General features: G+C 37.6%; 36 protein-coding genes. 10 read left to right on the forward strand and 26 right to left on the reverse strand.

The features are described from left to right. The coding region (locus AC4MRQ_RS06125) for a DUF4469 domain-containing protein (protein WP_491196773.1) at positions 1 to 491 on the forward strand (491 nt) is incomplete at its 5' end. Positions 492 to 1,175: 684 nt separating this feature from the next. Here AC4MRQ_RS06125 and AC4MRQ_RS06130 read toward each other — a convergent pair. The 13 genes from AC4MRQ_RS06130 to AC4MRQ_RS06190 form a co-directional block, all read right to left on the reverse strand. Continuing rightward, positions 1,176 to 3,068, reverse strand: a complete 1,893-nt coding sequence (locus AC4MRQ_RS06130) for an FG-GAP-like repeat-containing protein (RefSeq protein WP_491196774.1) — start codon at positions 3,066 to 3,068, stop codon at positions 1,176 to 1,178. Between the two features lie 88 nt (positions 3,069 to 3,156). Continuing rightward, on the reverse strand, positions 3,157 to 4,782 hold the full coding sequence (locus AC4MRQ_RS06135) for a RagB/SusD family nutrient uptake outer membrane protein (RefSeq protein ID WP_491196775.1): 1,626 nt from the start codon (positions 4,780 to 4,782) through the stop codon (positions 3,157 to 3,159). Positions 4,783 to 4,796: 14 nt separating this feature from the next. Next, positions 4,797 to 8,543 (reverse strand): SusC/RagA family TonB-linked outer membrane protein, encoded by a 3,747-nt coding sequence (locus AC4MRQ_RS06140; RefSeq protein ID WP_491196776.1) that lies wholly within the window; start codon positions 8,541 to 8,543, stop codon positions 4,797 to 4,799. Positions 8,544 to 8,645: 102 nt separating this feature from the next. Further along, the gene (locus AC4MRQ_RS06145) at positions 8,646 to 9,791 is read right to left on the reverse strand and encodes a FecR family protein (protein ID WP_491196777.1); all 1,146 of its coding nucleotides are present in this window, start codon (positions 9,789 to 9,791) and stop codon (positions 8,646 to 8,648) included. A 163-nt stretch (positions 9,792 to 9,954) separates the two neighbouring features. After that, entirely contained in the window at positions 9,955 to 10,503 is a 549-nt protein-coding gene (locus AC4MRQ_RS06150; protein ID WP_491196778.1) for an RNA polymerase sigma-70 factor, read from the reverse strand. Between the two features lie 533 nt (positions 10,504 to 11,036). Then, positions 11,037 to 11,909 carry a TlpA family protein disulfide reductase gene (locus tag AC4MRQ_RS06155; RefSeq protein ID WP_491196779.1) on the reverse strand — a complete coding sequence of 291 codons (873 nt, stop codon included), beginning with the start codon at positions 11,907 to 11,909 and terminating at the stop codon, positions 11,037 to 11,039. A gap of 3 nt (positions 11,910 to 11,912) precedes the next feature. After that, a complete protein-coding gene (locus AC4MRQ_RS06160; RefSeq protein ID WP_491196780.1) occupies positions 11,913 to 13,073 on the reverse strand; it encodes a TlpA family protein disulfide reductase in 1,161 nt (386 codons plus the stop codon). Positions 13,074 to 13,078: 5 nt separating this feature from the next. Continuing rightward, positions 13,079 to 14,368: an amidohydrolase family protein gene (locus tag AC4MRQ_RS06165; protein ID WP_491196781.1), complete on the reverse strand. Its 1,290-nt coding sequence runs from the start codon at positions 14,366 to 14,368 to the stop codon at positions 13,079 to 13,081. A 63-nt stretch (positions 14,369 to 14,431) separates the two neighbouring features. Continuing rightward, positions 14,432 to 15,847, reverse strand: a complete 1,416-nt coding sequence (locus tag AC4MRQ_RS06170; RefSeq protein ID WP_491196782.1) for a RagB/SusD family nutrient uptake outer membrane protein — start codon at positions 15,845 to 15,847, stop codon at positions 14,432 to 14,434. Positions 15,848 to 15,858: 11 nt separating this feature from the next. Continuing rightward, positions 15,859 to 19,164 carry a TonB-dependent receptor gene (locus AC4MRQ_RS06175; RefSeq protein ID WP_491196783.1) on the reverse strand — a complete coding sequence of 1,102 codons (3,306 nt, stop codon included), beginning with the start codon at positions 19,162 to 19,164 and terminating at the stop codon, positions 15,859 to 15,861. Positions 19,165 to 19,392: 228 nt separating this feature from the next. Then, a complete protein-coding gene (locus AC4MRQ_RS06180) occupies positions 19,393 to 20,550 on the reverse strand; it encodes a FecR family protein (protein WP_491196784.1) in 1,158 nt (385 codons plus the stop codon). Positions 20,551 to 21,064: 514 nt separating this feature from the next. Then, positions 21,065 to 21,589 (reverse strand): RNA polymerase sigma factor, encoded by a 525-nt coding sequence (locus tag AC4MRQ_RS06185; RefSeq protein ID WP_491196785.1) that lies wholly within the window; start codon positions 21,587 to 21,589, stop codon positions 21,065 to 21,067. 41 nt (positions 21,590 to 21,630) lie between these two features. Then, complete coding sequence (locus tag AC4MRQ_RS06190; RefSeq protein ID WP_491196786.1) at positions 21,631 to 21,822, reverse strand: hypothetical protein; 192 nt, start codon at positions 21,820 to 21,822, stop codon at positions 21,631 to 21,633. A gap of 174 nt (positions 21,823 to 21,996) precedes the next feature. On the opposite strand from AC4MRQ_RS06190, the gene AC4MRQ_RS06195 reads away from it, so the two are divergent. Continuing rightward, on the forward strand, positions 21,997 to 22,137 hold the full coding sequence (locus AC4MRQ_RS06195) for a hypothetical protein (protein WP_491196787.1): 141 nt from the start codon (positions 21,997 to 21,999) through the stop codon (positions 22,135 to 22,137). 112 nt (positions 22,138 to 22,249) lie between these two features. Then, positions 22,250 to 22,951: a DNA-binding domain-containing protein gene (locus AC4MRQ_RS06200; RefSeq protein ID WP_491196788.1), complete on the forward strand. Its 702-nt coding sequence runs from the start codon at positions 22,250 to 22,252 to the stop codon at positions 22,949 to 22,951. 344 nt (positions 22,952 to 23,295) lie between these two features. On the opposite strand, the gene AC4MRQ_RS06205 is transcribed toward AC4MRQ_RS06200, so the two are convergent. The 11 genes from AC4MRQ_RS06205 to AC4MRQ_RS06255 all read right to left on the reverse strand — a co-directional run bounded on the left by AC4MRQ_RS06205 (position 23,296) and on the right by AC4MRQ_RS06255 (position 41,096). Continuing rightward, positions 23,296 to 24,426 carry a redoxin domain-containing protein gene (locus AC4MRQ_RS06205; RefSeq protein ID WP_491196789.1) on the reverse strand — a complete coding sequence of 377 codons (1,131 nt, stop codon included), beginning with the start codon at positions 24,424 to 24,426 and terminating at the stop codon, positions 23,296 to 23,298. Between the two features lie 7 nt (positions 24,427 to 24,433). Next, positions 24,434 to 25,561, reverse strand: coding sequence for a redoxin domain-containing protein (locus AC4MRQ_RS06210; RefSeq protein ID WP_491196790.1), 1,128 nt, complete (start codon positions 25,559 to 25,561; stop codon positions 24,434 to 24,436). A 313-nt stretch (positions 25,562 to 25,874) separates the two neighbouring features. Then, a complete protein-coding gene (locus AC4MRQ_RS06215) occupies positions 25,875 to 27,275 on the reverse strand; it encodes a RagB/SusD family nutrient uptake outer membrane protein (protein ID WP_491196791.1) in 1,401 nt (466 codons plus the stop codon). A gap of 17 nt (positions 27,276 to 27,292) precedes the next feature. Further along, positions 27,293 to 30,703 (reverse strand): SusC/RagA family TonB-linked outer membrane protein, encoded by a 3,411-nt coding sequence (locus AC4MRQ_RS06220; RefSeq protein ID WP_491196792.1) that lies wholly within the window; start codon positions 30,701 to 30,703, stop codon positions 27,293 to 27,295. A 136-nt stretch (positions 30,704 to 30,839) separates the two neighbouring features. After that, positions 30,840 to 32,000 (reverse strand): FecR domain-containing protein, encoded by a 1,161-nt coding sequence (locus AC4MRQ_RS06225; protein WP_491196793.1) that lies wholly within the window; start codon positions 31,998 to 32,000, stop codon positions 30,840 to 30,842. Positions 32,001 to 32,576: 576 nt separating this feature from the next. After that, positions 32,577 to 33,194 carry an RNA polymerase sigma factor gene (locus tag AC4MRQ_RS06230; RefSeq protein WP_491196794.1) on the reverse strand — a complete coding sequence of 206 codons (618 nt, stop codon included), beginning with the start codon at positions 33,192 to 33,194 and terminating at the stop codon, positions 32,577 to 32,579. Positions 33,195 to 33,594: 400 nt separating this feature from the next. After that, a complete protein-coding gene (locus tag AC4MRQ_RS06235) occupies positions 33,595 to 34,386 on the reverse strand; it encodes a DUF4249 family protein (RefSeq protein WP_491196795.1) in 792 nt (263 codons plus the stop codon). A 24-nt stretch (positions 34,387 to 34,410) separates the two neighbouring features. After that, positions 34,411 to 36,774 (reverse strand): TonB-dependent receptor, encoded by a 2,364-nt coding sequence (locus AC4MRQ_RS06240; RefSeq protein WP_491196796.1) that lies wholly within the window; start codon positions 36,772 to 36,774, stop codon positions 34,411 to 34,413. A gap of 67 nt (positions 36,775 to 36,841) precedes the next feature. Next, positions 36,842 to 37,504 (reverse strand): hypothetical protein, encoded by a 663-nt coding sequence (locus tag AC4MRQ_RS06245; protein ID WP_491196797.1) that lies wholly within the window; start codon positions 37,502 to 37,504, stop codon positions 36,842 to 36,844. A 197-nt stretch (positions 37,505 to 37,701) separates the two neighbouring features. Beyond that, positions 37,702 to 38,082, reverse strand: coding sequence for a DUF4890 domain-containing protein (locus tag AC4MRQ_RS06250; RefSeq protein WP_491196798.1), 381 nt, complete (start codon positions 38,080 to 38,082; stop codon positions 37,702 to 37,704). A gap of 332 nt (positions 38,083 to 38,414) precedes the next feature. Then, positions 38,415 to 41,096, reverse strand: coding sequence for an outer membrane beta-barrel protein (locus AC4MRQ_RS06255; RefSeq protein WP_491196799.1), 2,682 nt, complete (start codon positions 41,094 to 41,096; stop codon positions 38,415 to 38,417). 464 nt (positions 41,097 to 41,560) lie between these two features. Here AC4MRQ_RS06255 and AC4MRQ_RS06260 point away from each other — a divergent pair, with 464 nt between their 5' ends. Then, entirely contained in the window at positions 41,561 to 42,550 is a 990-nt protein-coding gene (locus tag AC4MRQ_RS06260; RefSeq protein ID WP_491196800.1) for a sensor histidine kinase, read from the forward strand. A gap of 4 nt (positions 42,551 to 42,554) precedes the next feature. Further along, entirely contained in the window at positions 42,555 to 43,256 is a 702-nt protein-coding gene (locus AC4MRQ_RS06265) for a LytR/AlgR family response regulator transcription factor (RefSeq protein ID WP_491196801.1), read from the forward strand. A gap of 914 nt (positions 43,257 to 44,170) precedes the next feature. Here the strand turns inward: AC4MRQ_RS06265 and AC4MRQ_RS06270 are convergent. Next, entirely contained in the window at positions 44,171 to 45,142 is a 972-nt protein-coding gene (locus AC4MRQ_RS06270) for a glycosyl hydrolase family 18 protein (protein ID WP_491196802.1), read from the reverse strand. Between the two features lie 908 nt (positions 45,143 to 46,050). Then, the gene (locus tag AC4MRQ_RS06275; protein ID WP_491196803.1) at positions 46,051 to 46,185 is read right to left on the reverse strand and encodes a hypothetical protein; all 135 of its coding nucleotides are present in this window, start codon (positions 46,183 to 46,185) and stop codon (positions 46,051 to 46,053) included. A 326-nt stretch (positions 46,186 to 46,511) separates the two neighbouring features. On the opposite strand from AC4MRQ_RS06275, the gene AC4MRQ_RS06280 reads away from it, so the two are divergent. The 5 genes from AC4MRQ_RS06280 to AC4MRQ_RS06300 all read left to right on the forward strand — a co-directional run. Further along, on the forward strand, positions 46,512 to 47,114 hold the full coding sequence (locus tag AC4MRQ_RS06280; protein WP_491196804.1) for a hypothetical protein: 603 nt from the start codon (positions 46,512 to 46,514) through the stop codon (positions 47,112 to 47,114). 635 nt (positions 47,115 to 47,749) lie between these two features. After that, positions 47,750 to 48,037, forward strand: a complete 288-nt coding sequence (locus AC4MRQ_RS06285) for a hypothetical protein (protein WP_491196805.1) — start codon at positions 47,750 to 47,752, stop codon at positions 48,035 to 48,037. Between the two features lie 23 nt (positions 48,038 to 48,060). After that, entirely contained in the window at positions 48,061 to 49,536 is a 1,476-nt protein-coding gene (locus AC4MRQ_RS06290; RefSeq protein WP_491196806.1) for a hypothetical protein, read from the forward strand. A gap of 57 nt (positions 49,537 to 49,593) precedes the next feature. Beyond that, positions 49,594 to 52,749, forward strand: a complete 3,156-nt coding sequence (locus tag AC4MRQ_RS06295; RefSeq protein WP_491196807.1) for an RHS repeat domain-containing protein — start codon at positions 49,594 to 49,596, stop codon at positions 52,747 to 52,749. A 7-nt stretch (positions 52,750 to 52,756) separates the two neighbouring features. Then, positions 52,757 to 54,768 (forward strand): SBBP repeat-containing protein (locus tag AC4MRQ_RS06300; RefSeq protein ID WP_491196808.1); only part of this gene is annotated, 2,012 nt, incomplete at its 3' end.

Raw genomic sequence — 54,768 nt, forward strand, 5'->3', positions numbered from 1 at the left:
TTATTACGGAACTCTTCAAGATTTATCCCAGTGTGAGCGGTGTGTTTACTGATGATGAAGATGGTTTTGATCCGGCACGACACTCTGTCAAATTAAACTTAAATGCCGGTAGCAGGCTAAAGAGCATCGTTTCTGACATTGAGCTTAAAAAGGTGGATATCACTTCACCTCGACCGGTTATTCAACGATTCACTGATCTTAAAAACAATGTGATTAACGAGTCTTTCTCACCGGGTCAGATTATTTCGATTAAAGGTTCCCACTTAAAGTTTGATGAAGAAGACGCACAACAAGGTATTTTCTTTATTGCTGCTGATAACTCGGAAACAAAAGTTACTAATGTGGTAAAAAACAAACCTTCTGAATTGATGTTCTTTGTTCCTGAAGCATTGACAGATGGTACTTTTCAGGTGGAAGTAAGAACCATCTTTCAAAACACTAAAAGATTGCGTTCCGGAAGATTACTAACTGACTTAACCTCTGTTCAGTAAACTATTGATCGTATATAGTAGTAACTATTGACTGCATATAGTTACTACTATCAATCGTGTATAGTTAGAACTATTTGATGTATATAGTTAGTACTATTAATTGAATATAGTACTAACTATTTTTTTCAAGATTCTTGCGTATAAACTAAAAAGGTCCCATTCCGAAGAATGAGACCTGTTGAGTAAAAATACTCCCCCTTTATAGAACATCTTTACTGACAATTAGAAACAGTAAGCCCGGTAATTGGCACTTACCGGGCGAACCTTTACAATTGCTAAATCGAGAACCCAACTGTAAAGATTGATTATAACGAATAAACTGTGCCTACATACCTGGAGCTAAAGGCTTTAGTTCTTCTCCTTTTTCTATGGCTTTCATGGTGTTATAACTCCACTCCATCTTTTTACTTCCTTTATACTGCTCTGGCAGCTTCACGTTACTTTTGGCAAACTTTTGAGTTTCAACTTTCTGACCTATCTTATAAAAAGATAGGCCTAACTGGCTGCAGAGAAAAAATACTTCTTACGATAATACGTTTAATATTTTTATTTTTTGATTCGGCATTTTTCTTCTTCTGTTTCATTCTTGAACTTTTACTGGTCTATAAATTAAGCTGAATACCTACCCTTTACCCAGATTTTTCGTTTCAGCATAAAAAACATGTATCAATCATTAAAATCGCTTTAAAATGTATGAATAATAGCTTCCAATGATTCAGTAACTTCCTGGGGAGGTAAACACATTGTACTGTTACAAGACTGAAATTTAATACCAACTTTCACATTAATTTCTGTTGGTGGTTCAAAATCAGGATTTTGATATTCCTCCCTAGTAGGTCGATTAAGCTTAAATTTTTGTATAAAGCCTACCTTATCACCATTGTAAATAAACATACCTCCTTTCGGTTGCTCTTCCGGTTTAACTATATCACCAAGTTTCTGCACTTTATTATAATCAAAATCAACATTAATCATAGTTGGAATAAATCCATTAGCTATATTGGATGTATTATCCGAATAAAGATACCAATCATCCTCAAGTTTAAACTCAACCATTAATTCCATTTCTTCTTTATAATTGATTCGCTCTGGAAAAATAATTGAATAGTTGACAGGACCATCTAATTTACTTGTTTTCGACTGTTCATTTTTAATTATTGTATTTTTAACAGCTTCCCACGCATTTATTTTATTGGCAATAGCTTTTTCCTTATTCTTCTGTCCATAAAAAACAAAGACATAACCACGATGGCGTAATGTAAGGTATTTATAATCTTCAAGATTACCCATGTAATATTTACGTTTAAAACCACTTGTATCAGTTTCAATCTCTTTTATAGCACTATCAAGCCCCCCGGCATATTTAATATTGCGACCAGCATCTTTTCCTGGCATTTCGATTCCCATTTCTTCAATCCATCTCCAGGCAATTTCCAGAGCAATTTCATCACTATTAACAGTTGGTATGGAGAGTCCCATAATTATGTCTTTAATACCATCATTATTGTAATCTGTTACCGTGATCATAGGCTGGCAACCAGGCATTGCTTTACGTCCCCCTTTTTCTGTAAATAAAGGTTTGCCCTGCATGAAACGCAATCCTTTATCTGTATTAACACCGCGAAAAAATTCAATGGCATTGTGACCTTCGGTATCATATTCATGAGTGACAAGCAAATCCAAGACACCATCATTATCCCAATCAATTGGTGTTATATAACCTTTGTGAACACCTGACATATTTGGATATTGACCTCTACTTTTTAATACTTTTATTTCTTCTTCAGAAGGCTTTTCTATATTTAATCTGTCGCCATTAACATGGTATAGGTATTTTCTTAAGCCGAAAGCAGGTTCTTCTTTTGTTCCTACATTTAAAGCAACACGAAAACCATCTGTACCACCAATAAATACATCTTTCAAACCATCATTATTAAAATCAGCAAAATCAACGGATGTGTAATTCCAATAGGAATTAGCTTCAGGATTCCACGGTTCACAACTATATTTGAGTTGCTTATCTTTCACATATCCTTCCTGAGGAATAAATTCGCGCGGTCGAAAACCTTCTGGAGAACCTTTCCACATAGAGATTAAACCAGGATTGTATTGACCTGATAAGAGATCAGGATAACCATCATCATTCATATCTACAATACGCGGATGGATGCCAATACAGCACCATTGATGATTAGTTATTGTATCACCATTAACATCAGTTGCATAAAAGAAATCTCCCGTGAAAGATGGTGTTTTTTCAGATCCTTCATTCAAATAAACTTTAATGTTAGAACCTGTCTCACCAGTCTCAAACTCTCCTAACATCAAATCTTTTTTACCGTCCTTATTCCAATCAAAAAAAACCGGATATAGTAATCCATGTTTATCGATGCGTATTGGCTGACGTGTGCCTGTTAAAAGCTCTGGCTGACTCAATAATGGTGCGCCGGGAATGTTAGTATTTTGAATCAGTCGCATCTTTATAAGATCATTAGGCTTCTTAATATCAAATGCACAGTTTAGAAAAATCATGCATAAGCATATTGCTACAATAGCTATTGATGCTCGTTTTATCATATCTAACTATTTATTTTTTATCATAACAATCATGAGGTTCTTTAATGGATTAAACGCCCTCTTTGTAAGAGAGCGTTTAATGTGTTTTTTATTGATCTGATGGATATTCGTTTTGTTTCATTATCACACCATAGACTGCTACTTGCTCTATATCCTTATTAGGTAGCGGAAAAGCAAATTTTTGAATATCCGTTCCAGGACTAAAAGTAAATGTTTTGGGTTTATCGGTGAATACCTGGTTTGTAGTAAACTCATAAAATTCCCTTGTAACAGTTTCTGGAAGATAAGTTGTTGCTTCACCATATCCTGCAATACGCGCCATATCATTCCATCTAAAAAAGAATGGCATCTCTCTACGACGTTCATTTAAAATCTTCCTCACAGCATCTTCAACACTTGTAAACGTTAAATTCATAACCGATGCTCCAACAGAAACATCAAAACGATGAGCTCGTAACTGATTAATCGTTGTTTCAGCATCTTTAAAATTACCGGCTCTTGCCTGACACTCTGCCTTTATCAGATACATCTCTGAAACAGAAGGACCAATATCTTCACGTCCTTCCCAAACTCCTAGCTTTTCAGCCGGCGTAAAAGTACCTTCAGAATCAGTGCCACCTCTAAAACTTGATTCTGTATATGAATAATTATCAATAAAATAATATTTGTATCTCAAATCAAGCTCACGCGTTGCCTCATCAGCACCAAACAATGCAATAAAATCATCACTTGGCACCTGCCACAATGATGAAGGCATATGAGCTGTTCGCTTATAATAGTTTTCTTTCCACTCATAATAACCAAAGGTTTGACTAGCTGTAATTGGATATTTAACCACTTCTTTTGTTTCAACACCTTCCTCTTCATAAACTATAACTTCAAACTCCATCTCTGCCGCATAACTCATTTCGGTAGCATAATTAACCAGTCGTGCTTCTCCATTGTTATCTAAAGCTTTTTGTGCATATTTTAGCGCATTAGCAAAATCACCCATAGCCAAGTATACACGAGCATATAAAGCATATAATGCCGGTGCACTGGCACGCCATTGCATTACATTACCTATTTCAGCAACTTGGAGTGGTTGATCTTTCAAGTAATCTTCAGCTAACTGCAATTCATTAAGTATGAAATCATATACTTCACCTACAGATGATCTGTTAGGGAAATTCTCCAGATTAGTATCTTTTTTCAGAGGTACACCTAATGCTGAGCGATTAGAACCATTATTTCCGTATGGAAGAGCATAATTCGTAATTAGATAGAAATGATTTAAAGCTCTCCAGTAATGCGCATCTGCACCTGTACGTGCCTTTTCTTCTTTAGTGCCACTAACTTCCGGAATATATTCCAACATGGTATTAGCCAAATATATTTGATTATAGCAATATTTCCATGGTCCATATTCATATTGTGTTTCACTCAAAATATTCATGCTCCAGGTCATTGGCATCTGTGCTAATGCTTGAGTATAATGACTAGATTCTCTCTTCTGAAATGTTTTAAGAGGCACATAATCGTCGCTCATGAGTATTTGCGCTTCTACAACAAGGCTTTGTGCAGTTTTATCAACAAGGAAACCGTTTAAGTATTCAATTTTTGTCGGTATAATTTCCTGCTGTTTGCTTGGAATCTCCTCTAACATATCTTCACAACCACTTACAATTGGAAAGATTAATAATATCGCAAAATAGACACTATTTAAATACTTCATTTTTTTCATGTTCATTAGAAATTAGTTTTTAAACCAAATGTGAATACTGCCCGAGGCTTGTAAAATCCATATTCAGGATCTTCATCATAATCATTGAACAAAATAGTGCCTACATTATTTACTTGACCAAAAAGTTTGAAATTCTTTAGTCCTGTTTTTTCAAGTAAAGTCTGTGGCACATGGTAGCTCAGGTTGATTTCCTGAAAACGAATATGAGATGCATCAGCTGTCCTGTAATCCAATTTCGAAGCAACATCATATACATAATCAATGTATTCATGATAACCCTCGCTTGGTAACGGTATAAATTCATTTGGATCAGCATCTAATGCCTCATAATAAGTTTTACTTACTGACTGGTTATCTCTGATCAAATCAAAATCAAATGTAGACCTTTGAAATACATGACCAAACTTACCAGTGATAATAAATGATAAATCGAAATCATAAATCTTGATATTCGAACTTAAACCTGCAATGTAAGGAGCCACCAATACGCCCTGATCATAGGTGTGATCAATTGATTCACCCTCTAAAGAATAGATATCGGTAGCATTGTGCTTATTTCCCTTTTTGTCTTTAATATATGGAATACCATCTTCCATACCGGCATATTTGTATGCCCAAAGTGTGTTAGCATTATAGCCTTCCAAATATGAATCAGGAGCACCTTTTGCCAATGAAGTTACATATGCTGGTTTTGAATATAATTTCGTTATCTCATTGTCGTTATAAGCAAAATTCACATTACCAGAAAATACAATATCATTATCCTTGATAGGCAATGTTGTACCCACTTCAATTTCTATACCGGAATTGCGCATCTCTACCGCATTGATCTGAGCTGAAATAGTTCCTTGATAAGATGGTAAATTAATCGGCGCTACCAGGTCTTCACTTTTTTTGTTGTAATATTCCAGACGACCATATAATTTGCCCAGCCATAAAGAGTAATCAATACCAGCATTGAATTGTCCAATAAGCTCCCATCTCAAAGATGGATTACCGTATCCATTAAATATGTTGGTAGCATATTCACCGGCATCTGGATCTCTAACCTGTTTCACATTGACAACTGTCTTTGCATATGTTGATTTATTAGGATTACCATTAAAACCATAACTCATACGCAATGCCAATCTATCTAAATAAGATACATCTTTCAAAAATGATTCTTTATGTGCCTGCCAGTTACCTCCAACAGACCAGAAAGGTGACCAACGGTATTTAGGATCTGACGAAATAAAATTCGAAGCATCTGTTCGTACTGAACCTGTTAAACTATACTTTTCGTTATAAGTGTAAGCAAAATTACTATACAATGAAAAATAAACATCGTTTAAATAGCCAGGCACTGAAGTACTGCGAAAACCATTGTAAGAAGAAGATAACCGAGCACCTGTATTTATTGGATAAGGGGATGTAATACGATAAGGACGACCCCACCATTTATATAATGAATGATATAAATAATTCGAAGCATTATTACCAAAACCATTAGGTAATACCTCCGTTGTACCTCTATCATCATCAAAACCGTAAGCTCTTGGTGCTACCCAAATATCTGTTGAGCGACGGCTAACTTCCTGTCCTATCAAAAAGCTGATTTGATGCTTTTCGAACGTTCTGTTATAGTTCAGTTGATTTCTCCAATTCCAGGCTTTAACGGTCTTATCGTATTGATCAAGAAAATCACCTTTAGGTAGATTTGCAACTACATTCCCCACTAAAGCATCATCGAAAGTACCACCTGATGTTTGATTAACCATCATCCTCACTTCAAAAGAGTTTTGATAATGTTGCTCAGTCGCTTTATAGTCATACATCTCATACATAAATTTCGAATCAATATCTAAACCTTGCAATAATTTAACATTGATTCCGGCATTGATACGAGTATGTAAGGTCTTAGCCCTAAAATCACGAGCATTAATCTCTTCTATTGGATTGTATGTCCAATCGTCATATGAATATTTGCTTTTATCCAGGTAACGATCAAAATTAGGCTGGTAAATACCTGATTCTTTTTGGAAAGGTCCCCAGGTACTAATTGGACCATTTGTCCAACGTGCCAATGAACCATCACTATTAACCAAATTTTGATATGGTGCAACACTAATGGCATCCTGGAAAGGTGAAGCAGTACCATAAATCTTGGAATTAGAACCATTGTAAGTATCATCCTGATAATTGAAATTTGTATTGATATCAAGTCTAATTTTATCAGTGAAATTATAAGACATCTTATAGTTAACCATGTATTTCTGCTTATCATCTCCCTTATAATCAGTCTTACTATCTTCAAACATTAATGAAAAACGATTGCGCATTTTTTCCGAAGCACCTGAGATGGCCAAATTATATTGTTGGGTGAAGGGGTTCTGTAACAGGTGATCTTTAATCTGCTGTGTATTATCTATTGATTTGTACTTCGACAAAACATCATTTAAATCATCCTTGCTTATATTACCTATTCGGTACTCATTCAATGCTGTCTGTGTTGCTGACAAACGAGCCTTCGCAATGTCATTGGCATTATCTCCAGGTAAACGCCACCAATATAAATAAGCTGGTGATCCAAAATCATTTTTAGTCAACCATGTGAATTTCTCAAATTCAATCTGATCTACTGAACTGATACGATTTAATTCTTCTTCCAAATTACGCTTCGATTGAAAACGCCAGAAAGAACTAAATTCGACATTGGTTTTTTGATTTGCTTTGGCTTTTTTAGTTGTTATCACTATTACACCATTACCCGAACGCGCACCCCATATAGATGCAGCAGCGGCATCTTTTAAAACAGTCACATCCTCAATATCATTCGGGTTAATACTTTCTAATTCGCCTTCAATAGGGAAACCATCTACAACAATCAGAGGAGTAGCAACACCACCATATCCTGAATTTAATGATGACTGTCCTCTTATCTCAAAACGCTTATTGCCATCAGCATCAACAATCTGCTGAACACCTGGTAGTACACCAACCAAACGTTCCGAGATGTCTGCAGCTGGTTTATTTATTAATTCTTTATCCAACTTACCAAATGATCCTGATGTTCTTTCTCTGGATATCTGAGTAAAACCCGTCACAACTATTTCATCAATACCTTGAATTTCATAAATTAAAACAATATCAATAACCGTTCTTCCATCGACAGCTATCGTTTGTGTCTTAAACCCTAAACTTGAAACCTCTAATACTAATCCTTCTTCACTTGGCACTTCCAACTCATAAGACCCATCAACAGCAGACACACAACCAGTTGTAGTACCCTTAAAACACACAGCGGCGAAGGGCAGTGGCTCTCCTTTTTCATCCATAACGGTTCCGGTAATGGTGATTTTCTTTTCGGATTGTTGCTGGCTTTTAATTATTGCTGCTCTTTCACTGGAGTTCAAGGGCCTTACAACAATATAATTATCAATCAAATCGTAAGTTAATCCAGCTTCTCCTACCACTTTTCTAAGCAATTCATCCAGCTCGTAAGTACTGCTTTTAACTTCGATTTTATCATCGAGGTTAATTTCGTTACTGCTTGAAAAAGTTCGCAGACCAGTTTGTGATTCAATTAGGTCAAATAACTGCTCATAGGTAAGGTTGTTGTTTTTAACTACCACCTTTTGCGCCAGGCTTGTAGCCGACACCTGAATTAAAAAAGCAAATAATAATAAAAAGCTTATCCGCATAATTAACAACAATTTACGTGGCAAACTACATCGTAAATCTTTCGTACACCACATACGATTTTTTTTCATAATTTTGTAATTAAGAATTAATACTATTGGGTAACACTTTCCACAGACATACCCAATTATTTGATTTTACAGGCCAAAGGGTGTTGGTAGCACTCTTTGGCTTTATTGAACTTCCTTCACTACAACGGTTCTTCCATCAATTTCGATTTTCACATTGGTTGTTCGTTCCAATAATTCCATTAATAAATTAAAATCACAGTCGCGATCAAACTTACCTGAAAAGCCAAACTCCGCAACATTATTATTAGCAAAGTAAAAATCTACATCATACCATCGGGCAATTCGTTTAGACAACTCTTTTAATGGCATGTTTTTGAATTTCATTACTCCATCTACCCATCCTGTATAATAAGATGTGTCCACCTCTTTTATTTCAAGCTTGCTGTTTTTAATTAACAGTTCGGCCTGCTGCCCGGGAGCAAGCACAGTTTGCTGCTTATCTACAATCACACCAACTTCTCCTTCAACTAAGGTTACCTGCTCTAAGATGTCATCATCATAACTCATTACATTAAATCGTGTACCGTAGACCCTTATATCTGCATTTTTAGTATGTACAATGAAAAGTTTATTGTTATCATGTGCCACATCAAAAAAGCCTTCACCTGTAATGTAAACTTCACGTTTATCACTCACAAAATTAACCGGATAGCGAAGTTCCGAACCCGAATTTAACCAGATAACTGTTCCGTCGCTTAGTTTTAGATTGTATTCACCTCCAACAGGTATTTTTAAGGTATTGAATACCTCTTTAGTTACCTCACCATGTATATATTGAAGAGAATTTAATGTATCAACACCTATAAGCTGACCATCTTCTATAACCTTATTGGTCTTTTCTTTATCCAATTCAACTGCACTTCCATCACTCAAAAATAAAGTGGCTTTTTTTACCCCTGGTGTAATCGTATGACTATGTACATCTGATTGAGATGTATCAGATAGGTAAAATACACTAACGGCTAATAACAAGGGCAGCGTTATTGCCACTGCATATTTCAGCCATTGCATATACATGTTTTTAGCGAAAAGTTGCTTATCAAGCTTATCCCAAACCTTTTCACTCTCATAACGATCGTATTCAAAGCTCTTTTTTAAGATTTTTTCCTTCTCAAGTGCCTTGTTAAATAAACGACGGTGTTGTTTATCGAGCAACCATTTATCCAACTGCTTTTTCTCCAGACTACTTAAAGTACCCTTGGCAAAGCCGCTGATTAATTTTGAAATATCCGGATCTTGATAATGCATACTTCTTGTCTTGTTTATATCTGAGAAACATCAGTTTTAAAACTGGGTGACAAAAAGTTGAAAATTTTAATTTGAACAGTTGTTAGGGATGCGATCTTTATTGACGCATTACCAATAAAGATCGTATCTCTTAATTATATCCAAAAGAAGAATCTTATTTGACTTACGATAGCAGGAGAAGAAGTACCCAGTGTATGCCCTTTAATTTACTTCTGAGCTCAGAATAGGCTCTTTTCTTTAGGGTTTTTATCGTATTAACACTTACATCCAGTTCTTCGGCTATTTCAGGATTAGACAGTCCATTCATACTCATAACCACCACTTCACGCTGAGCCCTGGTAAGACCTTTTATAGCCTGATAAAGTTCTGCATACACCTCTTCAATAATATAATTTTCAGAATACCAAGACGATGATAGTTCCTGAATATTTTCGTGATGCGAACCTTTTATTTTATTGTTTCTGAGATAATTCAAACAGCCATTTCTAACTCCCGAGTACAAATAACCTTTAATTGCTTTTATATCTTTGATTTCACTCCGTTTGTTATATAAACCAACAAACGCATCCTGCACAATGTCATCACAGGCATCATCATCTTCAATAAAACGCTTCGCAAAACCTTTAAGAGCCATAAAGTACTGGTCAAACACGCTTTTGTATACCTGTTTGTTACCGCTCTTAAATTGTTTAAATAGTTGCCCCTCGTCCATTAAAGTGTTATTTGCGGTACAAAGATTAAATATTTTTTTAATACTGCGGTTTATCGATTAAACAATCTGATCAAAACAATAATCCCGGGAATATCATTAATCCGGCAAATCAATATATTTATCAAACATATGTCTTCAGCGAACAGATTGCTGAACGTACCATTGGTAAAGGATCTACTGTTATTAAAGCAGAAGCGCTCGACTATTGATTACTTAACGATTTAGTCCCAGCGTAACGACTTTGATACTTAAGAGTCCAGCTTTCGGTCAGGCTTTTTTATGCCTAGACAAATTGGGCAGGTAAGTCCATATACCCTGGGCTTATAAGACCAAACTCTTTGGGCTGGTAAGCCCAAGCAACCTGGGTAGTATAGCCCAAACAGTTTGGGTAGTACTGCCCAAGCTGTTTGGGTGAAAACTAAAAAGACCACATTCTGAAGAATGAAGCTTTGTAGTAAAGCTATTTTATCAATCAAGTCGGAAGTGACCTGTCATGTAATGCATACTTATTGAACAAACCATTTTATACTATTCTAATACTTGTCTTTAAGAATCGCTTCAATTTCAATGGGCTTTAAATCAAAGCCAATAATTACACCATCCTCATCCACAAGTATATTTTTACCAACAGATGAAAACTGCTCTTGCATCACTTTATCACCTTCATCAAACACGTTAATCCAGGGAAACTCGTAACGATCTAAGGCCTTTTTCCAATCTTTCGTTGCTTCATCCAGGCTTTTCATATAACCCGATTGCTGATAATCCCAGCTAATGGCTATAATTTCAAAGCCCTTTTTATGATACTGCTCATATACAGGCTTCATTTGCTTTAACTTCTTAATACAAGGTGCGCATTTTGATGCCCATGAATCAATCCAGAATACCTGTCCTTTCATTTTTTTGGTATTCACCTTCTTTCCATTGTCATCATTTAAGGTAAAGTGTTGAAATTTTGTACCTACTTCAGTTGGTGCAATATTGTTCAACCACTCTTTATAGGTCGCTGCACGTTCCTCACCCAGCTGTTCAAATTCCAACAGCTCTCTTAAATCAGCAGGACGAACAAATTGAATCAACTCTAAGAACATGGCCTCATCTTTTGACTCTAGTGCATCTTGCTTAATTGAGTTAATAAGCTGATGCTTTTGTGAATACAAGGCAATGATTTCCTTTTTCAATTCCGGTGTTGAAGTAGTCACACTATAATACTCCTTTTCTTTCAGGTCGATGTTCTTTTTAATTCCCTTAAGTTCATCATTAAACACCGACAGTTTTTGCGATGCTTTTTCACTTAACTCAACCTGTTCCTTATAATTCCATAATTTTAGAAATAAGTCTTTTGATTGAGCATTCGCATTGTAAATTACAATCGACAGCAACAGGACACTTACAAATCTGATCATCACTTAGCTATTTATATTCAGAACTTCTTTAATCTTTTCTTCAAGCGCTTCACCCCGCTCTATGGCTACAATGGTTCCTTCATGATTAAGCAATAAAACACATGGTATGCCTTTTACAAAATAACTGTCGGCTGCTTCATGCTTATTATCGTGCAATTGCAGATAGGGCATGTTTAGTTTGTTTATGGCCTCAATCCATTCACCTCTTTCCTGATCAGTTGAAATGGCCAGCATTTCCAATCCATGCTCATGGTATTTATGGTAAAGCTCTTTCATAAATGGCATTTCCTTTTTACATGGTCCGCACCAGGATGCCCAGAAATCAATAACAAGGTATTTACCTTTAAAACCTGATAATTCATGAAGATCACCCTTCTCATCAGGTAAACTAAACATGGGTGCCCGATCACCTACTTTCAAACTTGGTGGGGTTGACTGTTTTTTTATGTAATCACTTATGGCAATGACTCGTGCATAAGCAGCTGATTCTTTAACTTCAGGAGATAATAAATCGCCTAATGAATCTAGTTTCTCAACACCAAGCTGTCCTCCCCATTCAGCTAATATAACAGCCATCTCTTCTGAAGACAAAAAATTGCCTGTTTTTGCCAACAACTCATTTCTTACTTTCTCTAATAAGGCATTTCCTTTGCTGGCATAGGCAATTTGTTCCTTCTCACTTCTACGTTCGGATACTTTAAGGCTCTCCATATTGAATTCATCAAACTCAACTACAGAAGGCAGGTATTTATCTTTAAAAGTCTCAACAGCATTGGTGTGTATGTTGCTAACATCAGCAAACAACAACGAATCATAGTTGGCTACAATTTTTGTTTCCCTGTCCATCCAAAAATTAATGGCACAAGCTTCGGAGGTTGGGTAAAAATAGGGATTTGAATATTTCGAAGGAAAGTGTAAGACAAAGGTAGCGTGCATTTTATCCATGGGAAGTGTTCCTTCCATTTTAAAACTCTCATTCCGCGAATAGACTGTTTTTACAGGCTCAAAGGTGGTTCTATCCAATAGGATGACCGGACCTCTTAAACCAGAAACATTTAAATCAATTGAATAATTAAACTCTTCAACTTTATCAATTTCTTTATCTGCTTTATTTAAGCATGAAACAGTAAGGGCTGCTATTAAAATAAAAAAGACATATTTCATGTTAGTTACTTTTTATAGATGACACCTTCTTTGATCACAAAGGCAATTTTTGTTGTATTCTTAATATTAGTCAGTGGATTGGCATCCAGAATAAGTAAATCGGCCATTTTGCCTGTTTCAATGGTGCCGATCTCAGCGTGTTTTTTAAAGGTTTCAGCGGCTATTATGGTAGCCGAACGTAATGCTTCATAAGGCGTAAAATCACAATGTTCCACTAAGGTTTGCATTTCCTCATGGATAAAAGGCAACTTCTTTTTATCCGGATCTGTAAAATAATCGGTGCCAGCCGCTACCTTAACGCCCATCGCATGAGCTTTCTTTGTGAATATGGCTGCTTCTTCCATACCATTTACCGTACCATGATAACAGGTTGCATCCAGGATAATCTTCTTTTCAGTCATTTGGTTGAATACTTCCTCCAGCTCTGGAAAATCAAACTTCATTTTGCCATAATACTTACCATAATTGTCAAACATTTTCGTGGATAAGGATTCACATTGCTCCCACTTCAACATTTCTGCATGTGATATAACCTCAACACCTGCTTCAACAGCATCACTTGGTTTGGCAGACATGACGCAGGCGTGACTCCATACACCAATACCTTGACGCTTGCCTTCATCCGTAATCTTTTTTACTAATTCAGCATCCAAACTGGCATATAGTTTCAGGCCTGAAGCACCACAACCTTTTGCCTGAGCGACTGCCTCTGTCAGGTTTGTCTCATCAGTCACACACTGCAACCATGGCGCATATTGATCAGGCCACCCGGCTACTGAACGTCCTTCACGATCATTCCCCTCATAATAATCCGGTCCGGCCATAAATGCGGCGTAATAAATATTGGGTGCTGCAATCTCTTGTAGGGCACTGGCTCTTTTAAACTCTGCTAATAGGCGCGCATCACCAGCCATATCACGAATTGATGTTACACCTCCTTCTATCATCTGCCTCAATAACTGTTGAGTATATGCATTCCTTTCCTCACGTTTATCAAAAGTCATGGTTGCTATGTGCGTATGTGCATCTATCAAACCGGGTATAATGAATTTGCCTGTCAGATCAATGACTTCACAATCCTTATATTCGGTATTGCTATTATAATCTATTGAGACAATCTTCTTACCCTCAATCAAAATATTACCAATACGAGGATTCTCACTACACATATCTACAATAGTGACGTTGGTTAACACAATTTTGTCAGCCGCTGGCTCTGTTGTCCTATTTTGGGAAAATACACCCAATACAAACCATAGGGTACTGCATAGCAATACCAAATATCGTTTTGTCATCGAATATTAATTTTAGAAACACAGGGATGCTAATTGTAGCACCCCCATATTTAGTCACACATTTTATTTATAAGCCGGATTTTGCTCAATACCTGAACGATCGATTTCCAATTTTGGGATTGGTAAGGCAAAACGTCCATGGTTTGCCTCTAATCCTGATCCATCAGGACGAGTAAATCCTTGGCCAAGACGTTTTAAGTCCGTAAAGCGGAAACCTTCGAAAGCCAATTCTCGACGTCTTTCGTCCATTATTTCATCTAACAATTCGGCATCCGTGCCAGAGAAATCACCTAAACCACGGGCATTACGTAAAGCATTCAGGTTATTACGAGCCTCAGTATGATCTATCCCATCCTGATTTCTTTCACTGGCTTCAGCCAGAATCAGGTATAACTCAGGAACACGAATGTATTTCACATCGATAGAACCAGGGTTAAAAGCATCGTAATCTGCTGTCCGCATACCAACATGTTTTTCCGGGTAATAGGCACCTGATCCCATCGGATCTTGTTCAAAAAATAAGTTAAAACGCAGATCATTGGCCTGATCATACAAATTAATCAAATCATCAGATACATAGTAAGGAAAACTAAAATACACCGGAATGGCTAGTACTGCAGCATTATAACCTTTGTCAGCTACGTCAAAACGTATGCGGAAAATAATCTCATCTGATTCATCTTGTCGCCATTGATTAGTTAAGGCTTGTTCATCCATGTCCAAACCGTAGCGAGTATCTTTCAGAGCTTCTTTGGCATTTAATATGGCCTTATCATATTGCTGTGTTTCCAGGCATATGCGAGCTAATAAAGCTTGCATAGCTGTTTTGGATAAACGATATGAGTTTTCTTCGTTATCTGCCATTTCAATAGCCAATTCAAGATCTTTGATAATCCATTCAATCACTTCAGCATTAGTGTTTCGGGCTTTTTCGGCCAATAAAGCATCATTTTCAAAACGATAAGGTATTGCTAAAGCATCTTTTGACTGATTGTATGCAGGCGCAAAAAATCGGTACAGATCATAATGTAATAATGCTCGTTGTGCCAAAGCTTCGGCAATGTATCTGTCTTTGCTTTTTAAAGGACTTCCATTACCGTACTTAATTATCGTGTTGGCATTATTAATAGCTTCGTAAGCGATTTTCCAAAATCCCTCCAACTGAAATTCTGTAGGATCATAATCCAAGGGATAAATATCAGCATGCGTACCTTCAAAGGTAAATCCCATTGGGTCCCCGGCAATAACATCATCATTGATGGCTTCCGGGATAGACAGTATACAGAAGTTATAGCCCAGAAAATCTTCTTTCATGGCTCCGTAAACACCATCTAAAGCAGAACGAAATCCACCTTCAGTTTCAAACAAGGTTTCTGGTGAGGCTTCATCTGTGGGATTTTTATTAATCAATTCATCAGTACAACTACTGGCAATAAATAGTAGTAGGAATAAATACGATATTTTATATAATGTTTGCATAGTATCAGCTTTTAAAAGTTAGCATTTAAACCAAATGATATACCTCTTTGGATCGGTGAAGAAAATCCTACACCTCCAAACGATTTGTATTCCGGATCAATATAATCCACCTCCGTAAAGGTTAAGAGGTTTTGTCCCTGAACATAAACTCTCAGGTGTCCAAGACCAATCTTCCTGATCAAATCTTTATCCAGCGTGTAACCAATTGTCAGATTCTTTAACTTAAGGTAGTCTGCCTTCTGAAGGTATTGTGTTGATTTATCATAGTCAGATTCAGTATTGGTACTTTGCGGACGCAGATGATGAACGGCACGCACAGCTAAATCAGTTTCATCTCCTGCCTCTTTCCAGGCATTGACTACTTCTTTGAGCTGGTTATTTAATGGTCTGTTTCTTAAGTCGTGCAAACCACCATTAATAACGTAATGCCCCCCTGCAAAAGATAGCATAAAACTACAGTCGAAGTTTTTATATTCGAAATTATTGGTTAATCCGCCATGAAATTTTGGTGTATCTGTTTTGTCTGTCACTTCACGCAACGTTGAAATCTCATAATAATTAGCATCCCAACCTGCTGTTGATTGGAATTCAATGTACTGATCTTCTTCGCCTGTTGCATCAGGATTTAAATACCGGTTAAAACCAGTTGTTGGATTAATACCTTCCCATTGAGCAATGTATAAAGCATTAATAGGACTACCTTTTTGAAAGACAATAGAGCCGAACTCAATTAAATCATCGTCCTCAATTAAATCAAGCACTTCACCCTCATTATAAGCCATATTTAGTGTCGTCGTCCATCTAAAATCACTTCTATTAAAATTGACAGTATTTATGGCTATCTCAACACCCTTATTTCTGAAATCACCAATATTTGACATTAATGTCTCAAACCCTGACTGTAAAGGAATCTGCATCGCATTAATCAGGTCATAGGTATCGCGGATATAATAATCGACAGAAAGGTTAAACCTGTTTTTTGCAAAGCCCATGTCCAATCCAATATTCTTATTCTCGTTTTTTTCCCAAGTTAAATCAGGGTTAGCACCTCTGGTCAAAGCCGCTACTGAATTTCCATCATACTTATAGTCTGTGAATCCATAGAGAGACAGGTGTTCAAAATCACCAATAAAGTCATTACCCGATGTACCAATACTACCGCGTAGCTTAAGAGTTGATAAAACATTGTTAGCTGGTAACAAATTTTTATGAATGTTCCAAGCTGCTCCAATTGAGTAGAAATCAGCCCACTTATTATTATCACCAAACTTGGATGAACCATCTCTACGGAAGGATGCAGACAAGTTATAGGTACCATCGTATGAATAATTTAAACGCGTGAAGTAACCAACTGAACCATATTCAGATGTACTTTCAGTTAAACTATTAAGGTTTTTAGCTGTATTTAATGTTTGAATTGCATCGGTCAGGAAATCACTGGCCGTACCATATAAACTGTACGCATTCGCTTCATTAAATTCTGTTCCAGCCACCCAATTGATATCGTGTTGTTTGATGCGCTTGTTAATAGTAGCTGTTAAATTTCCAGTATAATTGTTGTTGTCACTAATATTTCTGGTTAATTGGCCACCACTCACAATCACATTCTCATACGTAGATGCCTTACTATTGTTGATATTACCGCCCAGATTGGCTTTTAACGTTAACCAATCAACCGGCACATAAGTCAGGTTAGCACTTCCGTATACATTACGTCGGGTTGATTTATTACTGGTGTTATCTCTTATAAATAATGGATTATGAGCCACTCCGTAACCATCTGTGAAAGCCAAAGTACGTGTTGGGTCACCGTTTTCGTCATAAACAGTTTCCCAGGGGTTTAAAAGAAACGAGTTACCAACCGGACTTCCAACGATTCTCTTATCGTTATTAACAACATTACCAAAGGTACCCGATAAGCCCAGTTTCAGGTTTTTGGCTATCTCATAATCAAATTTTAAAGTTGCTACTAAACGGTCATAATCACTGCCATAGATATTATTCACCTGGTTATAGTTAATAGACGCATAATAGTTGGCCTTTTCCAATCCGCCAGCTACCGAAAAATCATAGGCATGACTGGTTTCATTATCCATTAATAAATCGGCCCAAACATAATCATTACCTGATTCTCTTCTTTCCTGCAACAATGCTTGTGCATCCGGATCATCTTCAGGATATAAGCCAAGTGACTCCTCATAATCAAGTTTCTGGGCACTATTCATTATATCATCGGTAAATGATTTATCCGGGGATTTAACACCAAATCGATAGTTAAAGGAAACCACCGGTTTTTTATAGCGTTCACCTCGTTTCGTCTTGATAAGGATAACACCATTTGATCCACGCGAACCATAAATAGATGTTGCAGCAGCATCTTTAAGAATACTGATATCTTTAATATCATTGGTACTAATGGCCGAAGAACTGAATCCAGACGGCATTTGAATACCGTCAACTACTACCAAAGGCTCTGTACCTGCATTGATTGAACCAACACCTCTTAATAAAATACTTGGTGGTGTATCAGGATTTGAGAAACTCTCCTCAACATACATACCCGGAACAATACCGATCAAAGCATCGGCGAAAGACACGTTTTGAGTCGATTGCAGAACTTCGGTATTAACCTGTGTTACTGCTCCAACAGATGCTTCTCGCGAAACTCTACCGTAACCTACAATTAAAGTCTCACCTAATTCGTTCACCTCTTCTACCATCACCACATTCAGTTCTTTCGAATCGCTAACTTCTATTTCCTTAGTAACAAAACCAATAAAGCTAAAACGAAGAGTAGAAAGACCATCCAACTCAAGCTGAAACCGGCCATCCACATCAGTAACAGTACCTCGCGTATCACTGATGACATTGACGCCAATTAAAGGTTCGCCATTTTCGTCTTTAACAGTACCCTTGATGGTGATTTTTTGTTCGGGTTGTTGAACCGATTCTTCAACAGGCTTATAGGTAATCACATATACCCCGTTTTTTACTTCAAAACTCAGGTTGGTGTCTTCCAGAATGGTATTGAGCACCTCTTCCACATCACCTTCCACATCCACGTTAAGCTCGGCATATGGCTCCACTTTATCAGCGCTAAAGGCAAATACAAAGTCGGTTTTACTCTGGATTTTCCATAGAAGCTCCGATAAAGAAATGTTTTGTTCTTTCACCTTTATTTTGTCGTTTTGTGCATCTACACTTGCCGAGACATGAACTAAACAAAACAGCAATAGTACAACAGATAAATTCATAATCCTGTACATCTTTTTTATCTCCCTCCCTGTGAGAAAGATAGGTTCTCGATTTTTCTTCATAATTTTGTAATGATTTATAGATTTTAGCTGACTACCAATCAGCTTTAATTTGAGCAGAGGATACTACCAATATTCTCTGCTTTTTATTTAGTAAGGATTGCACCTTTATTTGTTCAATCCCCTAATTGGTTCAAAATTATTATCTCCCTTATACTTCTCCCCCTTCTCCAAAGCTTGCTCCGAAATATACGGAGGGGGAAATTCTAATTATTTATTCCGATACAATTACTATTTAGAACGAACTACCAAACTTTTATTTGAAAGCTCAAAGCTCACCTCTTCAGCTGCTTCTATTATCTCCAATATTTCATCAATATTATTGCTGCGTTGAGTGTACATGGAAATTCGTTTGGTTTTAACAGAGGCATTTTGGTAAAATACATCTACCTGATACCATCGTGCCATATCTTTTACAATTTGCTCTAAAGGAGCCTTGTCATATACAAATTTACCTTTACGCCAGGCTCCATACACCATTGCTTTAACATCTTTCATTTGTATGTTACCACCATTATCTATTACTGCCTGTTTATTAGGTTCCATAATAAGCTTTTCGCTACCTGTATTCAAAGAAATGCTTCCCTCAGCAAGTGTTACCACATCTGTTTTTTCATCATCATAGCTTCGTACATTAAATGCGGTTCCTAACACTTCCACTTTTTTATTATTAAAATGGACAAAGAACGGCTTGTCCTTATCTTTTGCCACTTCTAAAAAAACTTCACCGCTGGCATATACTTCCCGGGTATTACCTGAGAAGTTCTCCGGATATCGAAGACTAGATTCTGAGTTTAACCAAACCCGCGTTCCATCGGCCAGATACAGGTCGTATTCCATGCCACGTGTGGTTTGAATGGTATTGAATTGCAATTCTCCGCCGCCACTTTTTGCATCGTTATACCTTGCTCCAAGAGAATCCACCCGGATAATGGTTCCGCTTTGACTCATAGTAATGGAAGTATCCGCGGCAGACAAAGCCACCTGTTCTCCGTTGGATAGTACCAATACGGCTTTTCGTTCGCCCGGCTTAACTTCGTATGCTGCTATCTGTTGATTAACATCCGGTTGATCACTTAAGTTAAAAACAGCAAAAAACACTACCAAGGGTATCAATACTGCTGCGGCATATTGAATAATACGTGTTAAGTTTATCCGTTTTTGCTTGCGTTGCTGAATATTGCCCCAGGCATCCGCTTTTTCTTGTTCAAACTGATTATACTGATCGTTTTTATTCAATAGGTAGTGCCGCTTTATCAGCTTGTTAAATAAGTCTTTATTATGGGACTCACTCAACCAGCTATCCAATTCATTTTGATTCGCATCAGATAATTTACCCTGAATACGATCGCTGATTAAAGCTGCTATTTTATCACTGTCAATTGCCATTTTTCAACTATTTGTTCGTTTAAACACAAGTTATGAAAAAGCGGGTGACAAAAAGGTTTATTTTTTTACTCAATAATTCTTTAGACTTTAGATATAAGACATCAGAATGATTTATAAGATGCTTAAGTCAATATTTGAATAAAACTAAGACAATATTGTCCTAATTATTTTATGACATTGGGCTATTCGCCCAAACCCAACTTACTTTTTGATCTTGATGTCAAAAACTAAGGAAAAAGCATCAAGGCTACACCTGCTTCACTCATAAAACTACGGTTCTTTGACTGAAATCGTTTAAACTCGCTGCGCTCAAACAAAAACGATTTTTGAGCGTCAATCAACCTTGTTTTATGGCTCACCAGCTGAGGCCAAGGAATAACAAGACTTTCTAAAAAAATAATATCATTAATCAGGATGCTATTGAAACTAAGACAGTAATACACTATAAAATCTCCCTTCTCTTCTCTTCTCTTCTCTTCTCTTCGGTCTTCCGTCCTCTGGCTTTAGCTTTTCGTCATCCCAATAAATACACTAACACCCACTCCAGGCCTTTAAGTTGGTCGCGTAGTTTGGCGTAGGCTCTTTTCTTAACAGTTTTAATGGTATTGATGGATACGTTAATATCTTCAGCTATCTCAACATTACCAAGTCCATTCATCCAGCGCTCAATAACTAATTGTTCTTGTTCCGACAGCTCATTCAATGCCTGCTTCACACGCATAAAAACAGTTTCTTCAATTATACCTTCCTCTACTGTTGGCAATTCAATTGAACTATCCTCAAGGGATGTTGGATTATTCTTTCGAAGGTAATTCAGACATGCATTTCGAACAGAATAAAATAGATATGTCTTTACTGCTTTTTCGTTATTAAATTCTTTGGCCTTATTCCAAAATGCGGTAAACACATCCTGAACAATATCATCATTGGTTGAATTATCATTAATGTAACGACTGGCATAAGCACGTAACGGGGAATAATACTTATCGAATAAGTATTTGAAAGTATCTTTCGTAAAAAGTTTCTTATCCTCCCGCATTGCAGACCTGATTTTAGGGCTACTAAAATAAAAGTTTTCATTTAATAAAATCTGATCTTATTTCCCTTTTCTTCTTCAAGCTTAATGTAAGTATTGATATTGGCTAATGCCTTTTCTTTATCACCAGTCTTTTTGCAGAAAAAGCCAAGACGATAACAAAAAGCACCGTACTCTGGATGTTGCTCTTTTTGTTCTGAGGCAATTCTAATGGTCTGGTAAAGTTCCGCATACACCTCTTAAATAATATAATTTTCAGTATACCAGGACGATGACAATTCCTGAATATCCTCGTGATGCGAACCTTTTATTTTGTTGTTTCTGAGATAATTCAAACAACCATTTCTAACGCCCGAGTACACAAGATTAAATATTTTTTTAATACTGTGGTTTATCAATTAAACAATCTGATGAAAACAAAAATCCCTGGAATACCATTAATCCGGCAAATCAATATGTTTATCAAACAAATACCATCATTAAACAAACATCTGAAGGTGCGTGACGGTTGTCATGTTCTTAATTATCTAAATACGGTTACTTTAATTTAAAATATTGCAAAGCAAACCGCCGGCGGGTGATCAACCTTCCCTGTTTTGAGCGACCGAGTTGGAAGATACGGCCTGCGGAGCTTTGCAATATAGTATTTTAAATTTTATTATTATGGCTTTACGCTATGGTTTAGTACCTAATCATCTGACGGATGATCCTAATGACTGCATGGCAGTCACCACCGACAACGACACCATTAACATTGAACAGATTGTTGAACGTGCCATTGGTAAAGGCTCAACCGTTACCAAAGCCGAAGCTCTTTCGGTAATTGAAGAATTTGAGTATTCGGTTGTTGCTGCTATCAAAGAAGGTAACAATGTTATTACGGAACTCTTCAAGATTTATCCCAGTGTGAGCGGTGTGTTTACTGATGAAGAAGATGGCTTTGATCCGGCACGTCATTCTGTCAAATTAAACTTAAATGCAGGTAGCCGGTTAAAGAGTATCGTGTCTGACATTGAACTTAAAAAGGTGGAAATCAATTCGCCTCAACCGGTATTGCAACAGTTTATCAACTTAAAAAGCAATACCATTAATGAGGACTTTACGCCAGGTCAGGTGGCTTCCATTAAAGGCTCCTTACTAAAATTTGACTCGGAAGATCCGCAGCAGGGCATCTTCTTTATTGCCGATGATGGTACTGAAACAAAAGTAGCCAATGTGATTAAAAACAAACCTTCGGAACTCTTATTCTTCGTGCCTGAAGGATTAACGAGTGGAACGTTTCAAGTGGAAGTACGCGCGATACAGTACAACCACAAGAAACTAAAAACAGGTCGTCTAGCATCTGAATTAACAAGTGTTTCTTAGCTTAGTCGTTAAGTAACATATGGGCTGGCAACTAACCATTGTCAGCCCTTGTTTTGCTCAAATACTTTGAGCACTACCTCAACTACTGCCTGAGTACTACCTCAACAGCAATCTGACCACTACCTCAACTACTACCTGAGTAGTACCTGAAGTGTTATCTGAGAAGTACTGCTCAGTGTGTTTGAGTAGCATATTCCAGTTCCTTTTGATAAAAAAGCCCCACTCCGAAGAGTGAGGCTTGAATGTGTCTTACTATGTATCTACAAACCCTTAATTAATTCAAAACTAACAAATTGTCTATTAGCAAGAGTTATTTACTTTACTGCGCTTTGTTTGTCAATAAATTATTCTCCCAAATGCTCCTTCAGCAACTTATTTAAATCTTCACCTTCAACACCTGCACCTTGAAAAATTATATTTCCTTCAGGGTCAATAAAAACTACCGTCGGTAAGGCTGTAATAAGGTAGCGATTGGCTACTTTATTTGAACCATCTTTATCTTTACGAGCATGCAAATTTAACCAGGTTATTTTTAAATCTTTTGAATCGTCTCTCCAATTTTCCTCACTTACGTCGAGATTAATATTGATAACTTGCAAGCCTTTGTCCTTATATTTTTCATGTAAGTGAGCAGTGTGTGGCATAGCTTCTTTACATGGACCACACCAGCTTGCCCAGAAATCGAGAAGAACATATTTGCCTTTAAAATCACTCAAAGAATGCATATTACCATTTAAATCTTCCAGGGTAAAGTCATATGCATTTGCATTTTTATCACCATTATCACTTTTCATATGTCGATAATCTACCATATGTCTGTCGGCCATTATTTCATCAGGAATTAAATTAACGACCTCTTTTAACTGTGCAGGAGATAGATAACCAGCAACTTCATTTAGCAATAACATGATTACCGGTTCGTCAGCATGTTTCTTCATTAAAGCAAATGCTGATTTTGCATACTCTTCCAGCAAGATAGGAATATACTTTTCTCTCCAAGGTTCATAAAAATCCTTTTCTTCATCAGTCAAACCCCTTTTGGCCTGTATTGCCATCATCTTATGGTAATGTTCGATCTCATCATCAGGAATCTTTTCGAATCCTTTTCGATACACGAATCTTAACTCAGCAAGAACATCATGGAGTTTTGAACCAGTAATAATGGATTTATTAATATAATTACCATCTATTTGATATTTGCTAGCTATCACTTCCATGTTGCAAGGTTCTAATACCAATGGTAAGTAAATCCCAGTCTCTATAAATTCGACCACATAACTATCAACAACTATGTCCTTAGCGCTTAGACTATAGTTACCACCTACAACCGGCACCGTGTCACTGATAGCATTTCCGAAATGTAACAAAACAGCTTTATCGGTATCTATTCCTAAGATTTTTCCGGTTATATTCACTTCATTCTGCGCATTGACCATTGTAGTCAATAGCATTAACGCTATGATTAAATATCTCATCTTTCTATTACTTTTTAATTAATTTCTTTATAATTCCCTCTGTAGTTCCAACTCCCATTTCAATGGCACATATTACGCCTTCCGGATTAACGATAACGATTTTAGGAATAGCCGTGACACCATAGGTTCTTGCAACGCTTTTCTTGTTTTTCTTTACATCAAGAACGCTTTCCCAAGGAAAATTTTCCTCTTCGTTGGCCTTCAACCAAGAACTCCTATTGCTATCTATTGATATACTCAATATTTCAACGTCGTGCTGTTTGTATCTACTATAAAAATCCTTCAAAACCGGAACGGAAGCGCGACAAGGGTTACACCAGCTAGCCCAAAAATCAAGCACCACATATTTACCTTTATAATCACTTAGTGATATTTCTTTGCCATGTTCATCTTGAAGCGTAAAATCGGGCGCCATAGAGTTTACGTCTAGATCGCCTTTAAGCTTCAGTCTCCTATACACCTGTTTCATAAGTTCAATATTCTTGATCTCCTCTGGCATCACAGCAATTACTCCTTCTATATCATCCTTAGATGAAGATACTATCATTGCATTTAGAAGGTAGGGCACTACATAATTATCAGCATTATCTGCCATAAAATCAAAGCGAAACTTTTTAACTTCATTCGCCTGATTAGGATATTTTTCGAAGAAAGCTTGTCCCTTGATCTTACGGATTTCAGGGTCTGGTTTTTGTTCCGTGCCAGCAATATATTTATGATACACCTCCTGATCTTCTTTAGGCAATTGACTTATAACCTTGTCTCGGTATATAAAATTGAATTCATAATACAATTTATCATAGTCAGAACCTGCAGTAATAACATGATCAATATGTCTGTTTATTGTCTTTTTTGCATCAGCGTAAAAAGTCACATTATTGTTATCCAATGGCAACATCACAAAACTTTTACAGTCTATCAACTTAAGCCGATATAAATCAGATTGAATACTATCAAACCCAATATTAACATTACCATTTACTACCGGAACAGTATCGGAAATGGCTACACCATTTCTTAATAATACTGCCTTGTCGTCCTTTAATCCTTTTATGTGTCCTGTTAAGCTGTACTGTTGACCAGCGCTGCAAGATGCAAGCAGTGCGGTCATAAAAATCATTAAAATCTTTCTCATTTTATTAATTAATTTATCGAGGTCAGTAAATACCTACTCGTTTATCTAAAATCATTTCCTATTACGTAATCCTCTAGCCGGATGGGCTCTTATTCTTTTCTCTGAGGCAAGCATGCAGAGTATTTCGGCAACTTTGTTTCTGCTATCGCAGAAAATCCAGTTTTTTTTATTAAGCTCTGACTGATAAAATCAGCCATCTCCCAGAATTTCAGAAGAGATGGCTGTCCCCGAGGCACGACTCTTGGAATTATAATGATTCAACTAAGCCAGACTATTTCGTATAGGTATTCAACTGCTGACCTCTGTTGATTTATTATCGTTTATTCTGCTCAATTTCAGGGTTTTGATTAATATATTTACGAGCAATTGGGAAAACCCAACGAGGGCTGTCATCATCCAATACATAATCTTCGCCATTTATTGTATTTGTTAAACTGAACTGCTCATTGTCCCACAATCTGTAACGCTTAATGTCAAATAAACGCTGACCATTAAATTGTAACTCAATGCGACGTTCCGCTTTTACCAATGCTAATGCTTGTTGATCGTTGTCAGCTGTAAGCTCATAAGCAGACCCCGTCTTGAAGCGCATTTCGCGTATTTTATTTATACTTTGCATTGCTTTTTCGCGATTTTCAACACCGCCTTCCCGTGCATAAGCCTCTGCTTGTATTAAATACAATTCTGCAGTACTTGTGCCATTATTTGAAGTATTTCCAATAAATTTGGCTGAAAGAAAATCAGGAGATCCCGGATAGAAAACATCATCAGGAAATAAATAGGCCAAAGACCTTAAATCATCAACTGGATCCATCATATCTCTTAACTCCTCACTAACATATATGGTACTAGCAGCATTGTGTGAAAGTTTTAACAAAGTCATTTCGGGATTTGATTGATTCATTGGCAATTGTAAGTAACCCGGGGCCCACCACGATGGTTGTAAGGTGTTAAAATCGAGCATTACGCTATAATTTGTCAATGCTTCTTCTGCGTACTTAATGGCATTATCTAAATCTTTTTGATACAAAGCTACACGAGCTAAAAGGCCGTAAGCAGCAGCATTATTTGGCCTATGATTAAGCTCCGGAGTCGGGCCAGCATCCATCTTATCCACGGCATTTAATAAATCCGATTTAATTTGATCATAAACTTCCTGTACGGATGCTCGTGTTAAGTTTTCCTCAAAATCTAATTGCATCCGTAACGGAACACCCAAATCTGTGCCAGCTGTAGCTGCATCATAATGCTTCGCATAAAGATTAACTAAAGCCCAATATGCAAAAGCTCTGTGAACATATCCCTCACCTAATAATGCCGCTTTTTCTGCTTCCGATCCTGTTGTCGCGTCCATTACCTGTTGAATCACAACATTAGCCTTGTAAATGTGGTGGTAGCATGTGTACCAGTTGCCATCTACTTCATCATCCATGTAAAAATGCTCCTTAAACATTATTGCATTTTGGATAGCAGGCCTAGTATATGCATTCAGAGCATTTTCTGTGACGACCAGATCATTGCTGTAAAATACATCAAAACCATAAGAATACGCCAGCCCCTCTGTACCATCATAATAGTGTGTTTGATCCAACAACAAACGGTAATCCTCTAAAGTCTCAGGAATCACTTTACCTTTTGGAATCACATCAAGGTAGTCGTCGCATGATGATAAAACCATCAGTGACATCATAAGTATATATACTATTTTTTTCATCATTATTACTTTTAACATTAAAATGTAGCCTTAAGTGAAAATTGATACTCTGGTTTCTGAACTGGAGAAATTCGACCATAATCCGATAAAAAACTTGGGTCTAAGCCTGCATCATTAAAATGATATCTGGCAATATTACGTGCTTTGAAACTAATCATTAAATCTCTTACAAAGATCTTGCTAAGAACTTTTGCAGGTACCATATAATAAACTACAATTTCATCCAAACTAATGCGCGATGCAGATTGTACGTTATGGTCTCCATATTCCATGTACTGATTATAGGTGTATAAATTCTCCTTTGCGGTTGGCGCTGCTGCCACATCTGTGGTGTTTTCGTCATTTGGTTTTTGCCATCTCTTATCCCAATCCTTGTGAATAAAAGCTTCGGGGTTACCTATGGAGGTGTAATAGTTTATTGTCGGCACTCGAAATTTATGCCCTAAATCATAGGTCACATTCACAATTAAACCAATATCGCCATAAGTAAACTCATTTGTAAAACCACCAAAATGCACGGGCGTTGTAGTGCCCATATACTTTACAGCATCGCTGCTTTCAACATGTACTGTATGATCAACTACTTCATTATTTTCATTGTAAACCTGTGGCGCACCTGTACTTGATAGATTCGCCCAACGGTAGGCATGTAAATGATCGAGTGGCTGACCTACTATTGGCACCCCTGTTAAATAGGATATTGCTGTATTTTGTGGTAATTCAACGTCTGTTACTTCATTTTTATTATGACTGTATGTTAACGAACTAAGCCAACCGAATTTTCCGTTTAAAACTTGTGCGGCGATACTGATATCTATACCCTTGTTTTCCATCGAGCCATAATTTAAAAATGCGGACTCGAAACCATAAGTACCATTTGTTGAAGCATTACCTAACAAGTCCGTACTCTTTTTATGGTATACATTTAAAGTTGTTGATACCCTGTTGTTAAAAAACGCAATGTCAGCACCTAAATTGACAACACGGGTTTTTTCCCAGCGAAGCAAAGGATTAGCTGGGTTAGTTATTGCAGCGTATGTCAGACCATTAAAAAAATTCTTGTCAATAGTTGCAACTAAATGTGGACTTGTGGAAGTATCAACATTACCATTAAAGCCATAACTTAGTTTCAAATTAAAATTGTCGAAACCGGCATTTTCCATAAATGCTTCTTTATGTAACTGCCAACTACCGCCTACTGACCACAACCAAACATTATTATACTTATCACTTTTACCAAACAGATTTGTTTTATCTAATCGAGCACTACCATTGATTGTATACTTATCGTTATAGGTGTAACCAAAATTTCCGAAATAAGAAACGAATCTGTCTAATACGTAGGAAGAAGCTGGTGCAGGTATGACTTTTTGGTAAAAACCATCAACAAATGGGTGATAACTTACAAAATCCACTTCTTTCTCCTGTAAGGTTCTCTCATCGTAACCATACTTTTTATTGTGTATTGAAGAGTTTTCTGTTTCACGAACTTCCACACCACCAAAAACAGCTAAATAGTTTTTTTCATTCAATTGCTTGTTGTAGGTTGCAGTTCCACGATACGTATAAGCCTTGTACTCAATATCCTGAGTATTTAATATACCACCTTCTGGCACTGCGCTGGAAAGCCCCATAAAATCTTCTTTAGTTGATGAATTTACATAGTTACGAACATAGTAGGAGTCTTCATTATTAAAAACATGGTCTTTAATTGCGTTACGCTCAAAGTTATATCCCAGGTTTAAACTCAAATCATTAGTGATTTCATACTTTATATTAGTATTTACTGTAACCCTTCTGGATATCTGAGTATTATCTAAATTTTGTTGCTCACGTTGTAAATTGTAATCCCAATTGTATGGGTATCCCTTCGCTTCAAAATCATCCTTAACACTTTGTGCATACGTATAAGGCATTGGCACTTGTTCACCATCTTCATTCAAAATTTCCTGGTAACGGGGTAAGGACCTTAAATGAGTGTATGTCAAGCCATTTGCTTCATTTTCTCTATGCGCATAATTGATACCAACATTAAAGGAAAGCTTGTCATTATACTGATAGTTTTGATAAAAATCAATATCATAACGTTTATTTTCCTTACCCACAAAATGATCACGTGAATTCTCATATGATACTGAAAATCTTTGTTGAGATCGTGTACCACCACTCCTGAGCGAAAGATTATAATTCTGCTTAACTGCAGGCCGCATAAATAAATCTTCAAACTGATTATAGCTATTGATTTTGGATAAGCGTTGTGCAAGTTCATCTGCAATACTTGGATCATCTAGTACTGATTGAGAATATTGCGATATAGCAACAGGTAAACCACCACCTTGAAATATCAAGTTATTGTCAATTAAATGTTGCTCATATTCTATTAATGAAGCACTATTTGCATAAGGCAGATCATTCAAATCAGGTGTTCCGGTAACAACTATACCTGAATTAAAATCAACCTTTACAATTTTTTCCGGGATACCGCCCCTTAATGTTTCAACAACAATTACTCCATTAGCAGCTCTCACACCCCAAATAGATGCTGCCGATGCATCCTTAAGAAAGGTGATGCTAGCTATATTATTAACATCAATATCTGAAAGCTCACGGTCAGTTGGAAAACCATTAACAACTATTAAAGGCTTTGAATTGGCGTTAATAGTACTTTTACCGCGAATCACTATTTCACCATTATCGTCGACCTGTACACCTGGAACAGTTCCTTTAATGGTTTCAACAATATTTAAGTTATTTCTTTTTACGATCGGTAATATACCTACTTTGGCAAACGATCCGGCTGACCTTTCCCTACTCAGTGTTTGGTAACCAGTTACAACTACTTCATCCAATCCCATCATGTCCGGCTGCATGGTTATATCAACTATAGTTCTTCCTGCTACATTTATTTGTTGCGTTTTAAAACCTAAGCTTGATATCACAAGTACCACATCCTCATCATTAGCTGGTATTTCTATATTATAAGTACCATCAACGGCAGACACACAACCAGAAGTAGTGCCTTTCAAGCATATGGCTGCAAAAGGTAGTGGCTCTCCCTTTTCATCCTTTATTGTACCGGTTATTGTTATTTTCTTTTCTTCCTGTTGTTCAGGTATAGTTATGACTTCAGGAGCTTTACGGACAATGATCATATCATCAACCATCTCATACTCAAAGCCATTATTGATCAGTACCTCATTTAAAATCTCATCTACTGCTTTATTGTTTACCTTCAAGTCAAATGCATCTTCATCTTCGAATAAATCGGCCCGGTAAACAAATTTATAACCACTTTCTTTTTTAATAGCATCTATTAACTGCTCGATGCTAACGTTCTTCAGGTTCAGACTCACCTGTTTTTTCTGGGCATAGCCGATGGCCGACACTTGCATCAGAACAATAAACAGAAATAGTGTTGTTATTTTCATAATCAATAACAGTTTTCTTATCCCACAAATGCGGGACAACGTGTTCATTTTTTTCATACTTTTGAAATGTTAACGGTTAAACTTGTGTTTTAACTGTTGGAGTGGGGAAAGTTGGCCGACCGCCCCCACTTCTTTATTATTTAATTAATAGGATTCCTTCGTTATATTCAAACTCAACTTCATGTGTTTTTTCCAAAACTTCTAATAAAGGTAAAGGATTATCGTAACGTTCTATCTCTCCTGTAAAACGAATGTCTTTTAATTGATTGTTTTCGAACCAAAATTGAAAATCGTACCAGCGCGATAAATCCAGTATTATTTGTCCTAAAGTCTGATTACGGAATGCAAATAATCCATCTTTCCAGGAAGTATAAAGATTAACATCCACTTCCTGTAAATCGATTTTATTATCAGCGCTAACAATCCCTTGCATAGAAGGAGATAAGATAGCTTGTTGCCCGTTTTTAGAAGACAGGCGTACTTTACCCTCAATAAGGGTGGTTGCCATCTCTTTCTCATCGCTGTAATCTTTAATATTAAAGGAAGTACCAAGCACCTCAACGGCTCCTCTGGTGGTATGTACGATAAAAGGTTTGTCAGGATTATGTGCCACTTCCAGGTAGGCTTCTCCACTTAATGTAATTTCACGTTTTTCGCTTGTGAAAGTCACAGGATACTTCAATTCTGATTCAGCATTTAACCACACTCTTGTACCATCAGCCAATAAAAGATTATACTCTCCTCCCCGTGGCGTTTTAATAATGTTGACTTCTTCCTTTCGAGCCTGTGTACTTTGATAATCCAGCTGTTGATCACCAACCTGTATTTGAGTTCCTCGCATTGATGTAATAACAGAATCTTTGAATTCATCTAAAGCCAATTGTTGTCCATCACCCAGTATTAACGTGGCTTTGGAACTTCCTGGTTGAAGTTGTTGCTCAGCCACAACCTGCCGCTCTTGATCAACATCTCCGACTAACCACATCATGACACCCGCTACACTTAAAACAACTAATAAAACAGCCGCAATATTACCAAGAAGTAACAGGCGCTTACGCCTTTTTATTTTGTTGATTCTCAATAAAACTTTGTCGAATGCTCTCTCGTGTGAAATAGAATCGTATGCTTCCGCAGCTTTTGAATGACGGTACAATTTAAGAAGTTGCTGTGCTGTTTCCTTATTTTCCGGCCTAAGAGCCATCCAGCGTTGAATAACCTTTAGCTCATGTTCATTAAGTTGACCATCACAGTATTTACTTAATAAATGTCTTTTATTACCTTTTTTTTCAATGCCCATATGACTCTTAATAATCAGCAATTAAGTTACAAAACAATGTTGTTTTCTGCGCTTTGTACTTTTGAGGACAGGGCTAAAATAAAAATGAGTGACAAGGGCTAGTAAAAAAGTTTAATGAGTTCTGGGTTTAGAGTTTAAAGTTGAGGAGTTGTTGGGGTGTGAATTTGTAAAGTTGAAGGATGAGAGTTTAAAAGTTTAGTGCTCCGTGTTGAGGGTTGAAAGGTTGAACTGTCGTGGTATGGAATTGGAAAGTTTATAAGGTTTAATGTTGATTTGAGAATTCGTTGATTTGACGATTTGCCCATATACTGTTCTCGGTCCCCAGTCCCCAGCTTCTATCGCAACCTCTCTCTTATGTCTGAGGTAGTATCAATATAAATGCTACTTATGGATCGAATCTTATTTCGATAATGTAAGTAAAGATTCGATCCGTATACAAATATTCCAGCACCGGCTAAGCCGGTAAACAGGTGAACAGCTATACCGCACTCTGGCCTCGACACTTGACAAACTCTAAACTCAGAACCCTAAACTCTAAACTAACGACACAACTCTAAACCCTCTTCTGACCACTGACTACGAACTACTGACTAAAATCAAAACAATAATATCCAACGACGAACGCAGCTTCTTCAGTGCTCTAGAATATTGTGTTTTAACGGTGTTGAGCGATACATCCAATTCTTCGGCTACTTCCTTGTATTTTTTATTTTCAAAGACAATCATCTTTAATACTTCCTGCATTTTTTCAGGTAGTTCCGAAATTTCCTTATTTAGTTTTTCCTTTTTTTCGGCCAACTCGTCATCTGTGAATTGTTCAAAAGTAAATACTTCTTTCAGGTTGTCGATGTAATCTTTTTTAGCATGATGAAAGCTTTCGAGGTAGTTAAATGAGCGATTACGGATTGATGTAAACAAATAATTTTTAAGTGAACCTTTCACGTGTAAGTATTTCTTCTCCTCCCAAAACCGAACAAAAAACTCTTGTACTAAATCCTCTGCGGCCTGCACATCATCGATAAACTTAAGGGCATAAATACTTAAAGCCCTGTAATATTTGGAGAATAACTGTTCCAGGGCCTGCTTGTCATTAGAAGAAAATTGAGATAGTATGTCCTTATCATCCATCATCTGAAAAGCAAAAGTAGTAAAATGAAGATAAGTTGAAAATATGAACAGGTTGATTCTGGTCATAACTCAGGTTATTCAAACCTTTAAGGTCTGGGTATACTAACCTACTTAATAAGGTGCATTAATTATTAGGTAATCCTGTCCAAAACATATATTGCTTATTTGGCGCTTCGCCCAAATCCGACTTACTTTTTGTCATTGCTACAAAAAAGGAAGCAAAAAAGTCTAGGCTGCCTGTAAAATACCTTTCTTATTCAGCTCAGTCATAAGTTCGGCCGGGTGATTTCCAAAGCAAGTTTGGAACTTCCCGGTCTCCCTAATGCCTTCTCTTCAACAAAAGCTACTTTACAGGAGGCCGAGGGGCAAAAGCCTCCTGAAATCTCTTCGTTACAGATAATACCTTTAAATTAAACTTCGATATTAACCTAGCTTACAACTATTTGAAGCAATCCGATAATAGCTCTTAATCCTTTATTATTTTAAAAGTTACTTCATCGTAACTAAAGGCTGTAAATATTCCATTGGCATTCTCAAGGTTGGTTAACGGTTCATTGAGGTTACGCGAATCCTGCTGCTTGCTGTTATACAAGTCGACATACTCACTGTTCACTTTATATACCCGTACCCTGTACGTTCCAAACTGGTTGATATCGTACAAATTAAACGACCTCATATTTTCAACCGTTGGTTCTGTAATCAATGAAAAACCTACATTCACTTCTGATCCAAAATCGAAAATGCTTTGAGGTGATTCACTGATATTATCAATTGTGACGAAATAAAAACTGTTATCGGGATTATCCCATTGAACAGCGAAATCAAGATCTCTCAACTGCTCAAATTCAGATAAAGTGTTGATGGGTGAAATTTTCACCTCATGCTTCGATAACTTTACTCCAACGGGCATTTCCGGAATCTCAGTGGAACCAATAACAACACCGGTTCCATGTTCCATTTGCAATGAAAAGATACTCCCACTGATCATTTCAATTGGTGTCGGGGAAATATAATAGCCGGGACGGGTTTCATCATGAACCAACGAATAGGTGTTGGTTTCATTAGACAAAACAATTTGAGCATCCTCAACTACGACTTGTTCACTTCCCGATTCACTAAAAGGGATCATCTCGGAAACTTTTAATTCAATTTCCTGACTATTGGCATACAAATAAGCTTCTACAACTGGCAAGGATTCTTTGGTATCCATATTAAATTCGGTACATGAGCAAATGAATCCGGCAAAGATACCTGCCATGACAATCTTTTTTATAATCATATCCTAAAAGTTCATTGTTAAGAAAAAATTAGGGGTAAATCCGATAAAGTTGACATCCGTTTCTATAAAAGCATCATCAACCTTCTCAAACTCTTTATACCACACGTTTCTTCTGTTATATAGATTGAACAAAGACAATCCCAGTTCGCAATTAAGTTTACCGAGATGGAACGTATAATTACCACTTAAATCGAGACGGTGATAGGCGGGCAGACGTGAGCCATTTTTATGACCTACAGCTACATAGTCGATTACCGAGCCATCCAACATGGTTAAAGTATAAGCACCAATTGGCTTTGTATAGGGTTTTCCGCTTGCATACACCCATGTGCCCGCAAAAGTGAATTTACCTATGTTATAAGAACCGACCAATTTAAGCTCATGTGGCGTATCATGCGATGCCGGATAATCACTCTCACTGATATCAGGGAAAGAATTAGCTATCTGTGACAAGGTATAGGATACCCATCCGGTGAAATCGCCAAACTTACGCTGAACTAATAATTCCAGACCCTTCACGTTTCCGGTCCCTTCAAAGAAAGGCTGAGTCTCTTCATCTTCCGAAGTTGTGATGCGAGGTGCATATTCCGACAAGCCCTTCAATTGCTTATAATAGGCTTCCGCACTCAGCAGCCAATCTTTTGTTTCAAAAGAAGATCCGATGATGTAATGCCTTGCACTTTCTACAGGGATTAAGTCATCATCCGTCATTACCCAAAAGTCGCGGCTACCCTGCATAACATCTTCGCGGATCACCCGTTTGGTAAATTGATGATAAAGTCCATAAGCAGCACGTAATGTCCACCTGTCTGCAGGTTGATATTGCAATTGCAATCGCGGTTCAAGATATAGCTTATCCGTATTATCGTAATAACTGGCACGTATTCCTCCCGTTAAAGATAAGTTCGATTGTATCTTGTATTTATCCTGAATGTAGAAAGATGCTATTACTCCATCATCCATCCGGTTAACAATATCAATGGAATCATTTAAACGGTATAAGTAATGGATATCATTCATTGTCAGCTGAAGACCAAAATCCAGCAAATGGGATTCATTTAGCGAGTACTGATAATCGTTTTTCAAGGTGTAGTCAAGTACATTATTATCTTCTTTTGAACCAATATGCTTTGTTATAACCTCGCCATCCTCTTTAGTAATTTCAGAGTTAGAATAACGATTACGATTACTGAAATAATCAGAGTAAGAAGCCACCAATTTGGAGTGAAGACGTGGGTTCCATTGTCTTCCCCAACGAACGCTGATACCTGTATTCCCCCAGTTGGTTAAATCATTAATATCATTCAGAAAGTTAAAGGAGTACTGCGAATTACTGTTTTCGTTCAAACGCGAATTATCTAAGTTATCCTCTCCGTTATAAAAAGAGACAGACAGTACATCTTTATCACCTGGTTTAAGAGTTAGCTTGGTGTTCAGGTCGTAAAATTGAAATTCAGGTTCATTCACATATTTTGACAAGCCGGCGTCTTCCAGACGTTCAGCCGCTGTGGTTTTACCATTTAAGTCAAATATATCGTTGTACAGACTGGTTTTAATTACATCCGTTAAGGAGCGACGATATGCCAGTAACAGACTTCCTTTGCTCCATAATGGAATTTCAGTGTAAGCATTGGCACTGATAGAGCCCAGGCTAAGTCCTCCTTTTAATGTGTTTTCATTACCTGTTTTACCTGTTAATTCAACCACACTGGAAGTACGACCGCCAAACCTGGCTTCATAACCGCCTTTATAAAGCTGAACATCTTTAATGGCATTGGAATTAAACGCACTGAAAAACCCATAGAAATGATCTACATGGTAAACCGTAAAATCATCGAATAATACCAGGTTCTGATCGGGTGTTCCTCCTCTCACATATAAACCTGATGATGACTCATTGCTTCCGCTGACACCCGGCAACAATTGCATTGATCGGAAGATATCTTTTTCTCCAATACCAGGCAGTGCTGAAATATTTTTAGGCGAAATGGAAATCTGACTAATATTTTCGGCCGCCTTCATCATTGCTTTCGATTCAGCGCTTACAAGCACTTCGGTTAAACTCTGACTGTTATTACTTAATTCAACTGTAATAAACCCGATACCTTTATCAATCTCAACTTCCAGAGGGTTATATCCGATATAACGAATAACCAGGGTGACATCTCCATCTGATACATTTTGCAAAGTAAAATAACCATCCTGGTTGGTGGTTGTTCCCAATTGTGATTCTTTGATCTGCACTGATGCATATGGCAAGGATTCTCCACTGCTTTTTTCTTTAACAATTCCGCTAAGGGTTCGCTGAGCAGCAATTAATGTCGGAATGCAGATTATCAATAAAATAAACTGTAATCTTAATTTCATAGCTGTTAACATAGATTTAGAAAATGGCCTGATAGCCGGAGATCTATCAGGCCTGTTCATGGATTAGTTATTCATCAAAGCTTAGCACACTTGTATAATCACTATACTTAATGGTGCCGTTGTTTGAATAAACTTCTCCATATGAACTTTCACCCACGTATGTAAACTTTATCTCTCCTTTCTTGATTTTATTGGTTATACGGTTAATCTCCAACCCTTCGAAAATCAGCTCAATATCAGAATCAAAACTATCATCATATACTTTGGAATATTGAAAGCCATTACGGGTAGATGTACCGCTTAGCATATAGAAATCACTTGCTTCGTCAACTTCCGTCATCACCCAGGTATTGTTTATTTCATCCTCCGATTCGACATAGCTTGTTTCGTACTCACCTGTTGCTAAAGAATTCAATTCAATAGTATTTTCAACATGTGTGGCCTCATAGTCAAGCTCATAGTTATAATAGCCATATGGTCCTTCATAAAAGTTCTGTAACGTTTCCGAGTAATTATCTGCCGGATCTGTCAGGCTCACATTGGCCACGCTGGAAGCTATTTCCACCTGCTTTTCCAATCCATATGAACCTACTTCAACAAAATCACTAACGATGTTTTCAATTAAATCAGGATGACCAAAGATATACACCACTTTTTCCTCTTCTGATTCACATGATACAAGGCTGATAGCAAATAGTGATACAAACAAATACTTTAAAATTGATTTCATGAGTTTATGTTTTTATTAGTTGTGTGAAAAATGTTTAGAAACTGTTTAAGTTTTATCCTTTGGCTTATTTTGGCGACTTAAGCCCTCATACTGCTGCAAAAACTCTTTAAATAGCGATGCTATTCGCATCATTTTTGTCTTGTCTGAGAACTTAATTCATCCAAACTAACTCTCAAAAACAAAATTTAAACAGTTTCTTAGTTCTTTGACTTTCTGTGTTCTTTTAGCTTTTTCTTCATTTCTTCCTTGCTATCCTGGTAAAGTTTGTACTGATCTTTCGTTAGTACATCCTTTAAAGCCTCGTCTTTCTCCTGCTGTGCTGAGCGAAAGGCTTTAAACTTTTGCATGCGATCTGTTTTTTTAGCAACTTCATCAAGGGCCTGAGCTGCTTTCAGGTTAATGGCTTTTACAAGTGGAACCTGATCATCGGTCAACTCAAGCTTTTCCTTCATCATCTCGGTCTGCATTTCAGCTCGTTCTTCGGCTGGTGGCAGGTTGTCTAAGTTTCTCGAATCTTGTGCAACGGTTGTTAATTGGCTGCACATTACGATTGTCAGAATGAATAATAACTTTTTCATGTTTATCGTTTTTATAATTGTTAATTGATTTTCATAATTCAAATATAGATGGCAACAAAGCGCTGTTTAGCCGGATTTAAACCAACGACATTTTTGATACCACCAACTACAAATGCAAATCGTTAAAAGAGTATGAAATGTATAGATGTACCGGACTTTCAGCCCTCAATTACATTATCTACTGACCATAGCCCTAACGGACTATGCTAATATGTATCGTCCTTTTCAGGACTGTTAAACATTGCTCTTAATCTGGCCTGTAATGATAAAGCACTGAAGGTGCGGTACATTAAATATCAGTTTCAACGATTGGCATTACCAATAGATACTTATCAGAATTTATATTTGAAGGTGAGCATCACATATTGCTTTAAGCTATTGCTTTGAATCTGTTCGGTATATGTCTCGTGAATACTGAAGTTGACTCCCTGGTTTTGATTAAGAATATCGTATGCTCTCAGTTCGATACTTGCCCTGTCTTCCTTCAAAAACTGTTTGGTAATAGAAGCATTGAGCAACATATAATCTTGCGACTGGTAATCATCAAAGTAGTTAAACGTACTATAATTACCATCCAGTCCCAGTTTCCAGCTATCGATAAACTCAATGGATGCTTCGAGCTTTAAATTATTCTGAAGGAACCGCGTCTCATTATCCGACTCTGAATTAGATGAATGGTTATAGATCAACTCATTCGACAGCAGGAAATCTACTTTTTGTGAGATGTTACTTGCCAACGATATGTTTAAAGCGCCAGAATGGTTAAAGGCAGTCAATTCAACATCTTGCAGAATGGCCGGGATTTCACTGTAGGTATATTTCATACCAATATTCAGATTGGAACGAAGCAACTTTACCGGAAAAGCATAATCAGAACCAGCCATCAGATTGAAGTAGCCATCCATGTTAACCGGCTGAAATACGTTTGTTCCGGCCGCCAGTTGGTAACCATAAACATTTTGAACTTCATCGGTAAAGTAATTCTTTACGCCAACAAAATTATCTGAATACCGGGCAAACACATAGGCTGAGAAAAAACGGGATTTCTCGCTGTTGGTCTGCACATACCGGGCAACACCCATAAACTGCACTCCTTGCTCCAGGTTTGGATTACCGATGGTTACTTTTAAGGGCTCTGTCATGGTAACAGTCGGCTGAAGCTGAGTTATGGAAGGCATCACGGTTGAGCTGCGAACCAGGAAAGACAATGTTTGCTTACTTGATATAAAGCACTTGCCAAAAAGAAGTGGATGAATCGCGTAATTGTAATGGTTTGTTTCGTAATCCTCTTCTGGTATTAAAAATGATTTATCGGTACTGCTTTGCTCAAAACCAAGGCCGGCATTAAACACAAACTTTAAGCCCATTGAACTGTATCCCAGTTCGGCACGGTTAATATTATAATTAAAGTATGACTCATCCATCACCCAATTGGTTGAATATTGTTGTGCAGAAGTCAACATGGCTTCCTTATTTGCTGAAGACCAGCCATAGGTTGAGCTAAGCACAAAATTCAGGTTCGAAAATATCGACAAAGGCTCTTTATAAGCTATCCGGGCAAACACCTTATTATCAGTTCCATCAAGTACTTCCTTGTTATCAACGAGCAATTCACTTCCCTGAATATCGGTAACATCAGCTCCAAGCATACTGTTTTTATCGTTCTGTTGAAGCGTCAGGTTAGCAATGGTAGCTAATGAACGACCGCTATCACCAAACTTATGCAACCAGATGGCCGTTGTACCGGAATACAGTTGTTCACTACTTGTTGTGTTCTCTGAACGGCTGGTATTCAACATTGAATTTGCTGTATATCCATCCTTTTGAGTTATTCCATGGAAACTACCGTCTATGTAACTGAATTTCCCACTCACAATAAGCTTATCATTACCTTTCTCGTAGTTATATTTCAGGTTGATTTTATGACGATAACTGTCTGAGTGAGTCGTATCCGAAATATCATAAAACAAAGCATCCTGATAGTTTTGAGAACTTAATTGCTCCAGTGTATTCTCTTGTTTGCCATAAGTGTAATCCAGTGAAAGTTGTGTTTTGTCGTTAGGTTCAAAATGATAATTGGCGGCAATGTTACGTGTGTTCTGTTCTCCTGCCAGCGGCTCATTGGCCGATACTAATCCCAACTTACTTTGTACTTGGGCTTCAAAACTCTTAAAATCTGACATATCTGCCCGACTTTTATTCACATTGTTATTGTCATTCAGAATGGTCAGATCATGTTTCTCATTGGCATACATGATTGTATTTTCCACATCGTAATAAGCATCTGTACCCAAACCTGCACTTAAGCTTCCCAACCAGTTTTTACGACTTCCCTCCTTGGTAATAATATTAATAGCTTTTACACTATTACCACTTGCATAACCTGTAAATGCAGCTATTTCACCATAATCATCGTACAATTCGATACTTTTAATAACATCTGCGGGCAAAGCGTTGAGTGCCTGCTTGGGATCATCTTCAAAAAAAGGCTTACCATCGATATAAATTTTCTGCACTTTTTCGCCTTGCACCTCAATTTTGTCCTCACCGGTTTTAAAACCCGGTAGTTTTTTAATCAGGTTAATTCCTATAGCGTCGTCATTGACCTTGACCGCTGAGGCTTTAAAGGATAAGGTGTCCCCTTTTTGAACGGCAATGGGCACTTTGCCGTTCACCTGAACTTCATTAATGGCAATTTCTTCAGCTTTCAGAGCTACACGCCCCAGATCATGGTTCTCATTTAATGCATTGAACTCTAAAGCCATTCTTTCATACCCCACAAAATAGATTTTAAGCTGATGGTATGAACTATCAGCTTTTACTTCAAGCCGAAACACCCCCTCTATATCGGTAATCGTTCCTTTTCCGGTTTGATGAACAACAGAAGCGCCAGGAAGAGCTTCACCAGTGCCGGCATCTACCAGCTGACCTTTAATCGATGTATTGTTTTGAGCAACAACTTCAACCCAAAAGGTTGATAACACTACAAGAATAATTGAAATAGTTCGTCTCATCGTTTTTTTAGGAGCAAAAGTATCTGCACGCATAGCGACTCTTATCCCTATTCAACCAACGACATAATATCTAACACCAATGTCTATAGCTGATTATGAAATGGGCGAGTAATGAGATTCACTGTTTAAAGGTTGACCCCTTTCAGGGTTCATGATTTCTGAGGTCACTATTCCACGGGCTTTACCCGTGGTTATCTATATTTACCCCCATTCGGGGAGATAGTGACTATGTATTGCTATCAAGGTTTAAAAGGCTTTCAGCCTTTTTTATTGGCAACCCGACTGATATCTCCATTATAAGTCTCAACTCTGAAAGAGGTGAACTACATCTTATAATGTTGTCATAAACACTCAAAAACTGCTGTTGGTTATACTTTTTGAGTTGTTGGTTGAAGCATATCTGTCTGATGGAAATGATAATACTTCCTTTGGATTGCAAACGAACAAATATTAACTTTCTTTCGATGAAACCAACACATTATATATTACACATCTGCATCTGGATTGGGCTGATTTTATTAAGGGTACTCTCCAAAAACAGCAATGAATTAGAGGAAGCAATAATCATTTCAATTACTTTATATGGTATATATGCTCTCACATTTTATGGCTCTGTATTTATTCAAAGACAAACATTTGAAAAGAAACGCTTCTTATCATTTTCCATATACTTGGTCATTTTATTTGTTTTAGGTACAGTTGTACTACGTGTTTCTTTCAAAATACTCGATTACATCCTTCATGCCGAAATCCCCTTTGGAGTAAAGCAATATGGTTTTATACGTATCTTATTTGTACTATTAACCAGTTTTGTATATCGCCTTATCATTAATAAACAGCAGGTTGAGAATCAAAAGAACGCTGTGTTACTCGAAAAAAAAGAAACAGAGCTTCAGTTTCTGAAAAACCAGATCAACCCTCATTTCTTTTTTAATACGCTCAATAACATATATGGTCTGAGTTACAACAGTAATCCCAAAGCACCTGAAGCTATTTTAAAATTATCGCACGCAATGCGTTATATTATTTATGAAACGCAAAGTGACCGTGTACCTCTGGCAAGAGAACTTGATTTTATCAGTAATTACCTGGAACTGGAACGACTTCGGCTTTTGCATCCTGAAAACCTTACATACAACAGAGCTGACAGTCACATAAGCTATAAAATTGCACCTCTTATTTTACTTCCTTTTATTGAGAACTGTTTTAAACACGGTGATATTGTTACTAATCCTAATGGAAAAGTGGAGATTAATATCTGGATAGAAAACGAGTATCTGCATTTCTCTTGTGTCAATAGTTTTGCAAAGCAACAAAACCATGTATACGGTGGCGTTGGGAATGATAATGTAGCTAAACGACTTGAATTGATTTATAAAGATGAATACAAACTGGAAAAACAGATTGAAGAGAACCAGTATTTTGTATTTCTTGAATTGCCATTAAACAAATAACAGAATGGAAAAAATAAGGTGCATAATTATAGACGACGAACCGATTGCAGTTGATTACCTGAAGAATTATGTGTCGCAAATGCCTCAACTTGAGTTGCTGGCTACCTTTAACAATGCGACAGATGCCTATCCTTTCTTACTAAAGGAGCAGATAGACCTCATGTTTTTGGATATTCAAATGCCGGGTTTAACGGGTCTTGATTTTATCCGTACACTTAATAGCAAACCACATATTATTCTCACTACAGCTTACTCTGAATATGCGTTGGAAGGTTTTAACCTCAGTGTTACAGACTATCTGCTTAAACCAATAAGTTTTGAGAGGTTTGCACAAGCTGTTTTAAAAGTTAAACCTGTTGAATCTCCTTCCGGGAAGGTTAATATTGAAGAAGCTGAGAAAAAATACCTGTTTCTGAAAAGTGGTTATAAGTCGGTTAAAGTGTGGATTAAAGACATTACCCATGTTGAAGGTTCGAAGGAATATATCACCATTTATTGTAGTGATGGCAAGAAATACCTGAAACACGAACGCCTGAAAAATATTGAAGAAGAATTCGTCATGCACTCCTTTGTTCGTATCCATAAGTCTTACCTGGTTAATCTGGAACATATTTCAAGCTATTATGGTAATACCCTTGAAATTGGTGATATCAAATTACCGATTGGAAGAGCCTATAAAGAGAACCTGAGGAAATTGATTGAATAAGATTGGTTCTCTTTATTACCATCTGCTATTCGAAAGTTTTTGTTTCCTGCGGATTGCGAATATTATTGCTGATTTTTATTTACCTAAACAGATGAAATACTTTTAGCTGGCATCCTGCTATCTGCGGGCAATGCGGTCCTGCCTTCGGATTTATATGCTTCATGCCTTATGGCTATGTTATATACCTGACACCTGTAATGCTTCTAAGGTCAGAGGTTCTCACCTACATAGGTAATATACCCCAGATAGTCCTATCTGGTATCTCAGAGCGCTACTGCTCTCTAATTAAGAGCCTCATAGCTCTATATCCAAGAGCGCCGTGGCTCTGTACCTAAGAGCTTTATAGCTCTGTATCTCGGAGCACTATAGCTCTGCATTTAAGAGCACTGTAGCTCAGCATATTTGAGTAGTGTATGTTGGAAGGTATATGGTTCCCTGTTGTGTGTATGTTTCCTTAGTATTTGCGAGATGCGATCAATTGACATTTTTGTGGAGAGAAATTTAACCCGCGATAAGTAAAAGTACCGTTCAACCAACCACTGCTGTTTAAAAAGAATCAAAACACATTAAGTGTATATTTATCTTGCCTTCGGCGACTTACTTTTTCCTTCAGGTGAAAAACTAAGGAAAAACCCCGTTGGCTACAGCACTCATTGACCCACTAAGCATTCATTTCGGAAAAGATTTAAAGAGTTACAGCTTCGGTTCCAAATCTTTTTATCCTTCATTTCATGCAGTGGGTACCCCAATGTCATTGCTGAGGCCAAAAACCAATTTGCCCATTAACAATCTCTCTCCTTAATTAATACAGAGCGAAGGCATATTCCATTTGCGATCTAATGGCGGGGTGAATAAGAATTAATGTGTGGTAATTTTATGAGATATTTGAAATAGTATTCAACCCAGAAATATGATCACGGCTTGTTTCTCTCACTAATATACCTCAATAAAGATTTTGGATGGTTGATATCGACATCTTGTCCCAATTCCCAAATCATTATGCCTCCAAGGTTCATTTCCCGGATCAATTCCATTTTAGAATCCAGTGTTTTTGGAACATCAAAAAAATAGCCGTTATAGACACCTTTGGGACTAATGGCATCTGAATGTCCTTCCACCGCATTATAAGACATATCTTTTTTCCACCACCAGCGGTGACGACCATAAAACGGAACACCAGCAAAAAGTTTTTCAGCCGGAATACCTTTACGTATAAATCGCTTTATTGTGCGCTTAACCAATGTGTATGAGGCCTGCCCTTTTAGCGGACTAAAATTATCATACAACATCAGGTTAACACCACTAATATAGGGTTCTACCGATGCTGTTAAGCGAGCTTGCTTGTTCCAGAACCCCACCGCTACCGTTATATCAATGCCTTCAGGATTTAATACAGCGTTTAGATCCTTAATCAACAAACGAAACCCCTCTTTTTGTGCCTTATTTTTGGGAAACTCCCAATCAATATCTACTCCTTTTAGCTGGTATTGCCGGCACAATTCAAGCGTTTGTCTGCAAAAATTGGCTCTTGATTCTGAATCGGCCGTCATCTCAATAAAGAAGTCGGACGCTCCCCATCCTCCAAAACAGATGCTCATGTTAACAGAACGGTCTCCTTTTAATTTTAATAAGTAATTTAAATCCTTATCAATATCCTTCCTATTGATATTTCCGTCATCATCTACCTTTACGCCAAAGTAAATAGCATCATTAATATGATCAAACACATCTTCAGTCATTTTTGCAACGCTCCTGTCTGGTATATATCCCACCACACGTATCTTGTTACTATTTTGTGCATGAACAGATATTGCCGCCAAAAAACTTAATACCAATAAATAATTCTTAACCATGTTGCTCATCTTTAAATTATCGCTGATCTTCATTTCCAATGTATAGATATTACATACCTTTATTGGAGGATGAAGATAGATGAATCGTATATTCAGTAACTGCAGGCTGGTTTAAATGCTCCAATAAAGGGATAAATACACACGATTGGGTCAAACAATCCATAAGTGGGATTAATTATACTTGGTTATTATCTCTATTCGTACCTTAATTCGATAAGCGGAATTTATAGCCCGCAGATGACGCGGATTTTCGCTGAAAATGTTTTCATATACCTGGATTAATGAAAATATGTGGTAACTCGACTATTTCAAGACAAATTCTACATTATCATGATAAAAGAAAACAATAGATGCTACATTTTCTCATTACAACCCTTAAAAAGTTGTTAAGCAAAATTTGATTTCCTTTTTTACTCACCAGCTGACATTTACATACTGCTAATAGTCAGCAGGTGAGCGGACGATGCTCATGGTTCCAAGTGTGTGTCTTCAGGTTGTTAGGACGCAAGTCAGAGTCATTAGAATGCATCTGTTGCTGTCATGAACGATGCTTATGGTGGCGCAAACGCACCTTCAACTCATTCATACGTCTATCAGGATGATTCGAAAGCATCTGTTACAACCGCGGACAATGCTCATGGTCTCGCAAACACATATTCAGATCATTCATAAGTAATGTCAGGGTAATTCGAAAGCATTTGCTGCAACAGCGGACGATGCTCTTGGTCACGCAAACGCATCTTCAGGTCATTCATATGCGTGTCAGGATAATTCGAACGTATCTGATGCAATCTCGAACAATGCTCATGGTCTCGCAAGCACGTCTTCAAGTCATTCATACGCCTATCAGGATGACTCGAAGGCATCTGTTGCAATCGCGGACGATGCTCTTGGTCACGCAAACGCTTCTTCAAGTCATTCATACGCTTATCAAGGTGATTCTAAAGCATCTGCTGCAACCACAGACGATACTCATGGTCACGCAAACGCATCTTCAGGTTATTCATACGCGTATTAGGGCGATTCGAAGGCATCTGATGCAACCACAGACAATGCTTATGGTCTCGCAAATGCATGTATAGATCGTTCTAAAGTATGTCAAGATAATTCATAGACATTTATTACAACCGCTTACAATACTTATGGTTCTGCGGACACATCTTCATACATCTCATATATGTTTATCCGTTAATTAACCACTTTCATCAGGAATATTTATTGATTCGTCAATTACTATTATTGTTAATTTGGTTTTTATTGCCCGCCCATATATCTTTCATAATTATTATCAAATAAACCTCATAATAAGATGAACAAAACTCAACAAAATCAAAAGTCAATGTTTAATGCTGTTGCTGATACTTTCGGCACTTACAGTTCCGTACTAGACACTAACCCTGCAATGACAAGTGCCCGCACCGTGTTTGGTGAGCATATGAGTGAACTTGAACAAGTCGTGATGATCCAGGCTGGTCATTCGGTGGGTCATGCCGAATTAAAGCAAAAGGAAGAGGCGGAAATGATACAGGCAGCCATTCAGGTGGCTGCTATACTCTACGTATATGCCATTGATAATGACTTGCCTGAATTGCAGGCCAAGGTCAGCGTGTCGCCATCCGCGCTTCAACGCAAGAGTTCGGAACAATTGAAAACGGCCTGTCTCAATATCCATTCACTGGCCGTGAAGCATAAGGATATATTTGTGGATTATGGCAGTGCACCTGAAAAAGTGGATGAGTTGAAAAAAGAGATTGATGATTTTATTACTGTTATCTCGGCTCCACGCTCGGCTATAGTTACCCGTTCGCAGGCCACTCAACGTATGAAAGAACTTTTCTCGGAGATCAATCAGTTATTAAAGAATAAAACTGATAAACTGATGCTGTTGTTTGAGCATAGTCATCCTGAAGTGTATCAAAACTACAAGGCTGCGCGCATTATTGTGAACCTGCACAAAGGCGGTAAGAGGGAGGAAGTTGAGGAAGTGGAAAGTGAGATGGAATAGTTAGATGATTGAGGTGCTAAGCCCGGAATGGTGCCGGGTTTAGTACTATGTAACTGTTGTGTGTTGGCGAAAAACGGGTTTTGGGTTCAGAGTTTAGAGTTGAGGAGTTGATGGAGGACCGGGGACGGGAGACAGAAGACCGGGGACGGGAGACGGAAAAGGATTTGCAGCTAAACCTCCAAACTCCTTTAGGGCTTTGATGAACAGCTTGGTACCTCTAACCCCTAAAGGGGAACTGATTTACAGCTTGAATATGCGTGTTGATATTTCTTTATGGTGTAAGTGCGGAGCGAGTGATACGGAATTGGTATCAAGGTTATTTGATTTACAAGTCAAAAAGTCAATTTTCAATTGGATGAGATCTTAAGTCAACGGTCAATAATCTGTGATGAACGAAAGCTCCAACCTACAAAATGACTTGCACGTTGCTTTCCCTTTAAGGATCAAAGGCGCGCGATGGTGAATAAATAGAATATAAGCACCTAACATGAAGTTGAAAGGAAGCAGAGCAGAAACAGGAACTGTTTCCTAATACTTTATTGAATTCAATTCAGTAATAAAAACAATACTCTTTTACGGAGATAACAATACTTAAAAATTATAGGCGACCCGCCTGTCAGGGTAAAACAATTAACATGAAAACATTAAGTATTTTAATGATTATCATTTCTATGGTATGCATGTCTTTTACTAATCAAGATGAGAAGACAAAAAATCATCGGAACGTCAAAAAAATAAATCAAACTGTCAGTTTATCTCAAGATGAGATAACAAACCTAAATGTTTTATTCTCTGAATGTGATGAAAACAGGAAAAAATTAAAAGAAGGAAATTCTAATGATGAAGAACGCAAGCAATTAATTAAAAGACAAAAGGAATTACAGATTGAAATAAAAACCATAATTGATAACGCAAAGAAGTAATTATTCAATTAAATAAATAAACCATGCAAAAATATTTTATTACCACAGTTTTATTATTATTAAGCAGTTATATTTATTCACAAACTGTTCTTCCTTATTCTGATACAGAGGCTTATGATTTCTATGATTTAACAAATACTTCAGGAACCTTTACTTTTGAAGATCCTGGTTATCCAACAATGGTATATATCTTTATGTATTCCTTCAATGTATATGATGGAGCTATACTTCAAGTCCGTAATAAACATACTAAAGAAGTTATAGACAATCTTACGGATGATGACATAGTTATTGAAAAATGGTATGAAAATCCTGAAGACCTTGAAATATTCTATGATGGTACTCCTGCCGATTATTTTTATTTAGAACTTGCATACCGATATGAAGATGCATTTACAGATGCAATAGATGGTTACGGAAAATTGTACCTATACAATGTTAATGAAAATCCTCTTCACATTAAAAATTATCAAACATCAGAACTTATTACTGAAGCTTCCTTTAATCCGGAAAAATACTCAATTGTGTTGGAAAATATGTTTGGACAAAAAACAGGCATTTACAATGACGGTATCCGATCTGACAGATTTCTGGATTTTAGAAGTAAACAAACAATGAATTTTTATTCTGATTATGATTTTATATTTAGAGATTTTGATGAGCAGGATAAGGTAAGAATAAACAGCGGAACAATAACTTGTGAGAATAAGGATTTTAACAATACGTATGATAATAATATTTGGTTAAGGTATACCACAGATTCATATAAATATGTACGCTTCAGATCCGGAAAACTGTCTAATGATTACACTAATTTCTTAGAAGCACACAATGATGTAACTGAGCCAATTTTATATTACACATTAAAATCAAAAGATGTAGGCGGTAACTTTAATAATCAGGCAGGATTGGTGTTTGACATTAAATACTATGATAGTGAAGCAGGTGTAGGAGATAATAATGCTGTTCTTTTTAAATCCGGGTTTAATAATCATTTAATGTCCATTAAGGGCAATGGAAATGTTTGGATGAAAAAAGACCTCCAGGTAGACGGTATTGTTAAAGCCCCCGAAGTACTGGTTGAATCACTGGGAGGTGCCGACTTTGTTTTCGAAGATAACTACCACTTAAAGGACCTTACCGAGGTAGAAGCTTTTATAAAAGCCAATAGACATTTACCTGAAATACCAAGTGCAGCTGAGATGGATGAGGCAGGCGTGAACCTGGCTGAGATGAACAAGCTGCTGCTGATGAAGGTGGAGGAGCTGACGCTTTATTCCATAGAGCAGGAGAAGAAAATTGAGGAATTAACAGAGGACAGAAGACGGATGACGGAAAAGAATAACGAGAAGGTTGAGAGTTTAGAGTTTAAGGTTAAGGAGTTGTTGGAAGACCGGGGACAGGTAAGAAGTGAGAGACGAGCGATGAGAAGTGAGATGGAAGCGTTAAGGAAGATGGTGGTGGAGATGATCGAAGCAGCGTCTCAATCACGACTATAAATATTATTCAAAGGCACTATTACCATTATGCCGAATAACTATAAATAAATGTTAAGTATGAAAGAAATATATTTAATTAGAGCAATCAAATACCTTTTGTTATTTGGGATGCTCCTATGCAGTCATGGTGTTTTCTCACAGGAAGAGAACATCCCGATAGATGTCAATGTGGTTCCTCCATCTCCCGATGCATCGGCTTTGGGAAAATACGGGGAAATACCCACAGATATGGCGAGCGGTATACCCCAGATCAATTTACCTCTCTATACGATCAGTAATGGCGATTTAAACTTAGACATCAGCTTAAGCTATCATGCAGGTGGCCATAAGGTCAAAGAGGAAGCCTCCTGGGTTGGGTTAGGCTGGACGCTATCGGCCGGCGGAATGATCACCAGAACTGTGCGCGGTAATGACGACACCGGTAGTAATGGTTACTATTCAACGTATTTTGATGTTGAAGCCATTCTCAATAATACATCCGGCAAGCTGGATGCTATGCGCCGGATAGCCGATGGTGAAAGTGATGGTCAGCCTGATATCTTTTTCTATAATTTCGCCGGTCATTCAGGTAAGTTTTTCAGAGATCCTGTGAGTGATGAATACCATTTGATGCCCAACAACAGCGACCTGAGAATTGAAAAAACAGGGCTGAATGAATGGGTCATCACGGCACCTGATGGCACCGGTTATTTCTTTGGAGGATCAGAACACCTTGAGACGACTCTTTCAGAATCTTCTACAGGAAACTCGCAATATTATACTTCGACCTGGCTGTTGAAACAGATCAAGTCCCCCACCAGAAAAACTATCGATTTTTCTTATGATGATACGTTTAGTTCCAGTTCCTATGTGGATATATCACAATCAAAACTGATAACACCAGGGTATTACGCATGTAGTCCTAGCCCATATCCGAAGACCAGCAAAAGTTACAGTCTTGCCACATATACGTCCAGGAGATTGACACATATTGATTTCCCGGAAGGACAAATAGAATTTGTTGCTGATTTTTCGCGTGGGGATATTTCGGGAACCAATGTAAAAGCTTTAACAAAGATTAAGATTAAAAAAAAGGATGGTTCCCTGGTAAAAGGATGGGAATTTGATTATGGCTATTTTGGAGATGATCCACCCAATATAACATGCAGCCGATTGAAGCTTAATTTTATTGATGCTCTCTCACAAGAAGAGGATGAAAAAGAGAGGTATTATGAATTTCAATATAACACCACTGAATTACCATGTAAAAGTTCATATGCTGTAGATCACTGGGGATATTTCAATAATGAAACAACGAACAATACCTACATCCCAAAGGATGAGGATAACAGAAACGGACGCTTCCCTGATGGTGCCAATCGCCAGCCTGTTGAAGAGTATATGAAAGCCTGTATATTAACGCAGATCACATACCCTACAAAGGGGCACACCCGTTTTGAATATTCAGCCAACGAATATTATACGGAAAGGGAGATAATAGAATCAGGCAGTACCTATGAAGAAATCGATCTCCGTCAGGCCAATGCTCCTGAAACGATTACTCAAAGTATTGAGATAGATTTTGATCAGAATGTGACGCTGCAATACAGGCGATACAATACCGGCGATGATCCCTGTACCTCGGTTATATCACTGGACGGACAGATTTATGGCGGTACACATACAAGCATTAAGACAGAAAAGGTTTTTCTTAGTGCCGGGACTTATGAGCTGTTAGCCTCCATAAACAATTATGGTGATGCCGCCTGGTGTAAATTAACGTTTGAAGAGCAAACCGGCAGTCATATGATCTATTCAGATATTGCCGGAGGCCTGAAGGTTGATAAAATCACCAGGGATTTTAATGGTGAGATAACTACCAAAATTTATGACTATCAAACAGATGACCTGGAATCTTCCGGTTACCTTGTAAACGGCAATTATGGCGAATACATTGAAGACAGGTATGATTACAGCTTTAACACCTATACAAGAATAGGCACCGGAACTGATTGCCAAATGAAAATTTGTGGTACGGTTATAGGACGTAAGTCATCCAGTTCATGGTTTTTAGGTAGTGGAGACAGGCCTGTTTCATACACCCAGGTGACTGTTACCGAAGATGCAGCCGGCAGTAATGGTAAATCCATACATCGATTTACGAAAGCCTTAAACTCATCAGGCAGTTCAGTTAGCCCACCGGTCAGTTACTCCTGGCGAAGGGGGCTGCCGCTCGAAAATTTATACAAGGATGCAGCCGGTAATGATGTGAAACGGGAGGTATTTGACTACAACAAAGCCACTAATATTCCTTCTCCAAGACTGACATCTGTTTTTTCGCAGTATATGAAAAATGACCTCTGTCAAAACGATCAGGATCAGTTTTATGAACCCTATACCAGTCATTATCATTCGGAATGGTATCGCCTGGATGAAGCCAGGTATTATACTTATCATGGTAGTAATGAAATGGAAACAATCGTAATCAATGAGTATGGAAGCACGAGCCATAAAAATATTACTAAAGTGACAACCTATCTGAGTAATGGAAAGACTAAAGAGGAGTGTTATGAATATCCTACAGATGTAGGAACTACCCAGGGAAGCGGGGTCCCGCAGAAAATGCTGGAGAAATTCATGATTTCACCTGTGGTGAATGAGATAACAAAAATAAACGGTACTAAAACTTTTGAGTCGCATAATGATTTCACATATGATGGCAGATATGACTATGTAACATTATCATCAAAAAAGGTGTATCCTGCCGGAATAGCTTCCGATTTTCAACAATATGATATTGTAGAACGTGATGAATTTGGAAACATCCTGCATTACCTGTTGCAGGATGGAACAAAGGTTGTTTTCAGTTGGGGATATGACAACACCTTACCTGTTGCTAATATCGTTAACCTGTCACTGTCATATATTGATGACAATACTAACAATATTCAGGCAGAACTGGATAAGCTGGATGGTTATACCAAGATTACAAGCACCAATCGTTCGAATCTGAAGACCAATAACGATGCTATCAGAACAGCTTTACCGCCAGGTGCCCTTATCACGACCTATACCTACGATCCTTTGGTTGGGATGACCTCCCAGACCGATCCCAACGGGCGCACGACCTATTACGAGTACGATGAATATGGTCGCCTGAAATTTGTACGTGATCAGGACTTTAACATCATTAAAAAGCATGAATACCATTATGCCGGTCAAACTTCTAACTAAACTTACTATGAATTCTATAAGAACAATCAGCTTATGCTGTCTTATGCTGCTTGGTTTGCAGGTCGATGCACAGGAAAACCAAAAAATATGGCACTGGATGCAGCAGCTCGGAGGCAGCGGATGGGATATTGTCAATGGTATTACGATTGATGATAAAGACAATATTTATATTGCCGGGGCATTTACCGAAACTTTACAGGGTGGTAAAAAGAATGTCAAAAGTGAAGGTAACCGTGATATTTACGTGGCACGTTATAATAAAAAAGGCAGGGTTCAATGGCTGTGGCAGGCCGGAGGTGAGTACCTGGACAAGATCAATGCCATTAAAAAAGCACCGGATAATGATCTTTACATCACGGGCTTATTGCATGGTGAGATGAAGTTTGGTAAAGAAAAGATTACCGGTCAGGGGAAAAAGCTCTTTGTGGCCCGTATCAATAAACGTGGTAAAAGCGATTGGGTTTATACGCTTCCTTATTCAGGAGCTGCATCGTCCTATTTACTGGAAACGGATAAAGACGGTAATTTAATTTGCGGAGGTATCTTTACTGACTCTTTAAGTTGTGCAGCCGCGAATTTTCAAAGCAAGGGACATCAGGATATTTTTATGCTCAGCATCAGTCCCGACGGGGTATTAAATACCATTAAACAGTATGGCGGCAAGGGCAAAGAAAAACCCGGCGCACTGGCTGCTGATAGTACTGGGAATCTGTATTTGGCAGGTTATTATGAACAGCCCCTGCATTTTGATAATGTTGAAATGCCACTGGCAAGCCAAAAACAATGCAACAACTTTATTGTGCAATTGGATAGCACCATGAAGGCAAAGTGGGGTAAAACATTTATAAGTCCGTCGTATGTCGAAATTACCGGCATGACGTGCGATAATGATAACCGCCTGTTAGCCAATGGCAACTTTAATCATGAGCTTTATTTAGACACCTTAACTTATAAAACCCAGGGATTAAGTGACTTTTTTGTGACCCGGCTGGATACTCTGGGTCGTACCCAGTGGTTGAAATCCTTTGGCGGCCGCTACGATGACCGCAGCACTGACATTAAGCTTAACAAACTGGGGGGAGCCATGGTATCAGGCAGCTTCAACGATTCCCTGCGTATGGATTCGATGATTGTCAAAAGCAAAAGCTATCGTGCCGATGCTTTTATTGCGCAGATGGATACGAGCGGGTTAGTCACATGGTTAGGTAGTTTACATGGCGATGGTGGCAGTCAGGCCAGTGGAAGTATGCTGGACAGTAAAGGTAACCTCTATCTGACAGGAGCTTTTAACGGGACACTTAATGCAGGTAACAGCGAGGTGACAACGATGGGTGATGAAGATATTTTTGTAGCGAAATATTATAATTGCCCTCCGGTAAGCAACGTTATTGATTCGCCTGAATACTTGTGCGAAGGTTCAGAAGCGATACTATCTGTAAAGAAAGAATTCAGTAATATCATTTGGAACGATACACTGAAGGATGTTCATGAAATAAGCATTCATGAAGGAGGGGTTTATCATGTGTCAATGGTTGATAAAAAAGGATGCGTGGTCACGGACTCAGTAAAAATCACGGAAATCGAAGCATATGAATTTTCATTGGGTAATGATACTTCTCTTTTGGTAAATGAACAACTTGAATTATCCGGTCCGGAAAATGTGTTCGCTTACAAATGGCAGGATGGCAGTTGTCTGAAAGACATTATTGTATACAGTGAAGAAGAAAAACCAACGCTCGAAAACTATGCGTTAACAGTAACTGACTCGCTGGGCTGTCAGTGGCAGGATGATATCAACATTGAATTTTATGAACGTCCCGGGCTAGCTAATCTTGCTGATGGCGAGAGACTGATAACCATTTATCCTAATCCTGTTGAGTCTGACTTTTACTGGAGATTTGAAACTTCAGTTGAAGTTCAAATGAATACGGAAATAACTGATATAAACGGTCAGGTGATATATCGTGAGAATATTGAGCGCTATATACCCGGTGGCACCGTTAATGTTTCTGTCAGTAA

This window comes from Carboxylicivirga sp. (genome assembly GCF_982718395.1).

Coding starts and splice junctions, on each gene's coding strand:
- AC4MRQ_RS06165 (WP_491196781.1), bottom strand. CDS start 14,368: ATGACAAAACGATATTTGGTATTGCTATGCAGTACCCTATGGTTTGTA.
- AC4MRQ_RS06230 (WP_491196794.1), bottom strand. CDS start 33,194: ATGACCAGAATCAACCTGTTCATATTTTCAACTTATCTTCATTTTACT.
- AC4MRQ_RS06210 (WP_491196790.1), bottom strand. CDS start 25,561: ATGAGAAAGATTTTAATGATTTTTATGACCGCACTGCTTGCATCTTGC.
- AC4MRQ_RS06145 (WP_491196777.1), bottom strand. CDS start 9,791: ATGCATTATCAAGATCCGGATATTTCAAAATTAATCAGCGGCTTTGCC.
- AC4MRQ_RS06170 (WP_491196782.1), bottom strand. CDS start 15,847: ATGCAAACATTATATAAAATATCGTATTTATTCCTACTACTATTTATT.
- AC4MRQ_RS06220 (WP_491196792.1), bottom strand. CDS start 30,703: ATGAAAATAACAACACTATTTCTGTTTATTGTTCTGATGCAAGTGTCG.
- AC4MRQ_RS06240 (WP_491196796.1), bottom strand. CDS start 36,774: ATGAAATTAAGATTACAGTTTATTTTATTGATAATCTGCATTCCGACA.
- AC4MRQ_RS06225 (WP_491196793.1), bottom strand. CDS start 32,000: ATGGGCATTGAAAAAAAAGGTAATAAAAGACATTTATTAAGTAAATAC.
- AC4MRQ_RS06175 (WP_491196783.1), bottom strand. CDS start 19,164: ATGAAGAAAAATCGAGAACCTATCTTTCTCACAGGGAGGGAGATAAAA.
- AC4MRQ_RS06215 (WP_491196791.1), bottom strand. CDS start 27,275: ATGAAAAAAATAGTATATATACTTATGATGTCACTGATGGTTTTATCA.
- AC4MRQ_RS06275 (WP_491196803.1), bottom strand. CDS start 46,185: ATGCATTTGCGAGACCATAAGCATTGTCTGTGGTTGCATCAGATGCCT.
- AC4MRQ_RS06195 (WP_491196787.1), top strand. CDS start 21,997: ATGAAAACAAAAATCCCTGGAATACCATTAATCCGGCAAATCAATATG.
- AC4MRQ_RS06160 (WP_491196780.1), bottom strand. CDS start 13,073: ATGAAATATGTCTTTTTTATTTTAATAGCAGCCCTTACTGTTTCATGC.
- AC4MRQ_RS06185 (WP_491196785.1), bottom strand. CDS start 21,589: ATGCGGGAGGATAAGAAACTTTTTACGAAAGATACTTTCAAATACTTA.
- AC4MRQ_RS06130 (WP_491196774.1), bottom strand. CDS start 3,068: ATGATAAAACGAGCATCAATAGCTATTGTAGCAATATGCTTATGCATG.
- AC4MRQ_RS06140 (WP_491196776.1), bottom strand. CDS start 8,543: ATGAAAAAAAATCGTATGTGGTGTACGAAAGATTTACGATGTAGTTTG.
- AC4MRQ_RS06155 (WP_491196779.1), bottom strand. CDS start 11,909: ATGATCAGATTTGTAAGTGTCCTGTTGCTGTCGATTGTAATTTACAAT.
- AC4MRQ_RS06150 (WP_491196778.1), bottom strand. CDS start 10,503: ATGGACGAGGGGCAACTATTTAAACAATTTAAGAGCGGTAACAAACAG.
- AC4MRQ_RS06205 (WP_491196789.1), bottom strand. CDS start 24,426: ATGAGATATTTAATCATAGCGTTAATGCTATTGACTACAATGGTCAAT.
- AC4MRQ_RS06295 (WP_491196807.1), top strand. CDS start 49,594: ATGAAAGAAATATATTTAATTAGAGCAATCAAATACCTTTTGTTATTT.
- AC4MRQ_RS06250 (WP_491196798.1), bottom strand. CDS start 38,082: ATGAAAAAGTTATTATTCATTCTGACAATCGTAATGTGCAGCCAATTA.
- AC4MRQ_RS06200 (WP_491196788.1), top strand. CDS start 22,250: ATGGCTTTACGCTATGGTTTAGTACCTAATCATCTGACGGATGATCCT.
- AC4MRQ_RS06235 (WP_491196795.1), bottom strand. CDS start 34,386: ATGGCAGGTATCTTTGCCGGATTCATTTGCTCATGTACCGAATTTAAT.
- AC4MRQ_RS06280 (WP_491196804.1), top strand. CDS start 46,512: ATGACAAGTGCCCGCACCGTGTTTGGTGAGCATATGAGTGAACTTGAA.
- AC4MRQ_RS06285 (WP_491196805.1), top strand. CDS start 47,750: ATGAAAACATTAAGTATTTTAATGATTATCATTTCTATGGTATGCATG.
- AC4MRQ_RS06290 (WP_491196806.1), top strand. CDS start 48,061: ATGCAAAAATATTTTATTACCACAGTTTTATTATTATTAAGCAGTTAT.
- AC4MRQ_RS06260 (WP_491196800.1), top strand. CDS start 41,561: ATGAAACCAACACATTATATATTACACATCTGCATCTGGATTGGGCTG.
- AC4MRQ_RS06135 (WP_491196775.1), bottom strand. CDS start 4,782: ATGAAGTATTTAAATAGTGTCTATTTTGCGATATTATTAATCTTTCCA.
- AC4MRQ_RS06270 (WP_491196802.1), bottom strand. CDS start 45,142: ATGAAGATCAGCGATAATTTAAAGATGAGCAACATGGTTAAGAATTAT.
- AC4MRQ_RS06245 (WP_491196797.1), bottom strand. CDS start 37,504: ATGAAATCAATTTTAAAGTATTTGTTTGTATCACTATTTGCTATCAGC.
- AC4MRQ_RS06180 (WP_491196784.1), bottom strand. CDS start 20,550: ATGGCAATTGACAGTGATAAAATAGCAGCTTTAATCAGCGATCGTATT.
- AC4MRQ_RS06265 (WP_491196801.1), top strand. CDS start 42,555: ATGGAAAAAATAAGGTGCATAATTATAGACGACGAACCGATTGCAGTT.
- AC4MRQ_RS06255 (WP_491196799.1), bottom strand. CDS start 41,096: ATGAGACGAACTATTTCAATTATTCTTGTAGTGTTATCAACCTTTTGG.